Here is a 57671-nt window from a genome sequence, read left to right as displayed (position 1 = left end):
TCTCCATTATCAGTTAAACTCCTATTTAAAAAAGTATCAAATGGAGTTTTAGAAACACCTCCCTCTGTTATAGCTTCTAACACGAATTTGGTTCCTTTATCATCTATCTGTAGAATTCCAACATGAGAAAAACTCTTTGAGTTATTTTCATCTTCTGTAACCTTCTTTATGGCCTTGGAAATATCACCTCGGCTAGTATCCTGAAATAAGATATCTCCACTGACAAAAACAGGTTTTATATCTTTCTTGTAAACTACAAGAATCGCAATAAATAACAATAACAAAAACGATAACAATCTTCTTTTAACTAACATAACTTCTTTTTTTATAACAAAAATACTTTTAACTACAATAACTGATTAGGGATCAAACAAACTGGAATAGATTTCATCTTATGACTATTACTTTTATTCAATCTCTTATATATCTCTATAACCTCTCTTCCTCTTTCATTAAATTGGTTATCCGATCTACCTTCTTCTATTATTTTCATAGCCCATTCGAGTTCCTCATAAGATGCTCCAATTTGTTTTTCATCGGTTCTATTGTCTCCCCAAAGCCCATCGGTAGGCGGAGCATCTAAAATAGACTGAGATATTTTTAACTCTTTAGATATGGCGTATACATCAGATTTTAACAGATCGGCTATGGGACTTATATCTACGCCGCCATCTCCGTATTTGGTGTAAAAGCCCACTCCAAAATCCTCTATCTTGTTACCTGTACCAACTACCAAACAGGAATTTATAGTAGCTGTAAAATACAATGCGGTCATGCGGAGCCTAGCCCTGCTATTAGCTAATGCCAAGTCTAAATTTTCGTTTCCAGTCTCATTAGAAAACAGAGATGAAAACTCCTCATATGTAGATGTTAAATCTACCTTTTCTATCCTGACATTTGGGAATTTTTCTGACAAATCAACCATGTGCTGCTGAGCTCTTTCCACTTGAGAACTATCTTGATAAATGGGAATCTCCATACATATTACAGGACATTTGGTCAAAGCTAATAAATGTGAAGTAAGAGCGGAATCTATTCCACCCGAAACACCTACCACAAAGCCCTTTGTCCCAGCCTCATTGCCGTAATCTTTAATCCACTTTACAATATGATCTATAACTCCCCTAATATTCATTGCACTGTATTTTTGCTAGATTTGAGTTTTTCCAATTGTTTTTCAATATCACTGTCATCGACAATACTAAACAAATGCTCTGACATGCCTATTTTATGACCAAATGAAATACTATTGCCACATTTTATATCACTCCAGTCTAAATCTATATTCAACATAGATTTTAACTTCTTTGAAGTAAAAGGCAAAAAAGGATCTGACAAAACAGATAGAGCCACTACTATCCTAAGACTTATGTTGATTATTGTCTTTACCCTTTCTGAATCAGTCTTAAATATCTTCCAAGGTTCTTGATCAGCCAAATACTTATTTCCCATCCTAGCTAAATTCATCAATTCAAATAGAGCCTCCCTAAAATGATATTTCTCTATTAAATCACTTATTTTATCTGGATATTTTTCTATGCTTGATAGTATTAATTGGTCTGATTCGTTTAAATTAGACATCTCAGGAACCATTCCATCGTAATACTTATTAGTGAGCACAAAAACTCTATTGACAAAATTTCCAAAAATAGCTACCAACTCCGAATTATTTCTAGACTGAAAGTCTTTCCAAGTAAAATCATTGTCTTTGGTCTCAGGAGCATTAGCTGTGAGAACATATCTCAAGATATCTTGTCTATCTGGAAAATCCTCTAAATATTGATCTAACCAAACTGCCCAGTTTTTAGAAGTAGAGATCTTACGACCTTCTAAATTCAAAAACTCATTAGCTGGAACGTTATCGGGCAATATATAATCTCCATGGGCTTTGAGCATAACTGGAAAAACTATACAGTGAAAAACTATATTGTCTTTACCTATAAAATGAACTAGTTTAGTTTCTTTATCTTTCCAAAAGGGCTCCCAATCTATGCCCTTTTCTTTCGCACACTCCACAGTAGAAGAAATATACCCTATAGGAGCATCAAACCACACATACATTACCTTCCCCTCAGCACCCTCTATAGGCACTTTAACACCCCAGTCTAAATCTCTAGTTACAGCACGAGGCTTTAAACCTTCATCTATCCAAGATTTTACTTGACCATATACACTGGCTCTCCAATCATCCTTATGACCTTTTAATATCCAGTCTTTTAAAAAATCTTCATATTTATCTAAAGGTAAAAACCAGTGTTTAGTGTCTTTTAAACTAGAAGTATTTCCGCTTAGAGCAGACTTTGGATTTATTAATTCTGTAGCAGATAGAGAAGATCCGCAACTCTCACATTGATCGCCATAGGCATTGTCTGAATTACATTTGGGACAGGTTCCTGTAATATATCTATCTGGCAAAAATTGTTTTTCATCTTCGTCGTAAAACTGCTTTGATACACGTTCTATAAAGATGTTCTTATCGTAAAGCTCAAGGAAGAAATCCTTGGCTATGTCATGATGAATATCATTTGTGGTCCTAGAATAATTATCAAAAGAAATGCCGAATTCTTCAAAAGATTTTTTGATCACATGATGATACCTGTCGACTATTTCCTTAGGAGTGGCATTCTCTTTCTTAGCCTTAATAGTAATGGGAACACCATGCTCATCAGAGCCGCAGATAAATAACACTTCCCTACCCTTTAGTCTTAAATATCTAGAATATATATCCCCTGGGATATAAACCCCAGAAAGATGCCCTATATGTATAGGTCCATTGGTATAAGGCAAAGCAGCCGTTATAACATATCTTTTAAATTTTTCCATTGTGTAAAAAAAAAGGACAGGCTGCGAAGTTATATAAAAATTAACTACTTCAATAATTCCTCTCCATCTGACACTATCGCGTAAAGTGTGTAAAGTTTATGAAGCTGTCTCAAAACCGAGGCAGCTTTTTTTTAAAACAACTAAAACTAACTTTACACACTATCACAAGACAGTGTGTAATTTGGGTATTTAGCGCTACATTTTAGTGTCCTTCATCTAAAACACTGTGAATCAACTCTATCTCGAAGCCTCTAGATATTAAATAATTTATAACCTTGTGTTTCTTTTCTACTGGATTAATCTGCCCCAACTGCATAGATTTTTTTTCTAAAACCTGTATCAGAACTCTATGGTAGTCACTCGTGTCTATTTCCTCCAATCCCTTTTTTATACAGTGTTCTGATATGCTTCTCCTTTTTAACTCTGATATTATTTTGACCTTACCCCATTTTTTCAGGCAGAACTTACCCCTGACAAAACTCTTAGCAAACCTCTCTTCATTTAAGAAATCTCTTTCTAAAAGATGTAATACGACCTCATCTACACGTGTTCTATCTGAACACATCTGATATAATTTTTCTTCAACTTCCTTATGACAGCGTTCTTGATAAGAACAATATTTCTCCATGAGGCTTTTCAAATCCTCTAAACTATAATGTTTCTTAGAAGTAAATGTCATAATGATTTACCTAGCACATGCTGTTTAAAAACATCTGTTTTATACTCTCGGTCTCTTCCTTTACAGATATAATTACACTGTTTTGGTTCAACTCGCCTAAAGTATTATTCATCTCCTTAGTATTGTCGTAAACCATTTTTCTATAAGGATTTGTGTAATCTTTTTCCCTAGATGATATGACACTATCACACAGATATTCCTGAACGCTTATAGCTCTCTTGACAGAATTATTCCAAATATCGGCATTGAGATCACTACTCATTTGGATTTCTAATAATTTTAATAGAGAAATGACAGCGTGCTCAAACTTATGTTTTAAATAACCTTCTCCTAAAAGTGAATATTTATCGTGTATCGCTTCCCAAGATTCTAGTTTGCCATTTTCTATTTCAGATATGATGTCTTCCACATCGCTTTCTTTCATTAATTGCCCTCCGATATTCTTCCATTTATCATATTGATGAGTCAAATTTGTAGATTTTATAAATTCAAGTATATCCCCAAAATCTTCCACTTGAGTATAAAAATATTTACATATTGTCTTTACAGAGTAAAGAAGTATGAGGTCCTTGTATATTTTATACGACTCTTTAACTTTTAGAATGTGAACTTTTCTAGTAGAATTCTCCACATCTTCAGCTAAAATCTCTAAATAAAGATTTTCATGTTTTGACGACTCTAAATACTCTTTTTTAATTTTCGATTTATCACTAGAATCACAACAAACTATTCCAGATCTTTCAATTGCTAGATCGATGTATTCTTCTAATTTTTCAATGGCTGAAAATATTTCATCTATAGTATCTGGGGCTAGATAATCAAACTCTATATTCTGCCTTTTTTGTACCCTTTTATCCCTTTGATACATTTTTTTACAATTTCTCTCCAAAGCGTAGAAATTATATAAAAACCAATATGCTGGAATTATCTTAAGTGAGTTTTCTCTTTCGTCATTTGCAACTAATGAAAATGGAAAATCTATGCGTAGCTCATGAGGATATGAACCCTTTGACACTAAACAAAAAGATGCGAACTTACTATTGTGTTTTAAATTGACACATAAAGCAGGCCAAAAACCTCTATTAGCTATTATTTCTCCATCATTCGCCCTAGAGTTGTGGTTAGAACCTATGGTTACGCCCGCTGCTATATTGCTCTGTCCCATCACAAGAGAAGCACACAGAAAAGAATTGTTATGATGCTGCTCATGACCATTAAAAATCAAAGAATTTAATACTTCGCAACAAGATATGGTAGAATTACCCCCTAAATAAGAATTTATCAACCTAGCTCCGTATTTGAGTGTAGAGTGATCGTCCATTATAAAACGAACTGCTTTTACTCCATAAAAAACTCTACAACCATAACCTACTATTCCATTTACCATTTCTACTCCTTCACCTATCTGAGAAGGTGCAATCATACTACTATTAATTGTAGTGTTTTTTATCTTATTTACCCCCTTGATATAAGCGTGATCACCTATTTTAGTATCCTGTATCGAATGAGAGTTTCTTATGACAACACCATTGCCTATAGTTCCGTAATGCCCTCTTTTATCACTATACCTGTTATTTGTTAACCCTTTAAGCTTAGACATTAAGACATCTCTATCTCTATACTTAGACCATATATAAGCGTCGGCAGAAAGCATTCCATCAAAAGGCAAAACCGCCCTACCCTTAGACTCGTTACATATCTCTAACCAAATCCTGACATGCTCTTGCTCTCCCTCTTTTAATATGCCATTGCCAAACTTAGAGTGATTAGACGTATGGATATTGCCCAAATTAGATAGAATTACCTCATTTGCAATTTTGTAATGGGATAAATACTGAACATTACTAATAGATACATTATCACCTATATCACAAGATATAATCATACTGTCATATAACCCCACAGGAACTTTTAAAGTACTGTATTCCAAATGGCAATCTTCCAAAATGCCTATTCTAATCTTACCGTAAAACTTACAGTTTTTGACCATAGAGGCATTAAAGCCTTCACTAACGAAAATATCCTCCCAATTATTAGACTCATTGCCGTTTTTAATTAAAGATTCTATTTCTCCCTTACTCAAAGTTCTATAGTGATCTATATCTATAGACTCATCTCTAATATAGTACTCATCCTTACCTTTGGGCAAATACTCCTCAGTGATAAAGTCATACCCCAATTTAACTGCGTAACTCTTTTTTACTAACGACATAAATGCTTTCTATTCTAACGTAAATGGTTAATCCTGTGGAAGCACTAGCCCTACCCTTAGCCCTCATAACTTTCCCACATCAATTTTTAATTATCGGTAGTATGAAGAAAATTTAGGATTATTCCATTTTTTATTGGTGGGAGAATTAGTATTTTCTTTTTATTTAATACTTTGCAAATTTGCCCCAAAGATAGGGACTTCCTTACAACTTTAAGTTCAATAATGATTTTATTTAGTTTTTGCCTTACAAACTTTTATTTGGGATCATGAGATTTAATTGATGTTTTTCCCATCTGTTATTTCATAACCTGAGTTCGATTAATAAATCAAGCTAAGATGCACATTATATAAGGCCAAAAGGTTGATAGAAGATTTTTCGGGCAAAAGCTATAGGCAACAAGTCCAGAGATAAGGATTATTAGAAAAATTACCAAAAACTTCTACGCCTAGAATGTTCTATTTGACAAATATTTTTAAGCTGGTCACCGATAATTTCAGATGCAAATCTAACACCTCTTCTATCATCCTTTCAATACAACGTTTCTGAATAGTCTTTAGAACAGTTACCTTTCAATATTATTCACAAAGTATTAATTTTAACCCAGATTATTCATAGTTACCCTTTAAATATTGCGCATAAAGTGTTAATTTTAAGGCATTAAAGTCCAAAGAAACATACTTTAATATAGCCCAAAAATGAGGAATAAAAACACATTATTTTATAGAGGGAAAACTTCTGTTGAGTTAACTTTTTCATCATCAGAAATTAGCTCTGATGGATCTTTAATCATGCTTGAAAAACTAGAAAGAGATCATAGATTGATTCATTATTACAGTAAACTTTTGCCTGATACTCGAGACTCTAGATTTATTACTTATACCAGAAAGCAACAGTTAAAACAAAGGGTTTATATGATCATGTTAGGCTATGAAGACGCCNATGATGTTAATCATTTACATAACGATCCTTTAATTCNAAGATGTTCTTCAAGGTGATTTGGCTTCTCAACCTACTATATCAAGATTTGAGAATAGCTTTGACAAACAAGCTGTTTTTAAGTTTTGTGATGCGTGGTTATACAAATATGTTTCAAGTTTATCTGATCGTAAGAGAATAGTTATTGACGTAGATTCAACTGATGATCCAACTCATGGCAGTCAACAATTGTCAATGTTTAACGGTTATTATAGTCAATTCATGTACAATGAACTATTTTTTCATGATGGAAAAACAGGACAGATTATCCTTCCTGTACTCCGCCCAGGAAATAGTCATTCTAATAAATGGTATGTGAGTATTTTAAAGCGAATAATTATCAAAATACGTGAGAGTCACCCAGAGATGGAAATAATTATTAGAAGTGATAGCGGCTTTAGTTGCGCTCCTTTTTACCAATTAGTAGATGATTTTGATTTACTATATGTGACAGGCATAGCGAGCAATGAAGTTTTAAAAAGAAAGGTATCTTGGTCAAAAAATGCTGTAAAAAAAATGTATTTAGATCAGGGAGAGAAGCACCAACATTTTATGAGTTTTACGTACAAAGCCAAGAGTTGGCACAAGCCTCAACAGTGCTATTCTAAAGTTGAGAGTACAGGATTAGGGATGAACATAAGGCATTTTTCTAGTAATCTTCCCCAAAAGGATGCTAGAGAAATTTACTTTGACTTTTATGTGAAAAGAGGTGATTCAAGTGAAAATAGAATAAAAGAAGTTAAAAATATGTGTTTTTCTGATCGTTTGTCAAATCATAGTTTTCTTGCTAATTTTTTTCGACTTATGATGAGTAGTCTTGCCTATGAAATGTTTTTATTACTGAAACAGAAGATAAAGAAAACAAGATTTGAAGTAGCAAAAAAATGGTTAATCAGTTCGATTAGAACCTATCTTCTCAAGGTAGGAGCAACGATTAAAATTACCAAAAGGCGAATCTATTATCAGCTATCTAAATCTTTTGTTTACAAGGGTTTATTTCGGGAAATTATTACCCAGTAACGGTTGTTTATTTGTGAAATGAACAACCTTGGGATAGTTACGCCTTGTCGTTAAAAAACCATGTAAAAACACTAAAAAAGAGCATTGTCATCCTAAAAAAAGGTGCAAAAAAACGACAAAGAAGATGAGTTCTCTTCGATTAGTAAAAAAGTTAAGGAAAAAATATCACGTCTAATCTATTTTAGTATGACTATGAATAATGCGGGTTAAGGTGTTAAAGTCCAAAAAGACACACTTTAGATAAACTCAAAAATGAGGAGTAAAAGCATATTATTTTATAGAAGAAAAACTTCTATTGAGTTAACTTTTTCATCATCAGAAATTAGCTCTGATGGATATTTTTTCATGCTTGAAAAACTAGAACGAGATCATAGATTAAGGTTCAAGACAACTTAAGGGATAGTGTCCTGGTTACAGTGCGCATCTACTTTTTAATACTTGCGCTCCTGTGATGATAACACCCCTAGCGTGGTTAAGAATTACGACGATCTAATCATAAAACCTGAAAAGATAACTAGTGGAAAAATGGGTGTCTTAGGATCAGAAGAAAAGGCAGGAGAAAATAAAACTAATTTTAGATACTTCACTTCAAAAAAGAAGCCTATAACCCTATGAAAAAAAACTTTTTTTAAAAAAAATAAATACGCTTTTTTCTTTTCCTCTTGCTTTTGTAACTAGCTGATTATCACTAGATTAACCAGTTAAATGTACTCGGGGCGGGACTTGAACCCGCACGATCATAATGATCATTGGATTTTAAGTCCAACGTGTCTACCAATTCCACCACCCGAGCATTAAAAAAATTGAGCGAAAAACGGGACTCGAACCCGCGACCCCGACCTTGGCAAGGTCGTGCTCTACCAACTGAGCTATTTTCGCAATATAAAAGTATACTCTTCTAAAAAGAGAGATGCAAATTTATATATTTTATATCATAATGTGATAAAAAAATCTTACAAACTAATTTAGACCTTAAGATTGGCTTAATACGAATATTTGATAAAAGCCTCTGAAATAATATAAACCTTATTTCAAAAAAAAAAAGACGCTATATCATTAATGAGATGAGACGTTTTTTTTAATTTTTGGTGACACTATCTCTTAAAATGTGTAAATAAAAAATGACATATTTTTTTGTTTTTATTCATAGTCAAACTCTTTTGTAAAAAATAGTTAAAAATTGATTCAGGATTATTCCCCAATTTGGTATGGGTTTGGGGCATTTTTTTGTAACCTTCCTCAGAACTAAAAAGTAGACTTCATAACACTATCATTAGTTACCTGAGTTCGATTAATAATCACTTAGGGTAATTAAATAATTAATGGATTTAGAGTAATCTAACGCTCTAAAATTCAACGTTTTAATTCTAAAAAAAACAGGCATGATAACTTGCTCCAAAATCACAGAAATATTTTGTCTAATTGATGAATTCTGTTAGGATTAAAAGAAAAATCTCTATCTCTTGGAACTTTAGTCTTGCTCTCTCCTAATGATGCCCTAACATTCTCTGTATAATAGCCATTGTGGAAATTTGTATTGTTTGATTGCTCATATTTAGAATAATCCAAATGTGAACCTAATTCCCCTTCTAGAATCTTTTCAATCCCACGTCTCTGAATTTCTTTTAGAAATGACATCAGATCTTCTCCTGTTTTGAATTGTTTTAAGAATTCATCTTTTAATAAATCTTCTTTTTTTCATTTGTATAAAGTTTTAATTGTTTTTTTAAAATGTCTAGATTTTTCTATCCTAAATATAAATTTTACAAATTTTTCAGAATAGTGTCGGATAATGTCAATTTTCAGCATTTTATAGTATTTATAAACCATTTATTTTTAATCAAATATTAAGTCCAACTAAGGTTTTAAATTATCTCATCCCTTTAGATAACATTAACCTCTATACTCTACCATATAAATTTAAGTACATTTGCCTCAACAAATTATAACACAATATGTTTCAGCAGATAAGAAATGAGAAAAGTAAAGCCATAGCAGGTCTATTTTTAATACTTTTCAGTCTGTTTTTTGCTCTGTCTCTAATATCGTATTTTATCTTTTGGAAAGAAGATCAGAGTCAGATAATAGACCTTTGGAATTCCAATGTGAAAGTCAAGAATTTCTTAGGAAAAGTGGGCGTTTATATAGCGCATATTTTCGTTTATAACTCTTTTGGCATATCTGCTTTTCTATTGCCTTACTTGATGTTCATTTTGGGAGTATGGTGGTTGTTTAAGAAAAAAATAGCTCCTCTTTTAAAGACTCTATTTAGAACTATCATACTATCTTTTTGGATATCGCTCAGCTTTGGATTTTTAATGCCATCTATTCCTGTCTTAGGGGGAAGAATAGGTTATGCTCTGGCCGAGTATATGACTTCTATGTTGGGAAATATCGGTGTAGTATTATTTTTGATTTTCTACGCTTGTGTATATATTATCTTAAATTTTTCTTTTTCATCTAAAATAAGGTTTAATCCTTTCGCAAAAAAGGACAGAAAATCAAAAAAAGACAATCCTCATTTTTCTAAAGAAAAAACAAATAAAAAAAATGATTTTATAGAAAATGAGTATACAATAGAATCTCCATTAGGAGAAGATTCTGAACATATAAATTTATCTATTGTTAAAACAGATGAAAATGATCAAATAGAAATAGATGGGGATAAGTCGTCAGACTCTGTCAAAACCCATATGACAAGTGATGAGATGGAAATAACTGTTCTTAGAGAAGAAGAACCAGAAGACATTGCCGAAAAAATAGTTCAAAGATTAGGCAAATATGATCCTCATTTAGAACTAAGCGATTATAAATTTCCGGGCTTAGACCTCTTGAGGTCTTACGAAAACGAAGACATATCTGTAAACGAATTAGAATTAGAAGAGAACAAAAATAAAATTGTAAAGACCCTAGGAGATTATAAAATAGATATCTCTAAAATAAAGGCTACCATAGGTCCTACTATAACACTTTATGAAATAGTCCCTGCGCCAGGAGTGAAAATTTCTAAAATAAGAAGCTTAGAAGACGATATAGCATTAGGCTTATCAGCTTTGGGAATTCGTATTATAGCTCCTATTCCAGGCAAGGGAACCATAGGTATAGAAGTGCCTAATAGCGAACCTACTATAGTGTCTATGAGATCTATATTGGCTTCCAAAAAATTTCAGAATACTCCCATGGAATTGCCATGCGCTATAGGCAAGACAATCTCTAATGAAACCTTTATAGTAGATCTGGCTAAGATGCCACATTTGCTCATGGCAGGAGCTACAGGACAGGGTAAGTCTGTAGGGTTAAACGCTATTTTAACTTCTTTGTTGTACAAGAAACACCCCTCAGAAGTTAAGTTCGTTTTAGTGGATCCAAAAAAAGTAGAGCTGACTCTTTTCAATAAGATAGAAAGGCACTTTTTAGCTAAACTGCCAAATTCTGAAGATGCTATCATAACAGATACGACAAAGGTTATATATACTCTTAACTCTCTTTGTATAGAGATGGATAGTCGTTACGAGTTGCTCAAAGATGCCATGGTGCGTAATATAAAAGAGTACAACGAAAAATTCTTACAGAGAAGATTAAATCCCGAAAATGGACATCATTATCTTCCATATATAGTTTTGGTAATAGATGAGTTTTCTGATTTGATCATGACAGCCGGAAAAGAGGTAGAAACACCTATTGCTCGTTTAGCACAATTGGCAAGAGCCATAGGTATACATCTTATAATAGCTACTCAACGACCGTCTGTAAATGTCATCACGGGTATTATAAAAGCCAATTTTCCAGCTCGTATAGCCTTTAGAGTTACATCTAAAATAGATTCTAGGACAATATTAGACATAGGAGGAGCAGATCAATTGATAGGGAAAGGAGATATGTTGTATTCCTCAGGAAGTGAAATAGTGCGTCTGCAATGTGCTTTTATAGATACTTCAGAAGTGGAAGACCTAACTGAATTTATAGGCAGCCAGAGAGCATATCCAAAACCTATGATGCTTCCAGAATATGAAGGAGAAGAAGAAAACACAAAAGGAGACATAGACCTAGATGATAGAGATAGTAAATTTGAAGAAGCAGCTAGATTAGTGGTTATAAACCAACAGGGATCAACATCTTTTTTACAGAGAAAATTGAAATTGGGATATAATAGAGCTGGAAGGATCATAGATCAGCTAGAAGCTTCGGGAATTATAGGGCCATTTGAAGGAAGTAAATCCAGACAGGTTCTCATAACAGATATAAACTCTCTAGAAATCATTTTGAATGATAGCAAAAAAAAAGATGAAAAATTCATATAGAATAAATATGCGTTTTTTCTGCTACTTATTGTTGTTTACACATTTAGTATTTGCACAAAAAAGATCATCTCGAGCAAAAGAATTATTAGATGGAGTATCTAAAAACATAGAGTCCTTTGAAAATATCACTCTAAATTTTCGTATACAGCACATATCTGAGAATTTTGAAAAGTTTGAATCAGAAGGTACGATAATACTAAAGCAGAACAAATACTTACTAAACTTTATGGAGAGCATACAACTTTTTGATGGAAAAAAAGTATATCAGATTATGGACTCCGAAAAAGAGATAAACATATCTAATCACTCCCATGACAATAGCTCTATCAACCCTGTAAATATATTTACCCTTTACAAAAAGGGATTTGAAACAGAAATGGATATTGTGCAGAAAGTTCAAAAACGATTGTTACAATACATAAAGCTAACACCTAAAAAAGATATCAACAAAGAAATAGATTACATATTATTAGCTATAGAAAAAGAAAAAATTATCCCGTATAAGATTATTCAGATAAATAAAAATAAATCTAAAACAACAATAGAGATTACTAAATTCGAGACAAATACTGAATTAGGTAAAGACACTTTTTCTTTTGATGAAAAAAAATATAAAGATTACTTTATAAACAGAATTGATTGACAGTGAAAAAGTTAGACATATTTATATTAAAGAAATTCATAACGATTTTTGTCACCATATTTCTCATAACTCTCTTCGTATTTCTGATGCGTTTTTTCTATCTGTATATAGATGAGTTCGTAGGGAAAGGATTAGAAGTTTCTGTCATATTACAAATGGTTTTGTATTTCATTCCCAGTTTGATTCCCGATATGCTGCCCTTGGCCATATTATTGACATCTATAATGACACTGGGTAAAATTGGAGAATCATTCGAACTAGCAGCTATGAAATCGGCAGGACTGTCTCTGTATAGGATTATTCGTCCTTTAATGATATTTATATTACTGGTCAGTTGTGGAGCATTTTTATTTTATAATTACACCATTCCCTACTCCAGTTATAAGTCTAAAAATTTATACTGGAATATCTCTAGAGTAAAGCCAGCTTTAAACATAAAGCCCAATGTGTTTAACAACTTGGTGGAAGGATTCAATATTCGAGTATCGAAAAAATATGGGGAAAATGGCAATATGCTAAAAGATGTCATTATATATGATTATTCTAATGGAATAAAATACAAAAGAATTATAACTGCTAGTCGAGGAGAAATGAAAATAGATGATGATACTAATACATTGATATTCTCTTTAGAAGACGGATATATTTATGAAAACGTAAAAGTAGATTCAGAACAAGGGCGTAAGAATAGGCCTTTCACTAAAGCTAAATTCGAAGAAAATATACTATACGTAGATCTATCTCCGCTTAAAAACACCGACTTAAATTCGGAAATATCCTCTAAGGAGTATTCTATGTTAAATATCTCTCAAATCTACGACAGGATGGACACTGTTAAACTCGAAAGCAGAAAGCAAATACAAGATGTTAGTACTCGTAACTACAATCAAATACACAGTATCAGAAGTAATTCAAGTGAAATAGATAATATCGATATAGCGAGTATAGATGAGACTAGTTTTTTGAATGTATGGCCTAAAAACAGCACTTTCAAATCTTTAGACAGCTTACAAAGCAGAATAGCAAACTCAGATCAGACGTATTTAATTCAAACTGGTATAGATAACATAAGACGCAAATATGAGGATATAAAAAGGGAACTGGAGATGGCTAAATATCGAAAGACCACACTGGCAAAATACGAGATAGAAATACATAAGAAATACGCTTTGTCTTTTAATTGTCTGGTGTTGTTTTTCATAGGAGCGCCTCTAGGTGCAATTATTAGGAGAGGCGGCATGGGAGCTCCCGTAGTAATAGGTATTGTGATATTTCTACTCAACTACGTAATGTCTAGATCTGGACAACATATGGGGGAAGAATTAAAATTATCTCCATTTTTAGCTGTGTGGTATCCATCGATGTTTCTATTACCTTTTGGAATATGGTTGACTAGAAAAGCTACAAACGATTCTAAGTTATTTAATATCGAGGTGTATATCAACCCTTTTAGAAAATTAATTAGGTATACTAAAAACAAAAAAAACAATGCATAAACTAGATAGTATAGAAGAGGCGATAGAAGACATAAAACAAGGAAAGATAATCATAGTTGTAGATGATGAAAATAGAGAGAATGAAGGGGATTTTGTAGCTGCAGCAGATATGGCGACTCCTGAAATGGTAAACTTTATGTCAAAACACGGCAGGGGACTTATATGCACTCCACTATTAGAAGAACGATGTGCAGAATTAGACCTTCATTTGATGGTAGGAAAAAATACAGACCCTAAAGAGACGGCTTTTACTGTTTCTGTAGATAAGGCCGGAGATGGTTGCACTACGGGAATATCAGCTTCTGATCGTTCCAAAACCATAAAATCTCTAGTAGATATAAACACTAAAAGTGAAGACTTGATCAGGCCAGGACATATATTTCCTCTAAGAGCTAAGAAAGGGGGCGTTCTCAGGAGAACAGGTCATACAGAGGCAGCAGTAGATTTAGCCAAACTAGCAGGGCTGACGCCCGCTGGAGTTTTAGTAGAAATAATGAACGACGATGGAAGTATGGCCCGATTGCCAGATCTGTTCGATATCGCAAAAAAATTTGATCTAAAAATAATATCTATAGAGGATTTAGTCGCATACAGGATGAAACATGATTCCTTAATAGAACAATTAGACAGCTTTGATATATCTATCAAATACGGAAAATTTAAGCTCTTAGTCTTTCAGCAGACTACTAATGAAAAGATCCACTTTGCCTTTATAAAGGGGACGTGGACAGAAGATGAAACGGTATTGGTGAAAGTATATTCTGCTATAAACAACGATTTTTTAACCTTGATAAAATCATCTGATTCAGACATGTCCCAAATAGATAGGGCCTTTAAAAAAATAGAAGATCAAGGGAAAGGAGTCTTTATTTATATAAATCAAACTGAAGATACTATCTCTATAAATAACAAGATAAATGCCTTAAAAAACGATGAGATAGATCTCTTAAAAGAAGATGAAAAAGATTTTGGGATAGGTGCCCAAATAATACACAGCATAGGTCTGAGCAAGATAAAAATATTAACCAAAAAAGCGACTAAAAAAACAACTAAAAAAGTGGGCTTGATAGGTTATGGAATAGAAATAGTAGAAAATGTAGAGTACTAAATATTACTTATTATGTACTACATAATTAGATATTACTCCTTTTTTAGTAGTCGTAATGAGGTTTAATATTCCACTATTATCCATATCATCTAAAATAACTGGCAAATTACAGTACAGAGGGAATCCTTTTATAAGATTAGTGTCTCCATCTAATAAATAAACTGAATTGTTATTTACATTCAGAAAAGATATGTATGTACTATTTCCTATTTCAAATGCTTTGAGATGATCCACAGATCCATCTATTGTATATTCAAGAGGTCTGCCCCCTTTATTGAAGTATATTTTATTTCCATTAGATATTAAAAGTCCCTTAGATAAATTTTGAGTTTTATGATTGTTATCTAAAGTTTGTAACTTTTCCTTTTGTGTCCTGCCTGAAGTGTCAAACATCAACAGTTCTCCTGTATTTAACGTTATATTCCAATGATCATGATTCCAAAATACAGGATTGTTAGACAGTGGATATTCTCCAGAGATTTTAACCCTATCTTCTCCCCTTCTATTTAATATGTTTATCCCTCCAGATTTTTTAGTGACCACTATGTAGTCTTTGCCTTTTATTCTAAAAAAAGTCGGTGACATAGATATATCTGTTTTTCCTCCTTTAAAATTAAATCCCTTGACTTTATTGCCCTCTTTATCATACATATATAAATCTTTCATCGAAGCAATGACAAAGCGATAATCCCTGTTTTTATCGTAATCAAAAACGGAAACCCCATGTGTAGTGCTAGGAATTTTTATGGGAAAATTATCTAAATAATTACCTTCCCTATCTACTATATAAAGCTTATCAGCAGTGTTAAAGACCATTTGATATTTATTGTTCTTGTAAATGTCGACTACACTGATATTTCCTATTATAGGACTCTTTATATTTTTTTTCCAAAGTATTTTCCCTGAATTACTTATGAGGTAAATAGTATTCATGTCGTCTTGTATGAATATCTCTTTTTTCTTAGTGTAGTGATTTACAAACAACTGAGGAGCAAAAGAGGTAGTGTTATCTAGTTTAACACTCCAGAGTTGGTTGATTTCATTTTCTCTCTTTTTAGAATAATTAAAAACCACATTTGTAAAAAAATTCTTGTCCTCGGCAGAAGCCTGTACAAAACAGTATTTAAAATTATTAAACCTATCTGCGCTCCACTCTCTAAATATATTTTTATACTCCTTAGATAGATTATAATCTACATTGTTAGATATATTTATATTCTTAGTTATAAACAACATATTAGAATATTTCAATAGATCGTTTTTAAACTCCATATACTGCTTACTATATCCAAGAGAATTTTTCTGTAGACTATTGTCAATCACATTTTTTATATGATACACATTGTCAGAGAAAACGATTGAATCGTCTAGATAAATGAAATAGGGGTTTTTCAAAGAACTGTATAAGTTTCCAAACACGTGTTTTAATATATTCTCATATTTAAACATGTATATTTTTTCTCCTCTGTATTCTATAATATTTTTGTCAGTTATAGAACTTAATTCTTCTAAAGCTTTTTCATTATTACTTGAAGATACAAAGGCTATCATATCTCCTGCCGAATCTTTATTCTTTGAGTTAGTATACACTCCTGCTATTTGGCCTTCAAACCATTTGTGAAAAATTTCATACGGTTCAAAAGGATATGCATCGCCCGCTTTTTTTATGTAATTATGCTTGCCCTGTAACTCTAAATAATTACTGTATTTCTTTTGAAATAAATTTAATTTTCCTATACGTAATACCCAGGCATGAGAAGTGTTTGATGGAAAATTTTTATCTATAATTATTTCAGCAGGGTCTGTATCTCTCAAGATATTTATAAACATAGGAATAGAATCACTGCCGCGGGTCAATCCAGACATAGTGATTTTTAGGTCATCTATATTTAGATCTAATCCTGTCCAGTCTGCAAAGTGTTCTAATTCTTGATCGAACTTTGGAAAAATGCATTTTAAAATACGAGAGACATACTTATAATTGACATAAATATTGCATTCACTATTTGGATTTGCGGTTTTGTATATCTTTCTAAAATTGGGATTGTCTATTACATTAAGAGGTGAATTAAGGTTTTTTATGGCGTCTTCTACAATGATTTTCTCATCGGTAAAAAACAATACATTATCTTTTATGGTAAAGTAAAAAACACTATCATCCTTTAAAGTCAGATTCAAAACTTTTATTCCATCGTAGATAATACTGCTTACTTTTCCTTTTTTTTTGAGGTAATTGACCAAGTCTTGATAAGCTATGTTTTGTGCCTTTAAAATAAATAGATAGCTATATGCTAAAGGGCCTACATCTATAATAGACATAATAGATTTCTTAGATTTTGTATAATGTTGAAATTCCTCTAAAAACGAAATAGCATAATCATACTTTGAAAGTATATTTTTCTTATGCTCAACACTATCTAATCTTTTAAAGAACTTGGATTCTTTTAATTTATCATAAGTATTATTAATATCTGAGCTATCTAATATTAGAGCACTATTGGTAGGTACAAAATCTATAAGAGAAATGTCATCTTTGCTACAACCTAAAATCAGCAGGATTGATAAAATTATAATCGGCTTTATTCTCATACCATTTCACACTTATAAAGTTGAAATTTCATTTACTACAAGAGTCTTTCCATTTTTTTATCTTTTCTATATCTTCACCTATTATATATTTTTTCTGTATGGCTCTTTTCAATACAATATCGCAATTTGTTAGAGTTAGTAATTCACAGTTTTCAGCAGAAAAATTATCTTTTGATATCTTAAAGCCATAAGAGAATACGGCCATTACACCTAATACTTTAGAACCGACATCCTTCAAAGCCCTAACGGCATTTAAACTACTAGTTCCACTGCTTATAAGATCTTCTACGACTAATACTCTTGCACCTTTAGGGAGAGAACCTTCTATTTGATTTTTTGTCCCGTGTTTTTTTTGTTCAGAGCGTACATACACAAAAGGCAAGCCCAATTCTTGGGCTACCAAAACCCCCATAGCTATGGCACCTGTAGCTACTCCAGCTATAATATCTATATTTGTGAATTTTTCTTTTACTACCTCTACGATGAATCTCTTTATTTGTTCTCTAGAATTTACATCTGACAGTATAAGTCTATTATCACAATACATAGGTGATTTTATATCCATTTTACTAAAGGTGAAAAGCTGTTGGGTAGATATCTTCACCGCTTTGGAATCTAAGAGCAAATCTGCAGTTTTTAGAGCGATTTCATCATTCAATGACATTGGAATATTATGAGAAGGTTATATGATTTATAATCGGAGGCCCAAAAATAATTAAAAAAAAAACATAAAAATTGACATTGCTTCTCATGAGGAATAAATTTTGAATTGTTTAATTTTGGAATGTCCAATTTTTGGAATACCATAAAAAATTTACACCAGAAAAATTGAAAAAAATTCTATTGTTATCAGATACTCACGGCCATATAGACAACACTGTTATAAAATATGCTAAAATGTCTGATGAAATTTGGCACGCTGGTGATATTGGAGATATAAAAGTAACTGATCAACTGAAAAATATAAAACCTATTAGAGGAGTATTTGGCAATATAGACGATCATATAATACGAAGAGAATTCCCTTTGCATAACAGATTTTTTTGTGAAAAAATAAGTGTGTGGATAACTCATATTGGAGGATACCCAAATAGATATCACAGCAGCATACGAGATGAGATAAATAATAATCCTCCTAAATTATTTATATGTGGACACTCTCATATTCTTAAGGTAATGCACGATAAAAAATTAGATCTTTTACACATGAATCCAGGAGCCATAGGAAAAGTTGGATTTCACAGAGTTAGAACTATGCTGAGTTTTATAATAGATGGAGATGATATACAAAAATTACAAGTGATAGAAATACCTAGAGACGTATGAATGCGTACCTCTTTAGGTGCCAAAATAAATGATTATGTATAGATTATTGTGTTTAATAGTTTTTCTACAATTGTGCAGTTGCAATAGTGCTAATCCTTATCTGGATAAGATAAATACTAAGATTGAAAATACTTTTAACAGTAGAAAAAAAAATATAACTACAGAACCGAAATATAAAGTATTTCACATTTCAAATACTGAGAGCAGGCTCTATTACAAAGTGTGGAATGGAATGTTTTTGTATAAAAAAGAAGCGAATAAAAAAAATTACAAATCAAGTGCCAGCCTGAAAATACAAATATCTCTAATTGACAATATTGATATTGTTAAACACGAAAAGACAATAGACTTGTCTAAATCAAAAAAGAAGATAAATCCAAATACCTATATAAGTGGACATCTAGACTTGAATATAGATCGTGGAAAGGATTATTTATTTACAATTTCTTTGGAAGACAATAACAGGAATTACACTAACAAAATAACACTTCATGTAGATAAGACGGATAAAAACTCTAAAGAAAATTTTATGATTCTAGATAGTTTAGAAAATATCTGTTTTGATAACTTTATAACTGCTGAAAAAATTAAAATTAAAACACCAAATTCTAGAGAAAAAATATTTATCAGTTCTTATCCTATAGATCAAAGAGTATCTACACCGCCTTATCACATAGATACGGTCTCTATTAACATGGAAAGGGACACTGTAAATACTGTTTTTTCAGACAGCATGTTAACTTTTGAAAAAATAGGTCTTTACCACTTACAAAGAGACACTACTATGTTATCGGCAACTTCTGTTTTAAAATCATATGAAGGCTATCCCTTAATAGCTAGAAAAGAAAATATAGCTCTCCCTTTAATCTACATACTCCAAAAAGAAGAGATAGAAGAAATCTTAGCAAGTGAAAATTCTAAATCTTCAGCTGAAAAATATTGGTTAAACATATCTAATGGGAAAGCACAGACAGCACGAAAGCTAATAATGACTTACTACAATAGAGTAGAATATGTCAACCGCAAATTTTCTAACACAAAAGAAGGGTGGAAAACAGATAGAGGTATGTTATATATAGTATTTGGCCCTCCCTCTACAATCGTTAAAAGAATAGATCAAGAGATATGGATATATGGAAAAGAAAACACCTCTCTACCTATAGAATTTGTCTTTGATATGGTCAAAAACCATTTAAATGAAACAGAATACATTATTAAGAGAGGAAACAGCTATAAAGAGATTTGGGACATCGCTTTGGAAACTTGGAGATCTGGCAATATATTTGATGAGCAAGAAATCATAATAGTCCAGGAAAACTACGAACTAGAACAACAAAATAGAAATATGACACAAAGATTAAGATTTTAAATTATATCTATTTCTCTTTATCAATGACATTTTATCCTTATAAAATAAGGTTCAAGACAACTTAACCCTGAGTATTCATAGTCATGCGATTTTTTCAGGTTAAATCTATCGTTTTTATCGAGTATTTCCAAGTAATTAATCAAACTCAGGTTAGCAGGAATTCAAGTCAAAATACTCACGCCTATTTTCATGACATTTTTTTAAATTAATTTTGCCAAGGCCTAATAAAAATTAACAAACTCAGTGTTAGATAAATTAAACTCCATACAAAATAGATTTGATGAAATTTCAGATCTGATCATTCAACCTTCTGTAATCACAGATTCTAGGAGATATATAAAGCTAAATAAAGAGTATAAGGAATTATCTAAACTGGTAGAGGCAGCCAATGAATACAAGGCCTTGTTAAAGTCTTTAGATGAGGCAAAGCAGATTATCTCTGAAGGAACGGATCAAGAGTTAGTGGAGTTAGCAAAGGAGGAATTGGATGAGTTAAATAAAAACGTATCTCTTATGGAAGAAGAGATAAAAATTCTCATGATTCCAAAAGATGAGGAAGACTCTAAAAATGCTATGGTAGAGATAAGAGGAGGAACAGGTGGAGATGAGGCTGCTATATTTGCAGGAGATCTGTATAGAATGTACATAAAACACGCTGAGACTAAGAATTGGAAGACAGAACTAATAGACTTCAGTGAAGGCACTATGGGTGGTTTTAAAGAAATAGTATTTAGTATTTCTGGAGAAAACGTTTATGGCACCATGAAATTTGAAGCAGGAGTTCACAGGGTTCAAAGGGTTCCTCAAACTGAAACACAAGGTAGAATTCACACTTCTGCCGCTACGGTGATGGTATTTCCCGAAGCAGAAGAATTCGATGTAGAGATAAACATGAAAGATATCCGAAAGGATTTATACTGTTCTTCAGGTCCTGGAGGACAGTCTGTCAACACGACTTATTCTGCCGTGAGGCTTACCCATATTCCAACTGGAATAGTGGCTCAGTGCCAAGATCAAAAATCTCAACTTAAGAATTTTGATAAGGCTTTGAATGTATTGCGTTCTAGAATATACGAAATGGAGCTACAGAAAAAGAATGAAGAAGATTCTAAAAGGAGAAAATCTATGGTGGTCTCTGGAGACCGCTCTGCTAAAATAAGGACTTATAACTATCCACAAGGAAGGGTTACGGATCATAGAATAGGACTGACTGTATACAACCTTCAAGATGTGATTAACGGAGATATAGAAAAATTTTCAGAATCGTTGAAAATAGCAGAAAACATGGAAAAGCTAAAAGAAGACGAAGACTTTTTAGGTTGATAAAAAATGACTCCAAAACTCTTAGTAGAGCAAATTAAAAAGAAGAAATCCTTCTTGTGTGTGGGTTTAGATACGGATTTATCTAAGATTCCACCTCATCTCTTAGAATTAGACGATCCTATTTTTGCTTTTAACAAACAGATAATAGATTCTACTCATGAGTTTGCTGTGGCTTATAAGCCAAATATAGCTTTCTATGAAGCGGAAGGTATAAGTGGATTAGAGTCTTTAAAGAAGACTATGGATTATCTAAACACTCATTATCCAGAAGTATTTACAATAGCAGATGCAAAAAGAGGAGATATAGGCAATACTTCTAAAATGTATGCTAAAACTTTTTTTGAATATTTCAATTTTGATGCAATTACAGTAAGTCCATATATGGGGGAAGACTCTGTAAGTCCTTTTTTATCCTATAGAGATAAAACCACTATAATTTTAGTGTTGACTTCTAATTGTGGAGCTTATGATTTTCAGACCAAGATTTTGGATAATTCTCAAGAGTTGTACAAAAGGGTTTTGGAGACTGCTAAAAAATGGGATGTCCATGGAAATATGATGTTTGTAGTTGGAGCTACGAAAGCTGAATATATCTCTGATATAAGAAGTATCGTTCCTGATGACTTTCTCTTAATACCTGGAATAGGTGAGCAAGGTGGAGATTTATCCCAAGTTTGCAAATATGGGATTAATAGCGATATTGGTCTGCTCATAAACTCTTCACGTGGTATTTTATACAGCGATAGAACTAAGAACTTCGCTGCCTCAGCCAGGGCTAAAGCTTTAAATCTTAGTTTTCAGATGGGAGAACAGATAAAAATTAGTCTATATAAATAAAGTTAGTTCTGAAAAAAAACGAAGCTGTCTCAAAACCGAGGCAGCTTTTTTTGTTTAAAAGTGTAGTTTTTTTTATCTGTTAGTTTATCTCACTAACTGATTGATAATCAAATAGTATGAATACAAATTTCAGGAACTACAACCAACGACAAAATTGGCTTTTTCCACCTAGTATCTAAGAATTGATTCCTGCAGATCATCCTGCGCAAGTTGCCAATGGCGTGATTGAACAGATGATGCTCAAAGTAATGGTATTATGCCTACATGGATAATACCTATTCTTCAAGAAAAATTGACAAGGCAATGCGTGAAAACATCATTTATATGTGACTTTCAGCTCAATAGGTAGTAGATCACAATACCATTGTTCGCTTGCATAGTAAAAAACTCAAGACCATTTTTAAAGATATTTTCAAACAAGTGGTCTTGTTATTGGCAGATGAAGACTTGTTAACTCGGATTATTCACGGTTATATTTCTAATATTGGGTATAAGTGTTAATTTTAAAAGGCTTTAACCAAAAACAACCATTTTACATAAAGCCCAAAAGTGGAGTATTAAAGTACATTATTTATAATCTGAATTAGATTGATAATTACTCAGAAATACTGAGTAAAACAATATTTTTAACTTGAGAAATTCATATAACTATGAACAATTCGGGTTAAAAAGAAACTAAAATGTAGCTCTAAATACCAAAAATTAAAAAACCGCCTCATTTCATTAATGAGACGGCTTCCTTCTTATTGAAATACTTTGATATAAAATCTATCTCAATATTACTTACTTAGACTAACTAGTATTACTGGCCGTTGCCGTTAGCTTGGGCTGCTTTTTTATATATAGTAGCAGTATAATTTCTTGTAAACAAGACAATACTGCCTTTTTTGTATACAAAAGGGATAGTAGCTGTATACTTATTAGCATTCTGGCTATCTGCTGTAAATACATATCCCTCAGTTTTAAATGCTTCAAGAGTAATGCCAAATGAAGCAGGAATATCTCCTGCGGTAGTAGCTATAGTTAATTTTAAAGTTACTGGACTTGAAGTATCTGCTTTTAACAACCCATCTTCACCCCCCGAAGGTTATTGTTTCATCGCTATTACTTACTGCTGTAGCATCAACATCTGCATCGATAGCAGTATTGCCCTCTGCAGGCGCTTTAGTACTAGCTAGAGTTGCGTTAACACCCTTAGGAGCTTTTAAAGCAATAATTCTGTACTTACTTTTACTAGTACCATCTTCAGCTGTAACTGTATATTCTACACCTGATTGGGATAGGTCAGGACTTGCAGCACTTGGCTTGACAACTCCAAGAGTTTGCTCTATTTTATTTTTAGGATCTATTGTAGCTTTATCAGAGATAGCTATTGTAGGCTTAACCTTAGTAGTATTATCTATTGTAGCTCCATTAGCTAATAAAGCGATATAATACTTATTAGTTCCAGCAGTAATTTCTTTTGCTGCTAATTCTGTTCCTTTTATTCCTAGAGAAGCATTAAGGGTTTTCTCTAATTTGACAGAAGTAATCTGATTCTTGTCACTCCTTTCTACTTTATCTTTCTTGTCACAAGATAACATAGTTCCCACAAAAATCATACCTAAAAGGATTTTATTAAACTTTAAGTTCATATTTATTTTATTTTAAAAGCTAATTACAAACGACAAATATCGCTCAACCATAAATCAGAATCACAAAAAACAACCCAAACGAAGTTGCTAAAATAATTTTAAACAAAATTTTATTATATGCAGACCTCTATCTTTTTCGAAAAACTGATTGCAAGCTTACAAACTAAATTTTAAAGGAAACAACCATTTTTAAGAAAATAATTTAATCATTATTAATTTACACTAACGCTTGATTTATATAGGCTTATAGCCGTTTTTTTATACGCTGCTTTTAGCGTTAAGTAAGTAAAACACATCAAACCTGAGTTCGATTAATAAAGACGTTTGAATCCTTTGGTTTTATTCGGATTTAAGGAAACACCCCTTTAGTTTTTGGCTCTTTTGTGTGTTTATGAGACGATTTAATAGAAAATTAACAATTTTCGCGCAAAAAACATTCAATTTATTACAAATACGAGTCTCTTTAATCCCAGTTAATTCAAGGCTTTCGGCTGTTTTAAGTAAGCAAATTATTAATCGAACTCAGGTATCAAGTTTTTGAGATAGGCTAAAAAAAACAGGGACATAAAAAACACCCCTGCGAATTAAACTAAAAGCGCATTCTAATAAATAGAACACGCTAAATAATCAAAGATTGAAAAAAGCTAAAACCCTCTTAACTATGTTTTTTTGTATATAATTGCCCTATAAGTTCTTGTGAACTTTTTTGAACTTATCGTATAAGAGATTGGAAGATCTGCCTCATAAGTGCGAGCGTCTTGTCCACTACTTCCTTTCTTTGTGAAAGTAGCACTAGTTGGAAATTTACTAATTGTCACACCTGGAAAAGATAGAGGACTAACGGTTTCTACAGTTATACCATTTAAAGTCACAGATTCGCCAACACTAGTTTTTAAAACAGCTTTATCTAGAGAGCCAAATTCTATAATCTCGTTAAGATTATCAACACTTGTTGAAAAAACATCTATCTGAGGAATAGTAGTAGTGACACCAGCACCAGCACCAGCACCAGCACCAGCACCAGCACCAGCACCAGCACCAGCACCAGCACCAGTACCAGTACCAACACCACCAGCACCACCACCAGCACCACCACCAGCACCACCACCAGTACCACCAACACCACCACCAGTACCACCAGTACCACCGACACCACCAGCACCACCTAAAGAAGCGGGAGCAGTAACAGTATTTTCAATATTCTCGCTATTAGCAGAAGTAGAGATTTTAGTTTTAAATGGTATGACAATATTAAAAGCTGGCAAAGCAATAACTCTAAAAGTATCAACATCCTCACTCTCAGCTGTAACTGTATACTCTACACCCGACCGTTCTAGATTAGGATATTTATTATCCCCTTTTGCTAAAACAATTTTAGATAGAGCTTGAGGCACTCCAGTATCAGGGGATATCTTAGCCTTAGGTGAAACAACAATCGTAGGAGTAAAACTATTAGCCTTGAGAACATTAAGCACATCTTCTGTATTGATAGCAGGAATAGTAGGCTCTGTTATGCTAGTAACTCCAGTCCCCCCAGCGCTACCAACGCCACTAGCACTAGAAGTACTAGCTTGAGTGGTGATACTATTCATAAAACTAGGGGGTGTAGCAACACCACTAGGCAATAAGATTAGATAAATCGATGATCCCATAGGGGAATTAACTATTTGCGCTTCTATATCAGATCTGCCCATTATATTAGGGTTTTTTAATGCCTCTAGTTTAAAACTAGTAATAGAGTTGTTCTTGTCACGTTTTTCTATTTTTTTAGATTTCTTATTGCAAGAATATACCGCAGTGATAAAAAATATTCCCAAAAGGAATCTGTTAAAATTTAAGTTCATATCTTTTGTTAATGTTATAATCCCAATACTATTTTTTCCCTTGTAGGAATCTACTTAATTAGCGGCTAAGATACAAAACTTAAAGCTACCCTTGTAGGTTTTTAAATAAAAAACTTAAATATGAGTTTAATTGACAAACACTCCAATTAGAAGAACAATTTATTGCTCTCAGTGAGAGAAAAATATATTTGGGATGAAAACTAAATAGAGCATCAGAATAAAGAGCTCATTTAACTATGGGAAATCCTGATTTGTCAAATGAGAAATTTAGAGCTTTACAACCTGAGTTCGATTAACCCTGGATTATTCATAGTCATATGATTTTTTCAAGTTAAAAATATTGTTTTACTAAGTATTTCTGATCTAATTCAGATTAAATAATGTACTTCAATTCCTGACTTTTGGGCTTTATATAAAATGGTTGTTTTTGGTTAAAGCCCTTTAAAATTAACACTTATACCCAACATTGAAATATAACCGTGAATAATCTGGGTTAATAATCACTTAGGGTAATTAAATAAAAACAATGGAATTAGAGTAATTTAACGCTCTAAAATTCAACATTTTAATTCTAAAAAAAACAGGCATGATAACTTGCTCGAAAATCACAGAAATATTTTGTTTAGTTGATGAATTCTGTAAAAAATATTCTCAAGTTATTGATAAAGCACTTTTGGGGAATAAATCAAAACGCCCATGTGGAATGAGCTCTAGCGAAATAATAACCATAATGATTATTTTTCAACACAGTAGCATGAGAAATTTCAAGTATTTTTATTTGAATTATTTACAAAAACACATGACTAAAGAATTCCCTAAAATCGTATCATACACCAGATTTGTAGAATTAATGCAACAAAATTTATTACCTCTTACCTTGTTTTTAAAGACATTCTGTTTAGGAAAATGTACTGGTATTTCGTTCGTAGATTCCACTCCGATTCGTGTTAGAAATAAGGTATTCAAAGGCATTGCTAATATAGGAAAATCAACGATAGGCTGGTTTTATGGATTTAAACTTCATATCGTCACAAACGACCGAAGAGAAATACTAAATTTTTGCATCACAAGAGCTAATGAAGAATGATAGAACGCCATTAAAAAACGAGCGTTTTTTTGACTAAAATATTTGGTAAACTCTTTGGTGACAAAGGATATAAGCAAAGATTTAAGAAAAAATCTCTTTGAAAAAGGCGTAGAATTGATTACCTCAGTTAAAAATAACATGAAAAATGCCCTCATGCCAATGATTGATAAACTATTACTCGGAAAGAGATCAATCATAGAAACCATCAATGATCAGCTTAAAAATATTTGTCAGATAGAGTATTCTAGACATAGAAGTTTTGCTAATTTTCTGTCCAATATCATTTCTGGACTTATCGCTTACAGCTTTTCGCCTAAAAAAAACCTCTATCAAATACCCAATCGTCGGCAATGCCCGTCTTAATTTGGTTTATTAATCGAACTCAGGTTTACAGAGAAACTAAAGCCACTAAAAAACGAAAGTGAGTTTTAAAAACATTTCTGAATTAGACTACATAATGCAATTGATTAAACAAATATAAATTCTATGACTAAACCCTGTACACAAATAGAATCTAAAATATATATTTTTACTAAAATTTTATCGGTCAAAGTAGTTTTATTAAAATACTGCAAATAGAATTGTGAATTACTTATTTAGGCTTTTTAATAAAGAAGTATTTAAGTTTGTCGTTATCCTACTTATTTCTTGGATACTATTCTCCTGTATAGGTTACATTATAATATTTTTATATCACGGACATATATCCTTTGATAAGAATGATGTAATATGTATAAAAGTATTACAAGCCTGTAATTCTATAGGGATATTTATAATTCCTCCTCTACTATATATTCACCTTAGAAAAAAATCTAAACTGAGATTTTTTAAATTACACAAAATCAAATGGTCACTTTTATCATATTGTTTTTTAATAGTGATTTTTATGGCATTGAGCAATTCATTCTTAGAATTCTTAAATAAACAGATGCCTATACCGAATGATCTATCATTTTTACACGATCTTGCAACAGAATCTAAAAATATTATGAAGCTGATATTGCATCCTAGCGGCATTTATCACTTATTATCAAATATCCTAGTTATAGCAATCATACCCTCGGTAGGAGAAGAACTATTTTTTAGAGGAATAGTTTTGACATATTTGAGAAAATATATGGGAGTATCTCTTTCTATATTCATCAGTAGTTTTATGTTTTCATTATTACATCTAAATATAGAAGCATTTTTGCCGATACTTTTTTCAGGATGCATATTGGGATATATATACGTTTATAGTGACAACCTATCATTGTGTATACTCATACACTTTATAAACAATACATTATCTATCCTAATGTATTACTTATTTGAAACTGAATTACAAGAACAAACACCACACTGGTCTATGTGGATAATAGGGTTTTTAGGGCTATTCACCTTAATGATATATCTCCCTAAATTGATAGATAAAAAAGCTAAACCAAAAATGGGTGCGGGCGGAGAGACTCGAACTCTCACGCCGTGAAGCACTAGATCCTAAGTCTAGCATGTCTACCAATTCCATCACGCCCGCTAATCGAAAAGAAATAACCTCTGTATAAATCAGAGGAAAAATACTCGGCAAATATAGTTAGAAATAACTGTTTACAATCAAAAAATAAATAAACTAAAATGGCCTAATCCATTATATAAGATTTATTGTACATAGAACTATTCTATACTCTCTTATTTTTAAAAAAATCAGTTATAATCTTTTCTGATATCTCTTCAAAAATACCGTGCTCTACTTCTGTATTTGGATGTAATTGTATATTGTACTTGCTGTGGTATCCCCTTTGTTTATCTCGTGCAGAGTATATTAATTTTTTTATCTTGCTCAGATATAGAGCGCCAGCACACATTAAACAAGGTTCTAAAGTTGTATAAATAATACAGTCTGTTAGATATTTTGAACCTATACTATTAGCTGCACTAGTAATAGCCTGAATCTCTGCATGAGCTGTTACATCGTTTAACATCTCAGTCATATTACGACCTCTTGCAATAATATTGTTATCTAAGACGACAACAGCACCTACTGGAACTTCATCCCTATATAGAGCCTTTTTAGCTTCTTGTATGGCTATACCCATAAAATATTCATCTGTAAGAATATTCATATAGAGAGAATTACTTAAATAAGTAAAACAAAATACGCAGCCAAAAATAATTTAGCTGCATATTTTGTTTAACGGATCAATAAAACTATTTCAATATTTCAGAAGTTTTTATTTCCCTACTGAGAAACAACTTCACTTTCAGTAGTACTGTATACATCCCTGAACTCTAAATCCTTTTTAGCCTTTTCAGACAACAAAGGATCCTTATCAATAGCCTCTTTTATATAAGTTTTAGCATCTTCATTTTTGCCTAACCTAGCAGCTGCTATAGCCTTTAAATACAAAACCTTAGGCGTTTGTTGAATCTGACCGCCTTCCATGACATTTATAGCTGCTTGATAATCACCACTTAAAACCTTAGATAAGGCTAAGTTAAATGAAGGGAACCCAGTTAATTTCTCAACAGCCTTCTGGTAATCACCAATTTTTATATACAATATACCTAAGTTATAACTAATCTCTGGGAAACCTAACTCGGAAAATGCAGTTATTAAATCACTATCCTTAGAACCAGAATCATCCTTAGAATTCTCTCTCTCCTCAAAAGAAGATCTTATCATATCTATAGCGAGTTTATTAAATTTGACATAATCTTCTATATTTTTTATGCTCTCCAATTTATCGCTAGCCATATCAACCTGATCTTTACGCAATAAGGTTACTGCAATATTATTCTTTATAGCACTGCTATTAGGGAACAAGGTCTCTGCCTTCTTGTACATTTCTAATTTCTCATTAGAATCAGAAAGTAAATCACTAGCGACATACATAATTTCAGATTCACTCAACGCAGCTAAACCATCAGCATCTTTAGACATTTCTAACATCTGCTCATCCGACTTCCCAACCAAATTATATTTAACCACCACATTGGCTCTTCTTAAAGCTGGAAGAACTTTATTTTTCAATTCTAAATATGTGTTTGCCAAGCTAGATAAAGTTTTCTCCTTATTTTCTAACAAAGGAGTTTCGTCTAATGATCTTTTTATCACTTCCTTATCCTTTATAGGAGTCTCCTCTAACAATCTATTTAACCCATCCCAATCAGCACCATTAGCCACATAAGTTAATAACTGATCTATACCAACTATTTTATATTTATTTACGGCCTTATTTATAAGAGAAACAGTAGACTTACCTCTATCTGCAGACAAGTCTTTGTTAAGGGTCTGTTCTCCCTCAGGAGAAGCATAAGCAGATACCTCTATAGACATTATTTTAAGCTTTTCGGCATCCTTTGCAGCCTTGTTAAGGAAACTAATAAATGCTTTATAATCACTTGAATTGTATTCTCCTTTCTTTATAACAGAAGAATTAACAGGAAAATGAACCTTGAATTCTAAAGAGTGCTCTGTTATCCTTTTGAAATTACTAAGAGCCAGTAACGCCTTAGGATAATTATCTACTAAAAGAGAAGTCGTTATAACACCCTTAGCCAAATCTATAGGCTTAAAATCATTTTTTACGACTTTACCGCCCTTACTAGCCTCAACTCTTACTTCTACAGAAGATGACTCCATAGCAGAAGTATATTCTATCTCTTCAGAATATGTGATTTCCTTTCCAGTAGAATAAGGGACTACATCTTCATTACCTGGATATTCCTCTCCTTGGTAAGATACAGGCTCATACTTTACCTCTCCGCCCTCATACTTTAAAACAGGAGTTAAGGTAATCATAACGTCCTTATTAAAGACTTCAGACGGAAACTTACCCGTTACGTTTAACTTAACCTTTCCTCCATGAACTTCTAATGGATCTGGGGTCACTGAATAAAAATCTTTGCCAAGATGATCTAAACTAGCACAACTGGTGTAAAGAAGAGACATAGAAACAAGAAATGTAGCAAAAAGGAACTTAAAATTGACTCTTTTCATAGATGTTTTCTTTGATAATTTAATTTTATTTATTACAATTTTAATAGCTAAAAAGTAGCTAGAAGCGGCAAATCTAATACTTTTATTTTCAATAACAGATTTTTTTTATAAAAATATTACCCATGCTTTGGTGACATTTTTTTACAACATCCTGTAACCTTTTGAGCATTCAGTTCTATAGTTTGTTTACAACCACCTCTGTTTCTTTTACTACTCTCACAATCTTCATTAGAGATAACTCCTATATGTGGCGCTATAATCAAAGATACTATAGACATTAATTTAATCAGAATATTCATAGATGGACCTGAAGTATCCTTAAAAGGATCTCCAACAGTATCTCCAGTAATAGAGGCCGAATGCGCCTCTGACCCCTTGTATTCCATCTTTCCATTTATCTCAACTCCCTTTTCAAAAGATTTCTTAGCATTATCCCAAGCTCCACCCGAATTATTCTGAAATATGCCCATAAGCACTCCAGAGACTGTAACTCCTGCTAATAAACCTCCTAATATTTCAGCTGAAGAAACATCCTTAAAAAATCCGTTTAGTCCAAAACCAACTAATACGGGAACTAATAAAGCTATTGCCCCAGGAAAAACCATCTCCCTCAAAGAAGCCTTAGTAGAAATATCTACACATTTATCGTATTCTGGCATGGCTTTACCCTCCATTATCCCAGGTATTTCTTTAAACTGTCTACGAACCTCATTTACCATATCCATAGCAGCTCTACCTACAGCGGCTATAGATAAAGAAGAAAAAATAAATGGAATCATAGCCCCTATGAATAACGCTGCTAATACAGGAGCCTTATATATATCTATACTGTCTATACCAGCCATTCCTACAAAAGCTGCAAATAATGCCAAAGCTGTCAAAGCCGCAGAAGCTATGGCAAACCCCTTACCTGTAGCAGCCGTAGTATTTCCTACAGAATCTAATATATCTGTCCTATCTCTAACTTCTTTAGGCAAACCACTCATTTGAGCTATACCTCCAGCATTATCAGCTATAGGGCCAAAAGCATCTATGGCTAACTGCATGGCAGTAGTAGACATCATTCCAGTAGCAGCTATAGCCACACCATACAAGCCAGCAAAATAATACGACGAGGTAATCCCAACAGATAGAATTATAATAGGAATGACCGTAGATTCCATACCTACAGAAAGACCTCCTATTATATTTGTAGCATGACCTGTAGAGGATTGTTGAACAATAGAATTAACAGGTCTTTTACCAATAACTGTGTAATATTCAGTAATCCAACTCATAAGAGCGCCCACAATAGAACCGATTACAATTGCCCAAAAAACTCCCATAGATGTAAATTCATAAGATCTAAGAGAAAGTTTATCTGGCAATATGTAACAGACTAAAAAATAAGAGCCTATAACAGTCAATAAAATTGAAATCCAATTACCTATGTTGAGAGCTTTTTGAACATCGCCTTGTTCCTTTTTTATGCTTACAAACAACATGCCCACTATAGAACACAAAAGCCCTACACCCGCTATCAACATTGGCAACAATATAGGAGACATACCTTGAAAATTATCTAACACACTTATTTCTTGACCTAATACCATAGTAGCTAGTATAGTCGCTACATAAGATCCGAATAAATCCGCTCCCATACCTGCAACGTCACCCACATTATCCCCCACATTATCGGCTATAGTCGCAGGATTTCTGGGATCATCCTCTGGAATTCCAGCTTCCACCTTACCTACTAAGTCAGCCCCCACATCGGCGGCCTTAGTGTAAATACCCCCTCCTACACGAGCGAAAAGGGCTATTGATTCAGCTCCTAGAGAAAAACCAGCTAGAATCTCAATAGCAGTCTTCATCTCTATACTCGTTGCTATGGCACTCTCAGGAACAAAAATGCTCAAAAGGACTATAAATAAACTCCCCATACCTATAACAGCAAGACTGGCAACGCCTAAACCCATAACTGAACCACCTGTGAATGAAACTTTGAAGGCTTTAACCAAAGATGTCTTAGCAGCCTGTGCTGTTCTAACATTAGCCTTAGTAGCGACACGCATACCCAAATAACCTGAAAAAGCTGAAAATACAGCACCTATGATAAAAGATATAGCTATAGAAGGATGTGATTCCTCTACTAAGGAACCAGAATAAGCTAATAACAAAGAAGACACAAATACGAAATAACTCAATATCTTCCATTCTGCTTTTAAAAATGTTAAAGCACCATCGGCTATGTACTTTGCTAATTCAGCCATATCCTTATCTCCCTCATCTTGCTTATTCACCCACAATGACTTGATAGTCATAACAAACAAACCTAAAATTCCCATGAGAGGGATTAAGTAAATAAAAGTCAGTTTCATTATTAATTAACTTTGGAAAGTCTGCAAATTTAGAAAAATTGTTCATTTAAAAAATTTTAAATCACAATCTGAATTCAATTGGTAAAATTGAGTCAAATAAGTCGCTACAAACACTAGAATTATTTTAACTCAAAGCCAATGGCAACATGTTTTTTTTTGGAGATTGTTCTAACTCAGGGGTTCATGAAAACTTTATCTAAACACACGCAATTATATGTCAGATAAACTTTATGCAATGCTCCTTGAAATAAAGATTTATATTTGCTCGCCTATATAAAATCAGGGTAATCTTGGCTATTTAACAATAGAAATGTAAAAAAGCAATGTTCTTAAATAAAGAAGAAAAAACTAAGAAAAAGGTAATAGATATGGAAAACAAAGTGGATAAAATTAGTGAAACTACTACCATAAAAGGAAGTATAGTTTCTTTATCTAATATCCGTGTAGATGGAAGCATAATAGGAGATATATCCTGTGAGGGAAAAGTAATTTTAGGCGAATCAGGCTCTATAAAAGGAAATATCAATTCTAATGAAGCTAGCATAGAAGGGAAAGTAGAAGGCAATCTGATAATATCAGACTTTTTATATATAAAACCTACAGCCAATATAACTGGAGATGTAAAAACACCTAAAATAGCCATAGAAAAAGGCGCAATCTTCAATTCTACTTGCACTATGAGCGACACTCATAAATCAAAAGACACTTCTAACAAGAGCCTGAATAATATAGATGGGGATATAAAAAAATAAAATACCCCTCTGCCCCTTAGGAAGTATTTTTTAATAAATTGCGGATTGTAGAATCTGTTTTTTATCATAACATCTTTTAAAGTGGCAAATAATGAAACTCTCTATACCCTAGCTTTAAAATTCTCTAAAGACATAGGTGATATCACAGCTAGAAAACTAATAGAAGCCTGTGGAAGTGCATCTGAAGTATTTTCAGAAAATAAAGAATACTTGTACAAGATTCCCAATATAAACAAAAGAGCTATATACTCTTTGACCCGCCAAAGTAAAGATTCTTTAGTAAAAGCAGAAAAAGAAATAGAGATATCTCTCAAAAAGAACATTGACATATGGACTATCTCAGACAAGAGATACCCTAAGAATCTGAGACACTGTCACGATGCTCCTGTTTTATTATTTACAAAAGGAAATATTGACATAAACAAAAAGAAAATACTGAGTGTTGTAGGCACTAGAAAAATGACTTCTTACGGAAGAGATTTTTGCAAAAAAATCATAGGAGACATAAAACGACAAGACCTAGTAATAGTAAGTGGAATGGCCTATGGCGTAGACATATGTGCACATGAGCAAACTTTAAATAACAATTTACTAGCCGTGGCTATTCTAGGTCATGGGTTAAATGAAATATATCCTAAAGCACATTACAAGGAAGCAATGGAAATAGCCGAAAAAGGATTACTAATTACAGAATTTCCTTTCTATACTTCTCCTAAAAGAGAAAATTTCCCTAAAAGAAACAGAATAATAGCAGGCATTAGCGAAGGAATAGTAGTAGTGGAATCGCCTCTTAAAGGAGGCGCTATTATAACAGCAGACTTATCTAATTCTTACAATAGAGAAGTATTTGCTGTCCCAGGCAGAAGCACAGATTTATACAGTCAAGGTTGCAACTGGCTTATATCTAAGAATAAGGCTAATATATTCTATTCATATGAGGATATGGAAAAACATCTAAACTGGGATTGTTACACAAATGATAACACTCAAATAAAACCTACTGAGATATCTTTGAATAAAGATGAAGAGGATATTATATCCTTGCTACAAAGCAAAGGAAAATTGCAAATAGACCAAATAGTAATACTATCTAAAAAACCATCTCATATAATCCTAGACATCATGTTTAATTTGGAGTTAAAGGGATTAATAACTAGCTCACCAGGGAAATTTTTCGAGTCTAAAATATAATACTGCTTGTTCTATAGAGAACTTAGAAAAAAGCTTAACGAGAATTAAAAGGGTTATTATAATTATCTTCCTATTGAAGAACAAAATCTCGTCTCAGCGTAAAGAGAAAAGTAAAAGTGGCATCTCCCAGATTCGAACTGGGGACACAAGGATTTTCAGTCCTCTGCTCTACCAACTGAGCTAAGACGCCTAAGCAATAATCAAAACTTCCTAATAAAATTAAAAAGCAAAAAAATGCACCTCATCGTTTGAGGTGTGCAAATTTAATTCCTTTTTTGCAAAAACTACAATTAAATATAAAAAATTATTAAACCACTATGTGAATAATTTTATCTCAAAAAGAGTTTTTATCGTACACAGAAACTATATCAGATGTTATATCTTCCATCTCTCTACCTTCTATATTGTGTCTTTCTATCATATGAACCAATTTCCCATCTTTGAAAATTGCTATAGATGGTGAAGAAGCAGGGAATGGCAACATATATTTTCTAGCCATATCGACAGCCTCTCTGTCGACCCCAGCAAAAACAGTTCCTAGATTTTTAGGTCTGTTTACACTATTTAAAGAATTTTTGACAGCTGGCCTAGCATTAGCTGCAGCACAACCACAAACTGAATTTACAATTAGTATACTGAGCCCCTCTTTACTCATAAATTTCTCTACTTCTTCAGAAGTTTTAAGATCTTCAAAACCATGTTTTACCAAATCGTACTTCATAGGCTCATACAAATCCTTTGGATACATATTATTTTTAGTTTAGATGAAAGTAAAAATCTGCGCAAATTTATAAAAAAACAAAGGGAATTAAATCTTTTTTAACCTCATAAGATTAAGATAACTTAAAAGAGTTTTTTGACCCATTAATTATTTTGTAATCGTTGTAGTTGTTGGGGTATAAAAACCTACTGTCAAAGCACGTACTAAAAAATCTACAAAGCTCACTTGAATATTTATAGAAAAATCTTTTTCAGTATCCGATATTTTATCATACGGATTAGGCACATGAATAGGGACCAAACCACCCATTAAATAATGATTTGTTATATGTGTATCTATTCCTTTTTGGGGCCCTTTACCATGTATCATGGTATGAGAATAACAAGAACTTAAAAGTGTAATACAAATTGCACACAAGAATTTTTTAGTATTGTTTTTTAACATAGGAATGAGTTTTTAAAGATTAAGAAAGCGTAAAGGTATGAAATAATACGAACTATATTGACACTGCTAAAATCCTGCAAAAACAGAATAAACAATATTTAGATATATGCATACGATTTAATATCTCCGATTATTTTCTTTACCAATTCATCTGCTTGGGATTGATTTACAGCCTCTGCATATATTCGTACTATGGGCTCAGTATTTGATTTTCTCAGATGAACCCATGACTTTGAAAAATCTATTTTAACTCCGTCTATATCGGTTATTTTCTCTGAGGAATATTTATTTTTTAAATAACCCATAACCTCATCTATATTCAGATCTGGCGATAATTCTATCTTATCTTTGATCATAGCATACTTTGGATAGGTGTTTTTAAGGGCAGTCATACTCTGATTTTTACTAGCTAGATGTGTTAAAAAAAGAGCTATTCCAACTAGAGCATCTCTTCCATAGTGATAAGCTGGATATATTACGCCTCCATTACCCTCCCCTCCTATTACAGCCTTTGTCTCTTTCATCTTTTCTACGACATTTACCTCTCCAACGGCACTGCTATAATAATCACAATTGTATATTTTACTTATATCACTTAAAGCCCTTGAAGAAGATAAGTTAGATACGACAGCCCCTCTTGTCTTAGACAAGACAAAATCCGCAACAGCCACTAGAGTATACTCTTCTCCGAATATAGAACCGTTCTCATTAAAGAAGACTAATCTATCTACATCAGGATCTACAACTATACCTAAATCAGCTTTCTCTTCTACCACCCTTTTAGAAACCTCTTCTAAATTTTTTTCTAGCGGTTCGGGATTATGTGAAAAAAGACCTGTAGGATCACAGTTTAATTTTATTATATCGCTCACTCCCAATAACCTCAAAAGATCTGGAACTATAATACCTCCTACAGAATTAATGCCATCTACCACAACTTTATAATTGGCTTGGGTTATCACTTCTGTATTTACCAAAGGAAGTTTTAAGATTCCATCCAAATGCTTTTGAGAATAAGTGTCGTCCTTTCTATATGTTCCTAAATCCTCTATTGTAGAAAATACAAAATCGTCTCGTTGGGCTAACTCTAAAAGGGCTTCACTCTCTTTTGAAGTCAAGAATTCCCCTTTTTCATTTAAGAATTTTAAAGCATTCCATTCTTTCTCATTATGACTAGCTGTGATTATAATACCTCCTTGAGAACGTTCTATAGAAACAGATATTTCAACTGTAGGAGTGCTAGCTAATCCCAAATCTACTATATCTATACCAAAAGCCTGGAGAGTAGAGACTACCAATTGCCTTATCATCTCTCCAGAGACTCTAGAATCTCTACCTATATTTACCTTTAATCTTTTATTGGGATTGTCTTTTTTTAAAAGTGTTCCATATGCCGAAACAAATTTTACTACATCTAATGGTGTTAAATTTTCCCCAACCTTTCCCCCTATAGTTCCTCTGATTCCAGAGATAGATTTTAAAAGTGCCATATGGTGTAATTAAAAAAAGCACCCCAAATATTTTTAGGATGCTTTATCTTTTTATAAACTTATGTTTTGAGTATTAGGATATTCTTTTTTTAAGCTTTAGGTTTTCTTTTATCCTCTTTTATTCTAGCTTTTTTACCTGTTAATTCCCTCAGATAGAAAATTCTAGCTCTTCTAACAAGACCTCTTTTATTAAGCTCAATACTCTTTATAGAAGGCAGGTTTATAGGGAATATCCTCTCTACACCTACAGCTCCAGACATCTTTCTAATAGTAAATGTCTCGGTAGTGCCACTACCTCTTCTCTGTAACACAACTCCTTTGAAAGACTGAGTACGTGTCTTAACACCTTCTTTGATTTCGTAAGTTACAGTTATAGTGTCTCCTGAAGAAAAATTAGGTATCTCATTCTCCTTTACGTAAGAATCCTGTACGTATTTTAATAAATCCATTTTTTATTTTTTATTTTATACCATCGAGCAACATGTACGGCTATCGCTAGAGGTTACTTCGATTGGGGTCAAAAATAATAAATTTTTAATTAAGACATATGCATAATATTCTCAGGGTTTACGCTACTCTCAGAATTTATGTTTAAAAAATCTAATTTTGGAATGGCATTGTAGTCAGTCATATCAAACTTGACAGGAACTACTGTAGCGTATCCAGAGTCTAACAGCGATATATCTGTATCTTGATTATCGGTGTTCTCCCAGTTTACAAATTCCCCATCTAACCAATAATAAGTGTCTCCAGCTGGATTTACTCTTCTTTCAAATACTTCTTTCCAACTACCTTTGCATTGCCTGCATACCCTGACGCCTTTTATATTATCTATTTTAGGGAAATTCACATTTAATACTGTTCCACTGGGAATCCCTTGTTTTAAAACAGTCTTTGTAATCATTCTTATGTATTCTTCCAGAGGTTTGAAATCAGCATTCCAGTCTTTGTCCATAAGAGAAAAACCTATAGAAGGCATCCCCTCTATCCCCGCCTCTATAGCCGCAGACATGGTGCCAGAATAGATGACATTTATAGCCGCATTAGAACCGTGATTTATACCTGAAACACATAAATCGGGCTTTCTGTCTAAAATTTCATTTTTAGCTATTTTAACGCAGTCGGCTGGAGTGCCAGAACAACTGTACTCTATATGAGAATTATTCGGAACATTCTGTTTTCTTATTCGTAAAATATCTCTCACAGTAACAGAATGCGATGTGCCTGATTGGGGTTTGTCAGGAGCCACGACTACAACCTGACCTATTTCATTCATAATAGATATTAAGTTTCGTATTCCAGGAGCAGTTATACCATCGTCATTTGTAACTAATATAAGGGGGGTATCTTCTTGCATATTATTTAGTTTTTGGGCAAACAAAAATACTTCTTTATACAGAGATATGTGATAAAAACATTAAAATAGTCAACCCTTCTATAAAAAAAGAGAAATAATATCTCCCTCTATTTCTAGGGGAAAAATATATCAGCACACAACCCAATACGTATACTAAAATAACATTTACAATAGTCAATAGATCAGCGCTTATTATATTTTGATATATAAAAAGCCAAATAGATATCACAATGGCGATAATAGAAATTAGTACAGCTCGGCATTTACCTACTACTTGAGGAATGGTTTTCATAGAAGCATCATCTAGTTTTAGATCTCTTATATCAAAGGGTATAGTTATGGCAAATACAAATAAAAATATCTGTAATAGATAGATAAAATTTATCCTTATTCCTAATTCTACAAATGGAAATACAACTGTAGCCACTGTCCATGATGCGGATATCAAAAATATTTTCACAAATGGAATTTCTCTTATCCTATTGCCTCTGTAAGGAGCTGAATACAATAATGATAAAACTGCAAAAGGAAATAATACACAGATGCTATCTGCCTTTAACTCGAAGAATACAACCAGACATATAACAAGAGAAAGGACTAAAATAAATATATCCGTTCTAGATATAGATTTTAAGTGTTTGTAATTCTTTATTAAATCTAAACTGGACAATCTATAAGATAGAAGTGTAGAAAAAAATACAAAAACCAAAATATACAGATCATAAGAGCCAGAAAATTCTTTGAGAGTCAAGGCACACAAAGAGGTAGATGATAGAGATACATGGAAATTTTTATATATCCAAAAGTCCAATATTTTCCTTGCGGCGCGGCTTAAACCAAACAAGAGTTTAAGATTGAACTTCATAAACTTTTAACTACTTTTTTATTTTGGGAATACATTCTTGGAAACAATCTTCATTACCTTTGCCACATAAGAGAAAAGCCAGTAAATATATGAATATAACCAGTGTTGAAAAAAGGATAAGAGAATTATCTTCAAAGCTATTAGAGCATAACCATTACTATTACGACTTAGACTCTCCAGTTATCTCAGATTACGAATTTGATAAATTACTAGAAGAACTTCAAGAATTAGAAAAAGAATATCCTCAATTTCAAGATGTCAACTCCCCCACAAAGAGAATAGGAGGAAGTGTAAACAAAAAATTTAAAACTGTAGTTCATCAAAGAAAGATGTACTCTTTGTCAAATACCTACTCTAAAGAAGAGCTAGAACAATTCGATATTAGAGTAAAGAAAGTTATAGAAAATGATTTGGAATATGTATGTGAGTTAAAATACGATGGAGTTGCCGTAAGTATTTTATATAGAGGAGGCAAATTATACAAAGCTATAACCAGAGGAGATGGCGTTCAGGGAGATGATATTACAGACAATGTCAAAACCATAAATTCTATTCCTCTTGAATTAAAAGGTGATTTTCCTGAAGATCTAGAAGTTAGAGGTGAGATCTTAATGAGTAAAGATGGATTTAAAAAACTAAATGAGCATCGTATAAATAATGATTTAGAACCTTTTATAAATGCTAGAAATGCCGCTTCTGGCACTCTAAAACTACACGACAGTAAGGAGGTGGCAAAAAGACCTTTAATATGTTTTGTATACCATGTTTTAGGTGAAGGTCTGACTTTTGACAAACACTACATAGGATTGCAAAAAATCGTTGAATGGGGATTTGAATTGCCAGATACTTCTAAACTAGCAAATAATATAGATGAGGTTTATGACTTTGTGAAATATTGGGATCAAAAGCGCAAAGACTTGAATTTCAACACAGATGGAATAGTCATAAAGGTAAATGATTACAACCATCAAGAAGAATTAGGATTTACGGCTAAATCTCCTCGTTGGGCTATATCTTATAAATTTCAATCTGAACAAGCAATCACCTTGCTAAAAAGCATAGATTATCAAGTAGGCAGAACAGGAGCCATAACCCCTGTGGCTAACTTAGAACCTGTCATCCTAGCCGATACGATTGTAAAAAGGGCTTCCATTTACAATGCAGATTTTATAAGTAAAATGGATATAAGACAAGGAGATACAGTCTGTATAGAAAAAGGAGGAGAAATAATACCTAAAATAGTCAGTGTGGATACTTCTAAGAGACACGTTGATTCGACTCCTACCATTTTTATAAAAAGTTGTCCTCAATGTGATTCCCTTTTGGTTAGAGGAGAGAATGAAAGTCAGCATTACTGTGTTAATTCAGATTATTGTCCTCCTCAGATAAAAGGCAAGATAGAACATTTTATAAGCAGAAAAGCCATGAATATAGATGGTTTGGGAAGTGAAACTATAGATCTGTTTTTTGAAAAAAATATTATAAGAGATATAGCTGATTTATACGCCTTGAAAGAAGAAGATATAATCAATCTGGAGAGGATAGCACAAAAATCCGCACAGAACATCATAAACGGAATCTCAAAATCTAAAGAAGTTCCATTCCATAGAGTTCTGTATGCTCTTGGCATAAGACATGTAGGTGAGACATTAGCTAAAAAAATCGCTATACAATATGGAGATATAGACACTTTATCAAAAACGACCTTTGAAGATTTGATAGAAGTAGACGATGTAGGAGATAAGATAGCTATTAGCATTCTAAACTATTTCAGTGATTTGAAGAATTGTGCTCTGATAAATAGTTTAAAAGAATACGGCATACAAATGAAAAGTGAATTGAACCCTATTGAATTAGATACTAATGTATTAGGAGGTAAAAGTTTTGTGATTTCAGGTGTTTTCGAAAAACTTCAACGAACAGAAATAAAAAATATGATAGAACAAAATGGCGGAAAAAACACTTCAGCTATATCTAAAAATACTTCTTTTATAATAGGGGGAAAAAATATGGGAACTGCAAAACTGCAAAAAGCCAACGAGCTAAATATTCCTATAATAAGTGAATACGACTTTTTGGAGATGTTAAGCTAAAATGATTAATAAATTGAGTTAAAAACCAGACATTATTAAAAGTTAAACCCAGTTTCTAGCCACACAAGACGTACATAAATAAATACACTATCCCTTAAAGTGTGTAAAGTTTATGCAAACGTATCAATGAGCAATTAAAAGCCAGTACAAAACCCATTTGTCGAGTATTAATGAGAGGTGTTGTAGTAAATACAGAACTTGAAAATGCAACTATATGAAAACAGTTTTAGATTTAGACCATACAGAAGCTAAGGCTTACTTTCTTGAAGAGAGTAAATATTTTTCTGTAGAATTACCAGATTATATAACCTTTCAAGAGATGCTAAATACTCTTGACAAGAAATTGTCTGGAAGAGAATTAAAGGAAATAAAATCAGCTCAAAAGGTAAGAGATACAGAAGGTGTAAACTATAAGATTCTACACAATAAAGACGGAAAATTTGCTTGGCGACCATTTGAAATAATTCATCCTGCTATTTATGTTAATCTTATTCATAGCATTACTCAAGAAAACCATTGGACTACCATTACAGACTGTTTTAAAGGCTATGCACAAAACCCTAAAATTGAATGCCATAGTATTCCTGTTTTAAATACTGAAGATAAATCAGCAAAAGAAAATCAAATCTACGAATGGTGGAACAAAGTTGAGCAACGTTCTATAACATTAGCTTTAGAATTTAATCACGTTCTACATTTAGATATTGCAGACTGTTATGGTTCCCTTTACACACATAGCATAGTTTGGGCGTTACATACCAAAGAAAAAGCTAAAAAAACTGAGAATAGAAAAAATAAAGATTTTATAGGTAATATTATTGATTGGCGCATTCAGGATATGTCTAATGGTCAAACCAATGGAATACCTCAAGGTTCAGTCTTAATGGATTTTATAGCTGAAATGGTATTAGGTTATGCAGACTTACAATTGACGGAAAAATTGATTGATAAGAACATCACAGATTACAAAATCATAAGATACCGTGACGATTATAGAATTTTTACTGCAAATCCTCAAAACGCTTCGCTTATAGCTAAAGAATTATCAGAGGTTTTATCAGAATTAAATTTCAAGGTTAATAGCCAAAAAACAATTGATAACAACGATTTAGTTTTGGGAGCTTTAAAACAAGATAAAATCCATTGGATTTATAACAAGCGTAAGACTGAAAACATACAAAAATGGTTATTACAGCTTTATGTTTTAGGTCAAAAATTCCCTAATTCTGGTACACTTTATAAGGAAGTAAAACTCTTTTTAGATTGGCTACAAAAACGTGAAGAACCCAAAGAACAATATGAAGATAAAAAGGTAATTAAAGAGATTCAAAATCCAGAAGTTTTGATAAGTATCTTAATAAATTTAGCATACAGCAATCCTCGTTTATACCCTTTAGTAACAGGCTCTATTAGCTTTTTGATTGTCAAAATTGAAAATGAAAATGAACGCAAGGAAATAATCTCAAAAATCAAAAACAAGTTCAGTCAGCTTCCTAATACAAACTACCTAAATGTTTGGTTGCAAAGGTTAACACTCAAAATCGATGTAGATACAACCTACAATAGTAACCTATGCAAAAAGGTAACTAATAATGATACAATATTATGGCAGTCAGATTGGCTAAACAATGATTTCAAAGTAATTGTAGATAAAACCAAAATTGTAAATGATGAAAAAGTGAACAAATTAGATATCAGCTTCTCAAAATATGAAACTGAACAACTGGGGTCTTACGATAAAATGTTATCATAAATAATTAGGATAAAATGAGTACAAAATTTACAGAAGCCAAATTAGAGGAAGCATCTATAGAATTGTTTGGTAACGAAGGGCACCCACACTTTTTAAGCAACACTATTAACAACAGACACTATCGTGAAAAGTGTGTAAAGTTTATATTCGTATAAACCCTTACATTATTCATTTTGTAATGAAAATAGGTATTCTTATTTGCTTGAAGTGGATCCAAGAAAAACCTCTTTGAGGTTGCCTTGAACCACTTTGCGCTTTTTGTTGTTTTGTTTTAAAACTACCCTAAATAGCTTTTTAATATTCTACTTCTAGATACGTGTTTTAATTTCCTTATTCCTTTTTCTTTTATCTGTCTGACTCTTTCTTTCGTCAATTCTAGTATTTCTCCGATTTCTTCTAAGGTCATAGGATGTTCCCCGTTGAGTCCAAAATAATATTCTATTACGCTAGCCTCTCTATCTGTAAGAGTAGATAGAGCTCTTTTAATCTCTATTTTTAACGATTCGTATAACAATTCATTATCTGGAAGAGGAGATTCATTTGAACCTAACACGTCGTATAAGGTAGAATCTTCTCCCTCTACTAGAGGCGCATCTAACGATGCGTGTTTCCCAGCATTACGCATAGATGCTTCTACATCTTCTTCTGGTATGTCTAAGATCAGACTTATTTCTCTTACAGATGGTTTTCTCTCGTGTTGCTGCTCTAGGGCAGCATAAGTTTTATTTATCTTGTTTAAAGAACCTATCTTGTTTAGAGGAAGTCTAACAATTCTAGATTGCTCTGCTAGTGCTTGTAATATGGATTGTCTAATCCACCACACGGCATAAGAGATAAATTTAAAGCCTCTAGTTTCATCAAACCTCCTAGCAGCTTTTATAAGTCCCAAGTTACCTTCATTAATCAAATCTGGCAGAGATAGTCCTTGATTTTGATATTGTTTAGCAACTGAAACCCCAAAACGCAAATTAGCATTTACTAGCTTTACTAAAGCTGCCTCATCTCCAGCCCTTATTCTTTGTGCTAACTCTACTTCTTCCTCAGCAGTGATTAAACTCACCCTTCCTATTTCTTGTAGGTACTTATCTAGAGAGGCTGTCTCTCTATTGGTTACCTGTTTTGTAATTTTTAGTTGTCTCATTATTTTTTTTTATTACTCTCCTCAGTCTGACGCCGAGGATATTTATTTGGATTTAACCCTTAGTCACTCACTACCCAATATACGATAGTGGTATGTAAAAAGTTACATAATGATTAAAATAAAAAATTTAAATTTCGTTTAAAGTAAGTTCAATTACTTTTAAACTGTAAAATATATAATGGCTTCATAAAAGTCACTGTCGTTTATTCCTATCTGATTAGATATCAGCCTAGAAGCTTCTATATTTAGTAAATCAAATTCATCTTTTATCCCTAAAGGCACTTCACCTTCGAAGGTATTTATATAATAATTGCCTTTTTTAAATGAAAATTCTGGAACTCTATATGGAAATTTTTTTATGAAGTTAGTAGATGATTCACATATACCGCTCACCAGATTATCTTGACTATTATAAACTACACAACCGCCATATGTTATACTATCTATAAGTGCTTTAAATCGCTCTAGGTAATCCTCCAAAGATTTAAAGGTATCACTATACTCCCAATTTATGGAACTCAAAAGAGTTATATTAGGCTTATAAGCATTGATACTGGAAGAATTATTATACGACAAATACTCATCACCTTCTATAAGTATAAAATTATTGTGTGAAGTTAGAGATACATTTGCTTTAACTCCCTTTGATAATACATAATCGATTTCTATATCATTATACTGTAAAACATGTAGAATCATAGATATGATATTAGCTCTTTGAGAAGAGCCAGCTATTACAATACGAGTTTTGTTTTTAGAATATTCATATATGAAATCACAATAGGAGTATGTATTGATATTTAAAATATTGGCTTGTTCGACTTCTATGTTATCACTTTTAATATCTGTGGCTAAGACTAAGTAATCTATCTCCTTTGAGATATTATTTTTGTTGAAATTATGGATATCCGAAAGGATTCCTTCTTTTTCTAAACTAGATGAAACAGACTCTGAAAGTTCATCATAAGAGTCGGTAGAACCAGTAACTCCTATTCCCTCTCTTTTTAAGGCTATGGCTAAATCACATATAATATTTTCATCTATCCCTATAAAATGTACTCTCATAATCTTTGTAATATACTCACGTCTTGTTTCATATCTGTTATCAAAAGGGCTACCACTCCATTATAACTCTCGATCCCCTCTTTTTGGCTGTTAAACTTTAAGAACCAATCGTAAATTTTTCTAGATATCACTGAAAATATACTTTTTGAATACTTAGAGAAGTAATTATTTATGTGTTGAATGTCCCTTTTCACTCCAGGCTCTAAATTTTTATATAAAAGATCGAATTCATCTCTATCTCTTCTTTTTAAATCTGAAATAGAATATATCAGAGCGCATAGGTATCCTGAATATCTAAAGAAAATATTATCAGATGCTACACTCGCCTTAAATCCTATAAAATTTGCTTGACTCTCTGAAGCGATCCCTATCTGATGTGCTTTTTCATGACAAATTACAAAAGGTAATTTCTGTATTGGAATTTCGGTATTTACATTAGCCTCTGCAGTAAATGGATTGTAATATCCCAAGTTGCCTAAGTAACTGTGTAATTCTGGAATCAGAATAGGCTTAATACTTTGATATTTGTAATCGAATATAGAATTTACTTCACCTAAAATTCTAAAGTTATCTTCAGCCATTGAAAATAATTCAGGTATGTCTGATGAACATACACTCACTCCCTGAGTATCTTGTTCTATTCCACTTCGCATTTCAACGGTTTTGTCTAATAGATATTGACAGAGATTTATCAAATCCTCATTTGAATATTTGGGGCCTTGGCCTAAGAATGATTTTTTGTAATTAAATCCGAATAACACATAGAACGAGACATAACAAATAGTCAGAGTTAAAGATAATCTATACAAGAGCTTTTCCTTTCCACTCTTACGAGTTAAGAACATCGCTAACAACATCAACGATAAGTACGACAAGTAAATTACAAGAGATAAAACCAACAGATCGCCAACTGAAAAGGGTATGTAAAAAAACAATATCCTTAAAACCTCCGAAACAAAAGGGAATACTCTCAGGCTATAAAATGATATCCACCAGTCGAAATACCCCATGATGTGCACTAATAACAGGGATATAGCGAGAAAATAATATTTTTTATATAAAATAATATTATACATTTGCGTATTGTTGTCTGAGTAGCGCGTCTTTTTCTTGCTACCAAAATCTAACAGAACGCAAAAGTATATATAAATGGTTTAGTTTTCTACTAAACTACTCATGCTGGGTGAATTTAAATACGGTACGATAATTTTAGCTAAATATGTTTAACAAACAAGACTTGGAGGTGTTGACTCTTCCAGAATTGCAGGCTATTGCAAAAAAAATAGGTTTAAATAAATATTCTAAAAAGAACAAACAAGATATTATTTATTCCATATTGGATTTTCAATCAGAGGCAAATAGTTCTGATTTAAAACTAGAAAAAATCAAGACAGAAAAACCAAATCATACAAATGAAAGTCACAATAATCTAGATGATAACCATACTGTCGTAAAAAGAAAAAATAATCCCCGTGTGAGAATAGAAAACAAAAATCACTCAGAATCTAGAGTAGATAATAATTCTGACTCTAAAACAGATGAGACTGATACTGTAACAGAAAGCAAGAATACTGTCGATCGGGAAATAGATACGAACCACAGACAAGAGACATCTAGATATCCTCAAAAAAGAAGCAGATACAATCCTAAAAATAACAAGGGCGAAAGCGAATATGAATTCCCAGGAACTCTGACAACAGAGGGAGTTTTGGAGATTATGCAAGAGGGTGGATATGGATTTTTACGCTCTTCGGATTACAACTATTTAAACTCTCCAGATGATGTATATGTATCGGTGTCTCAAATCAGGTTATTTGGATTAAAAACAGGAGATACTGTTACAGGAACTATAAGACCTCCAAAAAAGGGAGAGAAATATTTTCCTCTTATAAAGGTCAATGAGATAAATGGTTGCGATCCTAATGCCGTGAGAGACAGGATAGCTTTTAAACATTTGGTTCCCCTTTTCCCAGAGGAGAAGTTGAACCTAGATGGAAAGAAAAGTACTACTGCTACAAGAATTATAGATATGTTTTCTCCTATAGGGAAAGGACAAAGAGCCATGATTGTAGCACAGCCTAAAACAGGGAAAACCATACTTTTAAAAGAAATAGCTAATACTATAGCTGAGAATCACCCCGAAGTATATCAAATAGTTTTACTCATAGATGAAAGACCTGAAGAGGTCACCGATATGAAAAGAAGTGTAAATGCAGAAGTGATAGCATCTACATTTGATGAGTCAGCTGAACTACACGTAAAAATAGCAAATATAGTACTAGAAAAGGCAAAGAGAATGGTAGAATGTAAGCATGACGTGGTTATATTACTCGACTCTATAACCCGACTGGCTAGGGCTTATAACGTGGTCTCTCCAGCTTCTGGAAAAATTCTCTCTGGTGGTGTAGATTCTAAGGCCTTGCATAAACCTAAGGGAATATTTGGAGCTGCTAGAAATATAGAAGGTGGAGGCTCATTATCTATTATAGCTACAGCCCTTGTAGATACAGGCTCTAAAATGGATGAAGTAATCTTTGAAGAATTCAAGGGAACTGGTAATATGGAATTACAATTGGATAGGAAAATAGCTAATAGAAGAATATATCCGGCCATAGACCTAATATCTTCTGGAACTCGAAGAGACGATCTACTACTAGATAAACAAACTCTACAGAGAATGTGGATTTTAAGAAAATACCTAAACGATATGAATCCTCTAGAGGCTATGGAGTCATTAAAAGACAAGATCGAAAAATCTAAAGACAATCAAGAGTTCATGAATTCCATGAACGACGACTAGAATATCCATATATATTAATGGAAAGAGATATAGATATATCCATAGTTATACCTCTTCTAAATGAAAGAGAGTCTATATCAGAACTTTACTATTGGATTAAAGAATCTATGGGAAGTCATGAGTTGACTTATGAGATAATTTTCATAGATGATGGCAGCAAAGATGATTCTTGGGATATTATAGAAAGTCTTTCAAAAAAAGACACAGAGGTCAAAGGTATTCGTTTTAGATTCAACCAAGGCAAGTCTCAGGCTCTAAATGTGGGCTTTGCCAAAGCCAAAGGCCATGTAGTAATCACTATGGATGCCGATTTACAAGACAATCCAGAAGAGATTTACAACCTATATAAAACAGTAATGGAAGGAGAATACCATATAGTTTCTGGATGGAAAAAAAACAGAAAAGATCCTCTGACAAAAACTCTTCCAAGCAAAGTGTTTAATTGGGCTGCCAGGCTGTATTCAGGCATAAAACTTCACGATTTTAACTGTGGAATAAAGGCCTATAAATCAGAAGTCATAAAGAGCATAGACGTATACGGAGAAATGCATAGATACATTCCAGTATTGTCTAAGCTACAAGGTTTTGATAGGATAACTGAAAAAGAAGTAAAACATCAAGCCAGGAAATACGGAAAGACTAAGTTTGGCGCAAGTAGATTTATTAATGGATTTTTAGATTTAGTATCCCTATGGGTGCTACACAAATTTGGTAAAAGGCCTATGCACTTCTTCGGGACCTTTGGAGTATTGATGTTTTTTATAGGATTCTTAGGAGCTTTTTATATAGGCGCTTCAAAGCTTTGTTCCATATACCATGGAGCTCCTACAATTTTAGTTGTAAACGATCCTTGGTTTTATATTTCCTTAACTAGTATGATATTGGGTTCTATGTTATTTCTAACTGGATTTATAGCGGAATTAATGCTGATGAACAACAAGACGAAAAACACCCCAAATATCTTAACCCAAATAAATATTGAATAATATTTATCTCGTTGACAAAAAGTGAATTATTTTTTTTAAAAAAAACTATTTTTAACATATTTTGAGTATTTCAAATAGCTTTATTTACTGAGAATGTGGCCACAGAGAAAATAGATATAATAATAAAAACCCTACCAGCCCTCTCGGGTATATATCAATTTTTCAATAATAGAGAAGAATTGCTCTACGTAGGAAAGGCCAAAAACATAAAGAAAAGGGTGAGTTCTTATTTCACTAAAACTCACGATCACAAAAAAACACTCCTCTTAATAAAAAACATCCGAGATGTAAAATACATAGTAGTAGAAACTGAATTAGATGCTCTTTTATTAGAAAATTCTCTGATAAAAAAATATCAACCCAAATACAATGTAAAACTAAAAGACGATGCTAGCTATCCTTGGATATGTATAAAAAAAGAAGAGTTCCCAAGAATATTTATAACTAGAAAAGTGATAAAAGATGGAAGTGAATATTACGGACCGTATTCTTCTGTTAAAATGGCAAAAAATATTTTAGATTTAATCAGAGATTTATATCCCCTTAGAACCTGTAATCACAAACTTACAAGAGAAAATATAGAAAAGAAAAGTTTTAAACTTTGCTTAGAATATCACATTGATAACTGCAATGGAGGCTGTTGCGGATTAGAGACAAATCAAGATTATTTTGAGAATGTAAAAATTATTAGGGATATAATAGGAGGTAATTATAGCATAGCTCATAAAAATTTCACGCTGATGATGAAAGATTATGCTAAAAAGATGGAATTTGAAAAAGCTCAAAAGATAAAAGAGAAAATACATCTTTTAGAGACCCATCAGGTCAAATCTACTATTGTAAATCCTAAGCTAAAAAATATAGATGTATACACGATCTATTCAGATAGTAACTACGCTTACATAAATTTTATAAAAATCTCTAACGGAACTATAACATACTCTCAAAATTTAGAAATTAAAAAACAATTAGAAGAATCTGACAAAGAACTCCTAGAGATTGGAATCACAGAAATGAGACAAAAAATACACTCTCACAGCAGAGATATTCTAGTTCCTTTTCCAATAAATATTGGTGATGATAATGTAAAAATATCTGTCCCTAAATTAGGGGATAAGAAAAAAGTTTTGGATCTGTCCTATAAAAACGCTAGATATTTCAGGCAAGAAAAATTGAAACAGACACAGATAGTAGATCCAGATAGATATACTAACAGAATATTAGAACAGATGAAAGTGGATTTGAAATTAAGTGAAAGGCCAATACATATAGAATGTTTCGACAATTCTAATATACAAGGCAATAGTCCTACTTCGGCCTGTGTAGTTTTCAAAAACGCTAAACCTTCTAAAAAAGATTACAGACATTTCAATGTAAAGACGGTATTAGGCCCCGATGATTTTGCCTCTATGGAAGAGGTAATATACAGACGCTATAGCAGACTATTACACGAGGATAGCAAAATGCCTCAGCTAATTGTTATAGACGGAGGCAAAGGACAAGTGAGCGCTGCTGTAAAGAGTTTGAAGAAATTAGATATACATAATTCTGTGTCTGTAATAGGGATAGCAAAGAGATTAGAAGAATTGTTTTTCCCAAATGATCCAATACCATTATATCTAAACAAAAACTCTGATACTCTTAAGGTAATACAGCAAATGAGGAATGAAGCACATCGTTTTAGCTTAAGACATCACAGAAATGTCAGAAGCAAAAGAGCTATTTCATCCGAATTAGATCAGATAGAGGGAATAGGACAAAATTCTAAGATGAAACTACTCAGAGAGTTAAAATCTGTATCGGAGATAAAAAACTCATCTCTAGTAGAATTGGAACAAATTCTCGGCAAGGTAAAGGCCAACAGAGTTTATACCTTTTTCAACAAAGATTATATAAATTGATATCAGACAGAATTTAATTTACAGTCCGTCCTCCTAAGGGTTGGATTTAGTAGGATGCTTGCTGAATAGATTTTCCATTGCTGAACCTGAAAACCTGAGTTCGATTAATAATTTACTTAATTAACCTGGATTCAAAGGAGTTTATTATGTTATCAGTTTCAAACCTTAAAGAAGTTATAGACATGATATTTGATAACTCCCCGTTTATTTGTCCATCTTTTCTACAAGAGTTAAATAAAGCTATTTGAAAAACAAATAAAGAAAAAAGTAAAATTTTTGATTTCATATTATATTGAGATAAATAGATGATTAAAAATCTATTATTAAAATAAATACACAATCTCTAAAGACTCTAGTCTCAATTAAGAGCTTGCTGATTTATTATTTTACAATAAACAAAGGGAGAAATAAAGATTACACTGTTTAATGAAAAAAGTTTTAGATAAATTTCTTTTTAAATAAAATACGTAATACTCTATTTTATTCGAAATATTTTTTATAAGTTTGCATGGCATTTAAAAATCGCTATAGCACAAGTTTATTTTTTAAATCATTATATCTATTTTGCAAATTATACGGTGTCATCAATAAGATGACTTTTTTTTAATTTTTAAAAATTACAATTATGAAAACATTTTTGAGTAAAATCATTTTAGGGATCTTTTTTATATCTTTTTCTTACTCTTGTGGTAAAGAGGCAATTAGCAAGGAAAAAAACGAATCTAAGATTAGTAGTTCGGATACTGATAATCCTACTGATACTGACGTAACTAGTACCGATTCTTCTTCTGAAGAAGGAGTCGAACCTGCTGAAGATGAGAATGCTGTTAATAATGAAGACGAAAGTAATAGCAAGGAAGAAGGTGACCAAGAAGGAGAAGAAGTAAAAGAAGGTGACCAAGAAGAAGGAGAAGTAGCAGAAGGAGAAGGAGAAGGAGAAGGAGAAGATAAAGTAGCAGGAGAAGATGAAGCAGCAGAAGATGAAGCAGCAGAAGATGAAGCAGCAGAAGATGATGAAGTAGAAGATAAAGTAGTAGGAGAAGAAGATAACCAAGAAAAAGAAGGTGACCAAGGAGAAGGAGGAGAAGATAACCAAGAAAAAGAAGGTGACCAAGGAGAAGGAGGAGAAGATGAAAAAAAAGAAGTAGAAGGAGGAGAAGCTCAACCTGCTGCTGATGAGAGTGTTGTTAATGAAGACGAAGATAACGAGAATGCTGTTAATAGAGACGAAAATAAAAGCAAAGAAGAAATAGTGGGAAAAGGCGATGTAAAAGAAGAAAAAGAAGAAGATTCTGATGGTCAGTCTATCTAGAAGATTGGCTTAATAATTGGGCTGATAAACAGCATCCATATAAAAAGAAGCCGTCTCATTTTATTAATGAGACGGCTTTTTAATTTTTGGTATTTAGCGGACACTACCCCTTAAAGTGTGTAAATAAAAAATGACATATTTTTTTGTTTTTATTCATAGTCGAACTCTTTCGTCAAAAATAGTTAAAAATTGATTCAGGATTATTTCCCAATTTGGTATGGGTTTGGACCATTTTTTTGTAGCCTCCCTCAGGGCTAAAAAAGTAGATTTCATAACAGCATCATCAGTTGGGAATGACAATTTGTTTTTGGTATATTTTCTGATTTTTCCATTGAGGTTTTCAATCAAGTTGGTCGTGTAAATAATTTTCCTGATTTCTACGGGAAACTCATAAAAAGCAGACAATTTCTCCCAGTTATCTCGCTAGCTTTTAACAGCATAGGAATACTTAGATTCCCATGTTTTTGCAAAGTCATTTAGGGCAGCCTCAGCTGATTGTTTAGTAGGGGAATTGTATATTGATTTCATGTCATTAAAAAACGTCTTTTTATCCTTACATACTACATATCTGCTTGAATTCCTGATTTGATGTACTACACATATTTGTGTTGTGGATTCAGGAAATACATTTTTTATAGTTTGGGTAAAGCCATTTAAATTATCCGTAGCTGTGATAAGTATATCCTCAACTCCTCTAGCCTTTAAATCCGTTAATACGTTCATCCAAAAGGCAGAGGATTCATTCTTCCCTAACCATAAGCCTAATACTTCTTTTTTCCTATCTCTACCAAGGCCAATAGCGATGTACATACTCTTGTTGATCACTTTGGAATTCTCCCTAACTTTAAATACTATATCATCCATCCAAACTATCAAATATACAGGCTCTAGAGGTCTATTTTGCCAGGCTATGATATCATTTGTCACTCTATCTGTGATACGGGATATGGTAGATGTAGAAATATCAAAATTGTATAACTCTTGTATTTGATCCTCTATGTCTGAGTTACTCATCCCCTTGGCATAAAAACTGATGATTATATTTTCTAATCCTTCTGCCATATTCTTGCGTTTAGGGATTAACATAGGATTAAAAGAGGAATCTCTATCTCTTGGAACTTTAATTTTGCTCTCTCCTAATGATGTCCTAACATTTTTTGTAGAATAGCCATTGTGGAAATTTGTATTCTTTGATTGCTCATATTTAGAATAATCCAAATGTGAATCTAATTCCCCTTCTAGAATCTTTTCAATACCTCGTCTCTGAATGTCTTTTAGAAATGATAGCAGATCTTCTCCTGTTTTGAATTGCTTTAAGAATTCATCTTTTAATAAATCTTCTTTTTTCATTTGTATAAAGTTTTAATTGTTTTTTTAAATATCTAGTTTTTTTTTATCCTAAATATAAACTTTACACACTTTTCAGGATAGTGTCTAGAATCTTTTCAATACCTCGTCTCTGAATATCTTTTAGAAATGATAGCAGATCTTCTCCTGTTTTGAATTGCTTTAAGAATTCATCTTTTAATAAATCTTCTTTTTTCATTTGTATAAAGTTTTAATTGTTTTTTTTAAATATCTAGTTTTTTTTTATCCTAAATATAAACTTTACACACTTTAAGGGATAGTGTCACTTTAAGCGATAGTGTCAATCATAGATGCCTTAGTAGAACTCGAAAGTGATTTTTACATCTTCTCATTCTAGATCTTCACTGTTATCAGTTTCAAACCTTAAAGAAGTTATAAACATGATATTTGATAACTCCCCGTTTATTTGTCCATCTTTTCTACAAGAGTTAAATAAAGCTATTTGAAAAACAAATAAAGAAAAAAGTAAAATTTTTGATTTCATATTATATTGAGATAAATAGATGATTAAAAATCTATTATTAAAATAAATACACAATCTCTAAAGACTCTAGTCTCAATTAAGAGCTTGCTGATTTATTATTTTACAATAAACAAAGGGAGAAATAAAGATTACACTGTTTAATGAAAAAAGTTTTAGATAAATTTCTTTTTAAATAAAATACGTAATACTCTATTTTATTCGAAATATTTTTTATAAGTTTGCATGGCATTTAAAAATCGCTATAGCACAAGTTTATTTTTTAAATCATTATATCTATTTTGCAAATTATACGGTGTCATCAATAAGATGACTTTTTTTTAATTTTTAAAAATTACAATTATGAAAACATTTTTGAGTAAAATCATTTTAGGGATTTTTTTTATATCTTTTTTTTACTCTTGTGGTAAAGAGGCAATTAGCAAGGAAGAAAACGAATCTAAGATTAGCAATTCGGATATTGATCAGTCTACTAAGACTGGCATAACTAGTACTGATTCTCCTTCTGAAGAAGAAGCTCAACCTGCTACTGATGAGGGTGCTGTTGATGAGGGTGCTGTTAATGAAGACGAAAGTAAAAGCAAAGAAGAAGGAGAAGAAGCAGAAGAAGGAGTAGAAAACGAAGAAGCAGCAGAAGCAGAAGAAGGAGTAGAAAACGAAGAAGCAGAAGAAGCAGAAGAAGCAGAAGAAGCAGAAAACGAAGAAGCAGAAGAAGCAGAAAACGAAGAAGCAGCAGAAGCAGAAGAAGCAGAAGAAAGAGTAGAAGATAATCAAGAAGAAGAAGGTGACCAAGAAGGAGAAGAAGCAGCAGCAGTAGAAGAAGGAGGAGAAGATGAAGAAGATCAAGCAGCAGGAGTAGAAGAAGATGAAGCAGCAGGAGACGAAAACAACAAAAAAGAATAATAAGATTCTACTGTTAAGTCTATCTAGAAGATTAACTTAATAATTAGGTCGATAAACAGTATCCATATAAAAAGAAACCGCCTCATTAATGAAATGAGGCGGTTTTTTAATTCTTGGTATTTAGCTGCTACATTTTACTTTCCTTTTAATGAGAATAAAAAAAAGATTTTTTTACAGTGATTTTTTTAATTCAGAACAACTTCAAAGAGAGAAGCTCTCTTACCAATTTGAGCAGGCCAATGTAATAAAATTTCATTGCGACAATTAAATCCCTTATTTAAACTCTTTTAAAGCAAATGGTTTTTGAGTAAGATAAAACGCTTATAGTCAGATTTTTAGGTTAAGACTTAATTCATTATTATGAGTATACTATTGCTAGAATATTCCAATTTGGTTAATATTTTTTTTGGTTCAAGACAACTTAAGGGGATTTTTTCTTATCCATTTTAACATACAAAAATACAAATTTTCATTTCGATAATTAAACCTCAATTCACACTCTTTTAGATGATAATAAAACTTGTGCTTATGGACTCCTCTAAACCTGGATAATCGAACTTTACATAGTCCCCAAAAATTCTCAATTCCATTAACCCGCATTATTCATAGTCATACTAAAATAGATTAGACGTGATATTTTTTCCTTAACTTTTTTACTAATCGAAGAGAACTCATCTTCTTTGTCGTTTTTTTGCACCTTTTTTTAGGATGACAATGCTCTTTTTTAGTGTTTTTACATGGTTTTTTAACGACAAGGCGTAACTATCCCAAGGTTGTTCATTTCACAAATAAACAACCGTTACTGGGTAATAATTTCCCGAAATAAACCCTTGTAAACAAAAGATTTAGATAGCTGATAATAGATTCGCCTTTTGGTAATTTTAATCGTTGCTCCTACCTTGAGAAGATAGGTTCTAATCGAACTGATTAACCATTTTTTTGCTACTTCAAATCTTGTTTTCTTTATCTTCTGTTTCAGTAATAAAAACATTTCATAGGCAAGACTACTCNTCATAAGTCGAAAAAAATTAGCAAGAAAACTATGATTTGACAAACGATCAGAAAAACACATATTTTTAACTTCTTTTATTCTATTTTCACTTGAATCACCTCTTTTCACATAAAAGTCAAAGTAAATTTCTCTAGCATCCTTTTGGGGAAGATTACTAGAAAAATGCCTTATGTTCATCCCTAATCCTGTACTCTCAACTTTAGAATAGCACTGTTGAGGCTTGTGCCAACTCTTGGCTTTGTACGTAAAACTCATAAAATGTTGGTGCTTCTCTCCCTGATCTAAATACATTTTTTTTACAGCATTTTTTGACCAAGATACCTTTCTTTTTAAAACTTCATTGCTCGCTATGCCTGTCACATATAGTAAATCAAAATCATCTACTAATTGGTAAAAAGGAGCGCAACTAAAGCCGCTATCACTTCTAANA

General features: G+C 32.5%; 45 protein-coding genes, 4 tRNA genes and 6 pseudogenes (2 of these 55 only partly in view). 22 read left to right on the top strand and 33 right to left on the bottom strand.

Annotated elements, in window-relative coordinates; translation table 11 throughout:
• The 6 genes and pseudogenes from JBKA6_RS03450 to JBKA6_RS08095 all read right to left on the bottom strand — a co-directional run.
• Positions 1–314, bottom strand: the start of a protein-coding gene (locus tag JBKA6_RS03450; protein ID WP_096685881.1) for a YiiX/YebB-like N1pC/P60 family cysteine hydrolase. It extends 355 nt beyond the left edge of the window; 314 of the gene's 669 nt are visible here — the first part of the coding sequence; its start codon is at positions 312–314; its stop codon lies beyond the left edge, outside the window.
• A gap of 32 nt (positions 315–346) precedes the next feature.
• Entirely contained in the window at positions 347–1135 is a 789-nt protein-coding gene (gene nadE / locus JBKA6_RS03445) for an NAD(+) synthase (RefSeq protein WP_096685879.1), read from the bottom strand.
• An 11-nt stretch (positions 1136–1146) separates the two neighbouring features.
• Positions 1147–2823 (bottom strand): annotated as a pseudogene (gene metG, locus JBKA6_RS03440) (methionine--tRNA ligase); the annotation flags it as partial.
• Positions 2824–3025: 202 nt separating this feature from the next.
• Positions 3026–3451 carry a regulatory protein RecX gene (locus tag JBKA6_RS03435; protein WP_157776920.1) on the bottom strand — a complete coding sequence of 142 codons (426 nt, stop codon included), beginning with the start codon at positions 3449–3451 and terminating at the stop codon, positions 3026–3028.
• Positions 3452–3512: 61 nt separating this feature from the next.
• Positions 3513–5714, bottom strand: coding sequence for a DUF4954 family protein (locus JBKA6_RS03430; protein WP_096685873.1), 2202 nt, complete (start codon positions 5712–5714; stop codon positions 3513–3515).
• A gap of 326 nt (positions 5715–6040) precedes the next feature.
• Positions 6041–6222: pseudogene (locus JBKA6_RS08095) on the bottom strand (hypothetical protein); the annotation flags it as partial.
• 188 nt (positions 6223–6410) lie between these two features.
• On the opposite strand from JBKA6_RS08095, the gene JBKA6_RS07925 reads away from it, so the two are divergent.
• The 3 genes from JBKA6_RS07925 (at position 6411) to JBKA6_RS07500 (ending at position 8106) form a co-directional block, all read left to right on the top strand.
• Entirely contained in the window at positions 6411–6710 is a 300-nt protein-coding gene (locus JBKA6_RS07925; RefSeq protein WP_096685871.1) for a transposase, read from the top strand.
• Between the two features lies 1 nt (position 6711).
• Positions 6712–7710, top strand: a complete 999-nt coding sequence (locus JBKA6_RS03420) for an IS1380 family transposase (RefSeq protein ID WP_096685869.1) — start codon at positions 6712–6714, stop codon at positions 7708–7710.
• Between the two features lie 252 nt (positions 7711–7962).
• Positions 7963–8106: a hypothetical protein gene (locus tag JBKA6_RS07500; protein WP_157776919.1), complete on the top strand. Its 144-nt coding sequence runs from the start codon at positions 7963–7965 to the stop codon at positions 8104–8106.
• A 312-nt stretch (positions 8107–8418) separates the two neighbouring features.
• Here JBKA6_RS07500 and JBKA6_RS03415 read toward each other — a convergent pair.
• From JBKA6_RS03415 to JBKA6_RS03405, 3 genes and pseudogenes are all read right to left on the bottom strand, one after another.
• Positions 8419–8503: transfer RNA gene (locus JBKA6_RS03415), tRNA-Leu, on the bottom strand.
• 13 nt (positions 8504–8516) lie between these two features.
• A tRNA-Gly gene (locus JBKA6_RS03410) sits at positions 8517–8589 on the bottom strand.
• A gap of 558 nt (positions 8590–9147) precedes the next feature.
• Positions 9148–9408: pseudogene (locus JBKA6_RS03405) on the bottom strand (transposase); the annotation flags it as partial.
• A gap of 257 nt (positions 9409–9665) precedes the next feature.
• On the opposite strand from JBKA6_RS03405, the gene JBKA6_RS03400 reads away from it, so the two are divergent.
• From JBKA6_RS03400 to ribB, 4 genes are read left to right on the top strand one after another with little or no spacing between them, the layout of a single operon-like run.
• Positions 9666–12011 (top strand): FtsK/SpoIIIE family DNA translocase, encoded by a 2346-nt coding sequence (locus JBKA6_RS03400; protein WP_096685865.1) that lies wholly within the window; start codon positions 9666–9668, stop codon positions 12009–12011.
• The gene (locus JBKA6_RS03395; protein WP_157776918.1) at positions 11995–12654 is read left to right on the top strand and encodes a LolA family protein; all 660 of its coding nucleotides are present in this window, start codon (positions 11995–11997) and stop codon (positions 12652–12654) included. Before JBKA6_RS03400 ends, JBKA6_RS03395 begins: the two co-directional genes overlap by 17 nt.
• A gap of 2 nt (positions 12655–12656) precedes the next feature.
• Positions 12657–14150 (top strand): LptF/LptG family permease, encoded by a 1494-nt coding sequence (locus tag JBKA6_RS03390; RefSeq protein ID WP_157776917.1) that lies wholly within the window; start codon positions 12657–12659, stop codon positions 14148–14150.
• Positions 14143–15258: a 3,4-dihydroxy-2-butanone-4-phosphate synthase gene (gene ribB / locus JBKA6_RS03385; RefSeq protein ID WP_096685859.1), complete on the top strand. Its 1116-nt coding sequence runs from the start codon at positions 14143–14145 to the stop codon at positions 15256–15258. Before JBKA6_RS03390 ends, ribB begins: the two co-directional genes overlap by 8 nt.
• Before the next feature lie 3 nt (positions 15259–15261).
• Here ribB and JBKA6_RS03380 read toward each other — a convergent pair whose 3' ends face one another.
• The gene (locus JBKA6_RS03380; RefSeq protein ID WP_096685858.1) at positions 15262–17847 is read right to left on the bottom strand and encodes a hypothetical protein; all 2586 of its coding nucleotides are present in this window, start codon (positions 17845–17847) and stop codon (positions 15262–15264) included.
• 28 nt (positions 17848–17875) lie between these two features.
• Positions 17876–18511 carry an orotate phosphoribosyltransferase gene (gene pyrE / locus JBKA6_RS03375; RefSeq protein WP_096685856.1) on the bottom strand — a complete coding sequence of 212 codons (636 nt, stop codon included), beginning with the start codon at positions 18509–18511 and terminating at the stop codon, positions 17876–17878.
• Positions 18512–18675: 164 nt separating this feature from the next.
• Here pyrE and JBKA6_RS03370 point away from each other — a divergent pair, with 164 nt between their 5' ends.
• From JBKA6_RS03370 to pyrF, 4 genes are all read left to right on the top strand, one after another.
• Entirely contained in the window at positions 18676–19173 is a 498-nt protein-coding gene (locus JBKA6_RS03370) for a metallophosphoesterase family protein (RefSeq protein ID WP_096687357.1), read from the top strand.
• A 34-nt stretch (positions 19174–19207) separates the two neighbouring features.
• Positions 19208–20542, top strand: a complete 1335-nt coding sequence (locus tag JBKA6_RS03365; protein ID WP_157776916.1) for a GWxTD domain-containing protein — start codon at positions 19208–19210, stop codon at positions 20540–20542.
• Between the two features lie 243 nt (positions 20543–20785).
• Positions 20786–21865, top strand: a complete 1080-nt coding sequence (gene prfA, locus JBKA6_RS03360) for a peptide chain release factor 1 (RefSeq protein ID WP_096685853.1) — start codon at positions 20786–20788, stop codon at positions 21863–21865.
• A gap of 6 nt (positions 21866–21871) precedes the next feature.
• A complete protein-coding gene (gene pyrF / locus JBKA6_RS03355) occupies positions 21872–22702 on the top strand; it encodes an orotidine-5'-phosphate decarboxylase (RefSeq protein WP_096685851.1) in 831 nt (276 codons plus the stop codon).
• 802 nt (positions 22703–23504) lie between these two features.
• Here pyrF and JBKA6_RS03350 read toward each other — a convergent pair.
• From JBKA6_RS03350 to JBKA6_RS07495, 3 genes are all read right to left on the bottom strand, one after another.
• Positions 23505–23768 carry a hypothetical protein gene (locus tag JBKA6_RS03350; protein ID WP_096685850.1) on the bottom strand — a complete coding sequence of 88 codons (264 nt, stop codon included), beginning with the start codon at positions 23766–23768 and terminating at the stop codon, positions 23505–23507.
• 7 nt (positions 23769–23775) lie between these two features.
• On the bottom strand, positions 23776–24336 hold the full coding sequence (locus tag JBKA6_RS03345) for a hypothetical protein (RefSeq protein ID WP_096685849.1): 561 nt from the start codon (positions 24334–24336) through the stop codon (positions 23776–23778).
• A 659-nt stretch (positions 24337–24995) separates the two neighbouring features.
• Positions 24996–26180 carry a hypothetical protein gene (locus JBKA6_RS07495; RefSeq protein WP_157776915.1) on the bottom strand — a complete coding sequence of 395 codons (1185 nt, stop codon included), beginning with the start codon at positions 26178–26180 and terminating at the stop codon, positions 24996–24998.
• 586 nt (positions 26181–26766) lie between these two features.
• Between JBKA6_RS07495 and JBKA6_RS03335 the strand changes: the two are divergent.
• Positions 26767–27630 (top strand): annotated as a pseudogene (locus JBKA6_RS03335) (IS982 family transposase).
• A 220-nt stretch (positions 27631–27850) separates the two neighbouring features.
• Positions 27851–28735, top strand: a complete 885-nt coding sequence (locus tag JBKA6_RS03330) for a CPBP family intramembrane glutamic endopeptidase (protein ID WP_157776914.1) — start codon at positions 27851–27853, stop codon at positions 28733–28735.
• Here JBKA6_RS03330 and JBKA6_RS03325 read toward each other — a convergent pair.
• From JBKA6_RS03325 to JBKA6_RS03310, 4 genes are all read right to left on the bottom strand, one after another.
• Positions 28702–28783 (bottom strand) — tRNA-Leu (locus JBKA6_RS03325). The two genes, JBKA6_RS03330 and JBKA6_RS03325, sit on opposite strands and share 34 nt — an antisense overlap.
• Positions 28784–28925: 142 nt before the next feature.
• Positions 28926–29363 (bottom strand): nucleoside deaminase, encoded by a 438-nt coding sequence (locus tag JBKA6_RS03320; RefSeq protein WP_172843127.1) that lies wholly within the window; start codon positions 29361–29363, stop codon positions 28926–28928.
• 122 nt (positions 29364–29485) lie between these two features.
• On the bottom strand, positions 29486–31246 hold the full coding sequence (locus JBKA6_RS03315) for a tetratricopeptide repeat protein (protein ID WP_157776913.1): 1761 nt from the start codon (positions 31244–31246) through the stop codon (positions 29486–29488).
• A 116-nt stretch (positions 31247–31362) separates the two neighbouring features.
• Positions 31363–33606, bottom strand: coding sequence for a sodium-translocating pyrophosphatase (locus tag JBKA6_RS03310; RefSeq protein WP_096685841.1), 2244 nt, complete (start codon positions 33604–33606; stop codon positions 31363–31365).
• Between the two features lie 323 nt (positions 33607–33929).
• Here JBKA6_RS03310 and JBKA6_RS03305 point away from each other — a divergent pair, with 323 nt between their 5' ends.
• Positions 33930–34358, top strand: coding sequence for a bactofilin family protein (locus JBKA6_RS03305; RefSeq protein ID WP_096685839.1), 429 nt, complete (start codon positions 33930–33932; stop codon positions 34356–34358).
• An 81-nt stretch (positions 34359–34439) separates the two neighbouring features.
• Positions 34440–35549 (top strand): DNA-processing protein DprA, encoded by a 1110-nt coding sequence (gene dprA / locus JBKA6_RS03300; RefSeq protein WP_157776912.1) that lies wholly within the window; start codon positions 34440–34442, stop codon positions 35547–35549.
• Positions 35550–35666: 117 nt separating this feature from the next.
• On the opposite strand, the gene JBKA6_RS03295 is transcribed toward dprA, so the two are convergent.
• From JBKA6_RS03295 to JBKA6_RS03265, 7 genes are all read right to left on the bottom strand, one after another.
• A tRNA-Phe gene (locus JBKA6_RS03295) sits at positions 35667–35739 on the bottom strand.
• 144 nt (positions 35740–35883) lie between these two features.
• The gene (locus tag JBKA6_RS03290) at positions 35884–36297 is read right to left on the bottom strand and encodes a BrxA/BrxB family bacilliredoxin (protein WP_096685835.1); all 414 of its coding nucleotides are present in this window, start codon (positions 36295–36297) and stop codon (positions 35884–35886) included.
• A 120-nt stretch (positions 36298–36417) separates the two neighbouring features.
• Entirely contained in the window at positions 36418–36714 is a 297-nt protein-coding gene (locus JBKA6_RS03285) for a Bor/Iss family lipoprotein (RefSeq protein WP_096685833.1), read from the bottom strand.
• 98 nt (positions 36715–36812) lie between these two features.
• Entirely contained in the window at positions 36813–38204 is a 1392-nt protein-coding gene (gene glmM / locus JBKA6_RS03280) for a phosphoglucosamine mutase (RefSeq protein WP_096685831.1), read from the bottom strand.
• 89 nt (positions 38205–38293) lie between these two features.
• The gene (gene rplS / locus JBKA6_RS03275; RefSeq protein ID WP_096685829.1) at positions 38294–38653 is read right to left on the bottom strand and encodes a 50S ribosomal protein L19; all 360 of its coding nucleotides are present in this window, start codon (positions 38651–38653) and stop codon (positions 38294–38296) included.
• 89 nt (positions 38654–38742) lie between these two features.
• The gene (surE, locus tag JBKA6_RS03270) at positions 38743–39561 is read right to left on the bottom strand and encodes a 5'/3'-nucleotidase SurE (protein WP_096685827.1); all 819 of its coding nucleotides are present in this window, start codon (positions 39559–39561) and stop codon (positions 38743–38745) included.
• Between the two features lie 34 nt (positions 39562–39595).
• Entirely contained in the window at positions 39596–40426 is an 831-nt protein-coding gene (locus JBKA6_RS03265; protein WP_157776911.1) for a UbiA prenyltransferase family protein, read from the bottom strand.
• A gap of 23 nt (positions 40427–40449) precedes the next feature.
• Between JBKA6_RS03265 and ligA the strand changes: the two genes are divergently transcribed.
• Together ligA and JBKA6_RS03255 are read left to right on the top strand one after the other, a co-directional pair.
• Positions 40450–42519 (top strand): NAD-dependent DNA ligase LigA, encoded by a 2070-nt coding sequence (gene ligA / locus JBKA6_RS03260; RefSeq protein WP_317044163.1) that lies wholly within the window; start codon positions 40450–40452, stop codon positions 42517–42519.
• A 214-nt stretch (positions 42520–42733) separates the two neighbouring features.
• Positions 42734–44272, top strand: a complete 1539-nt coding sequence (locus tag JBKA6_RS03255; RefSeq protein ID WP_096685821.1) for an RNA-directed DNA polymerase — start codon at positions 42734–42736, stop codon at positions 44270–44272.
• A gap of 277 nt (positions 44273–44549) precedes the next feature.
• Here JBKA6_RS03255 and JBKA6_RS03250 read toward each other — a convergent pair whose 3' ends face one another.
• The 3 genes from JBKA6_RS03250 to JBKA6_RS03240 all read right to left on the bottom strand — a co-directional run bounded on the left by JBKA6_RS03250 (position 44550) and on the right by JBKA6_RS03240 (position 47554).
• Positions 44550–45413, bottom strand: coding sequence for a sigma-70 family RNA polymerase sigma factor (locus JBKA6_RS03250; protein ID WP_096685819.1), 864 nt, complete (start codon positions 45411–45413; stop codon positions 44550–44552).
• Between the two features lie 159 nt (positions 45414–45572).
• Positions 45573–46478, bottom strand: coding sequence for a Mur ligase domain-containing protein (locus JBKA6_RS03245; RefSeq protein ID WP_096685817.1), 906 nt, complete (start codon positions 46476–46478; stop codon positions 45573–45575).
• Entirely contained in the window at positions 46475–47554 is a 1080-nt protein-coding gene (locus JBKA6_RS03240) for a DUF3810 domain-containing protein (RefSeq protein WP_096685815.1), read from the bottom strand. The genes JBKA6_RS03245 and JBKA6_RS03240 overlap by 4 nt, the downstream gene beginning before the upstream one ends.
• Before the next feature lie 143 nt (positions 47555–47697).
• Here JBKA6_RS03240 and rho point away from each other — a divergent pair, with 143 nt between their 5' ends.
• From rho to JBKA6_RS07485, 4 genes are all read left to right on the top strand, one after another.
• Positions 47698–49278, top strand: a complete 1581-nt coding sequence (gene rho, locus JBKA6_RS03235) for a transcription termination factor Rho (protein WP_096685813.1) — start codon at positions 47698–47700, stop codon at positions 49276–49278.
• 29 nt (positions 49279–49307) lie between these two features.
• Entirely contained in the window at positions 49308–50264 is a 957-nt protein-coding gene (locus JBKA6_RS03230) for a glycosyltransferase family 2 protein (protein ID WP_096687355.1), read from the top strand.
• Positions 50265–50359: 95 nt separating this feature from the next.
• Positions 50360–52165, top strand: coding sequence for an excinuclease ABC subunit UvrC (uvrC, locus tag JBKA6_RS03225; protein WP_096685812.1), 1806 nt, complete (start codon positions 50360–50362; stop codon positions 52163–52165).
• 625 nt (positions 52166–52790) lie between these two features.
• Positions 52791–53477, top strand: coding sequence for a hypothetical protein (locus JBKA6_RS07485; protein WP_157776909.1), 687 nt, complete (start codon positions 52791–52793; stop codon positions 53475–53477).
• Between the two features lie 153 nt (positions 53478–53630).
• Here JBKA6_RS07485 and JBKA6_RS03215 read toward each other — a convergent pair.
• The 3 genes and pseudogenes from JBKA6_RS03215 to JBKA6_RS07480 all read right to left on the bottom strand — a co-directional run bounded on the left by JBKA6_RS03215 (position 53631) and on the right by JBKA6_RS07480 (position 55329).
• Positions 53631–54827: pseudogene (locus tag JBKA6_RS03215) on the bottom strand (IS256 family transposase).
• A 61-nt stretch (positions 54828–54888) separates the two neighbouring features.
• The gene (locus tag JBKA6_RS07920) at positions 54889–55023 is read right to left on the bottom strand and encodes a hypothetical protein (RefSeq protein WP_262490689.1); all 135 of its coding nucleotides are present in this window, start codon (positions 55021–55023) and stop codon (positions 54889–54891) included.
• Between the two features lie 150 nt (positions 55024–55173).
• Entirely contained in the window at positions 55174–55329 is a 156-nt protein-coding gene (locus JBKA6_RS07480; RefSeq protein WP_157776908.1) for a hypothetical protein, read from the bottom strand.
• Positions 55330–55668: 339 nt separating this feature from the next.
• Here JBKA6_RS07480 and JBKA6_RS07475 point away from each other — a divergent pair, with 339 nt between their 5' ends.
• Positions 55669–56229, top strand: coding sequence for an AAA family ATPase (locus tag JBKA6_RS07475; protein WP_157776907.1), 561 nt, complete (start codon positions 55669–55671; stop codon positions 56227–56229).
• 411 nt (positions 56230–56640) lie between these two features.
• On the opposite strand, the pseudogene JBKA6_RS03205 reads toward JBKA6_RS07475, so the two are convergent.
• Together JBKA6_RS03205 and JBKA6_RS03200 are read right to left on the bottom strand one after the other, a co-directional pair.
• Positions 56641–56832 (bottom strand): annotated as a pseudogene (locus JBKA6_RS03205) (IS1595-like element ISIse1 family transposase); the annotation flags it as partial.
• 196 nt (positions 56833–57028) lie between these two features.
• Positions 57029–57671 carry the 3' portion of an IS1380 family transposase gene (locus JBKA6_RS03200; protein WP_157776906.1) on the bottom strand. It continues 374 nt past the right edge of the window, so 643 of the gene's 1017 nt are visible here — the last part of the coding sequence; its start codon lies beyond the right edge, outside the window; it ends in the stop codon at positions 57029–57031.

Origin of the sequence: Ichthyobacterium seriolicida (genome assembly GCF_002369955.1) — a bacterium.
GTDB lineage: Bacteria > Bacteroidota > Bacteroidia > Flavobacteriales > Ichthyobacteriaceae > Ichthyobacterium > Ichthyobacterium seriolicida.
Note: the sequence above shows the minus strand (reverse complement) of the source record. Positions and strands in the feature narration are given on the sequence as shown.

Bases quoted from the DNA above. Each gene is read 5' to 3' on its own strand.
- nadE (WP_096685879.1), bottom strand. From the start codon at position 1,135: ATGAATATTAGGGGAGTTATAGATCATATTGTAAAGTGGATTAAAGAT.
- JBKA6_RS03435 (WP_157776920.1), bottom strand. From the start codon at position 3,451: ATGGAGAAATATTGTTCTTATCAAGAACGCTGTCATAAGGAAGTTGAA.
- JBKA6_RS03430 (WP_096685873.1), bottom strand. From the start codon at position 5,714: ATGTCGTTAGTAAAAAAGAGTTACGCAGTTAAATTGGGGTATGACTTT.
- JBKA6_RS07500 (WP_157776919.1), top strand. From the start codon at position 7,963: ATGAGGAGTAAAAGCATATTATTTTATAGAAGAAAAACTTCTATTGAG.
- JBKA6_RS03400 (WP_096685865.1), top strand. From the start codon at position 9,666: ATGTTTCAGCAGATAAGAAATGAGAAAAGTAAAGCCATAGCAGGTCTA.
- JBKA6_RS03395 (WP_157776918.1), top strand. From the start codon at position 11,995: ATGAAAAATTCATATAGAATAAATATGCGTTTTTTCTGCTACTTATTG.
- ribB (WP_096685859.1), top strand. From the start codon at position 14,143: ATGCATAAACTAGATAGTATAGAAGAGGCGATAGAAGACATAAAACAA.
- JBKA6_RS03380 (WP_096685858.1), bottom strand. From the start codon at position 17,847: ATGAGAATAAAGCCGATTATAATTTTATCAATCCTGCTGATTTTAGGT.
- pyrE (WP_096685856.1), bottom strand. From the start codon at position 18,511: ATGTCATTGAATGATGAAATCGCTCTAAAAACTGCAGATTTGCTCTTA.
- JBKA6_RS03365 (WP_157776916.1), top strand. From the start codon at position 19,208: ATGTATAGATTATTGTGTTTAATAGTTTTTCTACAATTGTGCAGTTGC.
- pyrF (WP_096685851.1), top strand. From the start codon at position 21,872: ATGACTCCAAAACTCTTAGTAGAGCAAATTAAAAAGAAGAAATCCTTC.
- JBKA6_RS03345 (WP_096685849.1), bottom strand. From the start codon at position 24,336: ATGAACTTAAAGTTTAATAAAATCCTTTTAGGTATGATTTTTGTGGGA.
- JBKA6_RS07495 (WP_157776915.1), bottom strand. From the start codon at position 26,180: ATGAACTTAAATTTTAACAGATTCCTTTTGGGAATATTTTTTATCACT.
- JBKA6_RS03315 (WP_157776913.1), bottom strand. From the start codon at position 31,246: ATGAAAAGAGTCAATTTTAAGTTCCTTTTTGCTACATTTCTTGTTTCT.
- JBKA6_RS03310 (WP_096685841.1), bottom strand. From the start codon at position 33,606: ATGAAACTGACTTTTATTTACTTAATCCCTCTCATGGGAATTTTAGGT.
- JBKA6_RS03305 (WP_096685839.1), top strand. From the start codon at position 33,930: ATGTTCTTAAATAAAGAAGAAAAAACTAAGAAAAAGGTAATAGATATG.
- JBKA6_RS03290 (WP_096685835.1), bottom strand. From the start codon at position 36,297: ATGTATCCAAAGGATTTGTATGAGCCTATGAAGTACGATTTGGTAAAA.
- JBKA6_RS03285 (WP_096685833.1), bottom strand. From the start codon at position 36,714: ATGTTAAAAAACAATACTAAAAAATTCTTGTGTGCAATTTGTATTACA.
- glmM (WP_096685831.1), bottom strand. From the start codon at position 38,204: ATGGCACTTTTAAAATCTATCTCTGGAATCAGAGGAACTATAGGGGGA.
- rplS (WP_096685829.1), bottom strand. From the start codon at position 38,653: ATGGATTTATTAAAATACGTACAGGATTCTTACGTAAAGGAGAATGAG.
- surE (WP_096685827.1), bottom strand. From the start codon at position 39,561: ATGCAAGAAGATACCCCCCTTATATTAGTTACAAATGACGATGGTATA.
- JBKA6_RS03265 (WP_157776911.1), bottom strand. From the start codon at position 40,426: ATGAAGTTCAATCTTAAACTCTTGTTTGGTTTAAGCCGCGCCGCAAGG.
- JBKA6_RS03255 (WP_096685821.1), top strand. From the start codon at position 42,734: ATGAAAACAGTTTTAGATTTAGACCATACAGAAGCTAAGGCTTACTTT.
- JBKA6_RS03250 (WP_096685819.1), bottom strand. From the start codon at position 45,413: ATGAGACAACTAAAAATTACAAAACAGGTAACCAATAGAGAGACAGCC.
- JBKA6_RS03245 (WP_096685817.1), bottom strand. From the start codon at position 46,478: ATGAGAGTACATTTTATAGGGATAGATGAAAATATTATATGTGATTTA.
- JBKA6_RS03240 (WP_096685815.1), bottom strand. From the start codon at position 47,554: ATGTATAATATTATTTTATATAAAAAATATTATTTTCTCGCTATATCC.
- rho (WP_096685813.1), top strand. From the start codon at position 47,698: ATGTTTAACAAACAAGACTTGGAGGTGTTGACTCTTCCAGAATTGCAG.
- JBKA6_RS07485 (WP_157776909.1), top strand. From the start codon at position 52,791: ATGAAAACATTTTTGAGTAAAATCATTTTAGGGATCTTTTTTATATCT.
- JBKA6_RS07920 (WP_262490689.1), bottom strand. From the start codon at position 55,023: ATGAAAAAAGAAGATTTATTAAAAGATGAATTCTTAAAGCAATTCAAA.
- JBKA6_RS07480 (WP_157776908.1), bottom strand. From the start codon at position 55,329: ATGAAATCAAAAATTTTACTTTTTTCTTTATTTGTTTTTCAAATAGCT.
- JBKA6_RS07475 (WP_157776907.1), top strand. From the start codon at position 55,669: ATGAAAACATTTTTGAGTAAAATCATTTTAGGGATTTTTTTTATATCT.